This is a genomic window from Pirellulales bacterium, assembly GCA_019636335.1.
GTDB lineage: Bacteria > Planctomycetota > Planctomycetia > Pirellulales > JAEUIK01 > JAHBXR01.
Window position 1 is genome coordinate 230,686 of record JAHBXR010000004.1, and the last position, 57,671, is coordinate 288,356.

Genomic DNA, 57,671 nt, shown 5'->3' on the forward strand with positions numbered 1-57,671 from the left:
TTTCTACTCTGCCATCCCCCCTGGCCAGCGAATTGGTCCCCAGCTTGCCTGGCTCGCCCCCCGCCAACCCATACGGCGCGTACGGCCCCCGGCGCTGCGTGAGCAGCGAGACGTCGAGCCGGCGCAGAAACTCGAGCCGCCGCACGATGCCATCGCCTCCCCGGCGCCTCCCCCTTCCTCCCGAACCGCGACGAATCGAAAACTCGCGCACGCGCACGGGATAACGGCGCTCGATCACCTCGGGATCGGTCAGCCGCGTGTTCGTCATGTGCGTGTGTACGGCGTCGGCGCCGTCGGCCTCGGGCGTGGCGCCACTGCCGCCGCAGATCGTCTCGTAGTAGCCGAACGTCGCGTCGCCAAACAGCAAATTGTTCATCGTCCCCTGACTGGCCGCCGCCACGCCGAGCGCCCCCAGTAACGCATCGACCACGCGTTGCGATGTCTCGACATTCCCCCCCACGACGGCCGCACAATCGGCGGCCGCCTCGCGCTCCGGGGGATTGAGCAGGCACTCGGGCAACACGATTTCGACCGGCGCGAGCACCCCCTGGTTCAACGGAATGTCCTCGGCCAGCAGGCAGCGCAGGCAATACAGCACCGCCGCCGTGACGATCGCGCGATTGGCGTTCAAATTCCCCGCCAGCACGGGCCCCGTGCCGCTGAAGTCGATCGTGGCGGTCTCGCCATGCACGGTGATCGCCACGGCCACTGGCGAGCCGTCGTCGAGATGCTCGACGAACGCGTGTCGCCCGCGCGGCAGGCGAGCGAGCGCGCGGCGCGTCTTTTGTTCGGCGGCGTGCTGGATGTGCCGCATGTACGACTCGACGACCGGCAACGTGTAGCGCTCGACGAGCCGCGCCAGGTCGCGCGCTCCCTGACGATTCGCCGCCACTTGAGCCGCCACGTCCGCCAGGTTGTCTGCCACCGAACGCGAAGGATATTCTCCCGAGCCAAGCAGTGCCGCCAACTCTTCGAAGCGCGAGCGTCCCGCGTCGACGAGCTTGAAGTTGCGAATCAGCACCCCTTCTTCCGCCAGGTTGCGCGAGAAAGGGGGCATCGAGCCTGGTCGGATGCCGCCAATCTCGGCATGATGAGCGCGGCTCGCCGTGAAGAAGAGCAGCCGGCCGCTCGACGAGTCGTGGACCGGCGTCACCACGGTCACGTCGGGCAGGTGCGATCCACCGCGATAGGGATCGTTCGTCACGTAGACATCGCCCGGCGACATCCGCGGATTGTCGCGACGAATGCGCCGCACCGTTTCGCCCATCGCTCCCAGGTGGACCGGGATGTGCGGCGCATTCACCACCAGATCCCCTTCCGGCGTAAACAGCGCGCAACTGAAATCGAGCCGCTCCTTCACGTTCACGCTGCTCGACGTGTTGCGCAGCGTGATCCCCATCTGTTCGGCGATGCCCGCGAACTGATGGTTGAACACCTCGAGCATCACGGGATCGGCGTCGGTCGAGACTCGCTCGCGCGCGTGAGGCGCCTCGTCGGTGAGCACGAGCTCGCCACGTTCGAGCACCTCGACGCGCCAACCTGGCTCGATCACCGTCGTCGCGACCCGTTCGTAGATCAACGCCGGTCCGTGGAGCACATTGCCCGGCACGAGCAGTTCCCGATCGTAGACGGGCGTCGCGTGCGCCACGGCGTCGAAATAGACCTCCGCCGTGCGAAGAGGCTGCGCCGCCACGAGTGGCAATCGCCGCGAGGGCGCCGGGCGTTCCGCCGTTTGTCCGCGTGCCTCGACACGCGCCGCGACGATCTCCAGCGCGCGCCCTTCGTGAATGTAACCGTATAGCTTGCGATGTTCCGCCTCGTAGGCCGCCTGGTAGTCGCCATTGTCGGGCAGCGCGATGTTGAGCGCCGCGTCGAGACCTCGATAGCGCAAGTCGAGCGAGCGCGTGATCTCGATGCGATCGGCCGGAACACCCTCTGCTTCGACTGCACGTCGCGCCGAACTCGACAAGGCGGCGAACGTCTCTTCGAGCTCGCTCACCACCGCAGCGTCATACGGGCGATAGACCCCTTGCGCGCCATGTCGCACGACGTCGGCCAGCCCGATGCCGTAGGCGCTCAGAATGCCGGAATCGGGATGATTCAACACCTCGCGCATCGCCAACTCGCGCGCCACGGCACACGCGTGCTGTCCCGCGGCACCCCCGAACGCCACGAGCACATAATCGCGCGGATCGGCGCCGCGCGCGATCGAAATCGAGCGAATCGCCTGGACCATGCTCGCGTTCGCCACGCGCACGAAGCCGTCGCACAGCTCGACCGGCGAATATCGCTTGCCCCTCGCTTGGGCGATCGCTTCGCTCAGCTCGGCCAGACGAGCCTCGACCGCGCGGCGATCGAGCGGAAAAGGAAAACGCTCGGGCGGGATGCGTCCCAGGTAGAAATTTAAATCGGTCACCGCCAGCGGACCGCCGCGACCGTAACAGGCCGGGCCTGGATCGGCGCCGGCGCTAGCCGGTCCGACCGTCAGCTTGACGCCGTCGAAGCCGCAGACCGATCCTCCCCCCGCGGCGACGGTCTCGATCGACATCATCGGCGCCACGACGCGCACGCCGGCCTTCTCGGTCTCGTATTCGAGCTCGTAGCGGCCGTCGAAGCGGGCCACGTCGGTGCTCGTGCCCCCCATGTCGAAGCCGATCGCCCGCGCGAATCCCGCCGCCTGCGCCACTTGCGAAAAACCGACCACGCCTCCGGCCGGCCCCGAGAGGATGCTGTCCTTGCCGACGAACTGATCCGCGGCGACGAGCCCTCCGGCCGAGGTCATCACGCGCAGCTCGCTGCCGGCAAGTGCTCGCTGCAAGCTGGCGACGTAGGTGCGCAACATGGGATTGAGATACGCGTCGACCACCGTCGTATCGCCGCGCGAGACGATCTTCACCAGCGGCGCCACCAGATGGCTGACGCTGATCTCGCTGAACCCCGCCGCGCGGCACTGTTCCGCGACGGCCTGTTCGTGCGCCGGCTGACAATAGGCGTTCAACAGGCATAGCGCAATCGATTCAACACCCGAGGCGCGCAGCTCCTGCAACTGTTGCTCGACTACGCGCGGATCGAGTGGCTCGAGGATCGTACCATCGGCCGAAACGCGTTCGCCGATCTCCAGCACTCGCTCGAACAGGGGGCTCAGCTTCTTAATGGCCAGATCGAACAGTCGGGGGCGATTCTGATAACCGATGCGCAGGATATCGCCGAACCCGCGCGTGGTAACGAGCGCCGTCCGCGCTCCGCGCCGCGTGAGCAGCGCGTTCGTACCGCGCGTCGTGCCCAGCCGCACCACAACGGGAGGAATCGGTGCGGCGCGCGCGAGTCCGAGCAGATAGCGAATCGCCACGAGGGACGCTTCCTCATCGCTGCGCAGTTCGTACGCCTGGCCGAGCGTGGGGGGATTGCTCCACGGTTCCGCCAGGTGCAGCAGGCCCCGGCTTGCGTCGAACTCGGAGACGTGTCGCGACTCGCACGGCGCGCCCGACTCGTCGAGCAGCGTCAGGGTGTACCCCTCCCAAAAACCGGGGGGATCGTGCCGTCGCAACGGATCGACGAGCACCGCGCGGGTCGAGCCCGCGCCGGTCGACCCTTTCGTCACGCCGCTGCTGAGCAGCTTGTGTCGCACGAGGCGGCCGTCGGGCCAGCGCGCGAGACAGTCGGTAAAGGTGCCTCCGACGTCGATCCAGAATTCCACGCGAGCGGCTGTCATGCGGAGCAATGTCGCCGATCGCCGCGCCCAACTCAAGGACTCGTCGGTCAGGTACCCTGTACCTGACCATCAATTGAGTAGGCCACGTCGAACATTTGTCAGGTACGGCGTACCTGACCTACAGGTATCAACAAAAAAACCGTGCCGCCTGGGCTTTGAACCCAAGCGGCACGGTGGAGTCGTCGCGCGAAGCTCACCCCCGCGGGCGAGCGGAGCAAGACTAGTACGTGATGATCACGTCGTTGCCCCACAGGAACTGGCTGGCGTCGCTGCCATCGTCGTACGGCAGGAAGCCGTTCGTGTTGGCCGGACCGTCATACCAGTCCCAGCGAAGTTCCGAGCGGACCAGGACGTTCGCCGTGGCCTGGAAGTTCACGCCACCGGTGATCTCCCAGAAGTTGCCGGCGAACCCCGGGCCGTAATTGGCGAAGCGGGGCGAACCATTGGCGCTCTCGCCGACCAGGTTCATCACGCGGACGCCGTCGTTGTCGCGGAACCACTCGAAGCGACCACCGAGCTTCCAGCGATCGTTGATGCTGTAGAAGAGGTATTGGTTGACGCCGTACCAATTCGCGGTGCCACCGTTGGCGTTACCGCCTTGCTGGATACCATTGTCGTGCTGGATCACATAGGTCCAATCGCCGACGGATTTGCTACCCACGATGCTGTACATCGTGAGGTTGCTATCCTGGCCGCCCGAATCACCGGTCGTGATTCCGAAGGCCAACGAACCCCCCTCTTCGCCGGTGAACGTAACGCCACCGAGGAAGTCGAGATCGTCGTTGTTGTCTTCCCATACGTCCCAGCCGCGAGTAAAGCCGCCAGACACGCTGATTTTGTCAGACAGCGCGTACGACGCCAACACGCCGGTGTGGGTGAACGGCTCGCCGTATTGCATCGTATAGGCGTGCGAGAGGAAGAAATTGCCGGTCGCGGGCACCACTTCATAACCAATGATGGTGAAGAAGTGACCGATCTTGACGCTCAGGTCGTTGTAGCCGAACTCGGCGTACAACTGCGGCAAGGCCAGACCGTAGAAGCGCTGGCTGTTCCAGCGGTTGCCACCATCACCGGTGAGTTCCAGGCCCAGAGCCGGCGTGAAGCGCCAGTCCTGGCCGTAGATCGCGTCGAAGCGACCGCCCCAGGCGAAGCCGCAGCCTTCGGTGTCGGCCGATTTCTCGCCGTACAACCAGAGTTGGTTGAGCATGTAATCGTTCGAGCGGTCGTTGAACGTGACCGGGCCGTTGAAGCGATCGGCAGGGTTGTCCGGATTCCAGGTGAAGCTCTGATCGAGCCAGCCACCCAGGCTCAGACCGTGTGCGTCGAAGAAGCAGCAATCGAAGAGCTTCTTCGGGTCGCCCAGCTCGCAGCAACACGAGTCGCAGCAGCTATCGCACGAATTGCACGAGTCGCAGCTATCGCACGTGTTGCACGAGTCGCAACTGCCCCCGTAAGACGGGGCGGGCGCGGCCGCTGCACCCTCGGCCGCCGGCGGAGCAGGTTGCTCGTCCTCGGCGTAGTAGTCGTTGTACTCGTAGGCCACCTGGTTCACAGGCGCCGCCGCTCGCTGGGGTTGCACCTTGGCAGACTGGCCGTACGCCAATCCACACGGCAATCCAGCAATGGCAATCGCAATCGCCAACTTGGAAAGTCTCATGGGTCAAACTCCGAATCCTGCGGGGAATGATCTTTGCGCGGCGGGCTGTTTTTGCGACCAGGTTTGCGCGGCCGTCCTGGCCTTGATTGGCAGGGGTTCAATGCGGGGTGAAACTGCCCGGCCTAAGCTGGTCAATGGTCGTATCGGCCTCGCGAGTCGGCGCAATTGATCGGAAAACATGGCGAATGCTCGCCCTCACGCCCCCCGGAGCCCCGGTTTTGGGAAACCTTAACGGCTAACGAAACCCTGCTGCCCACCTTGCGGGGAAGGGGTTGGGGGGAAGCGGCTCATTCGGGGTTTTTACCCCGTGGCGCCACACAAGAACTGTCCGAGAAGACAGGGGATTTGGACCAAGACTACGGCCCAGAAAGGCCGACCGACCCCCGCGGTCACCCTTTTTACTGGGGCACGGGCGGCGAACGCGCCCCCCTATTTCGCCGCGCCCGCCGGCGACACGAGCTCGTCGAAGAGGGCCTCGACGAACGAGTCCGCGTCGAACAGCGTCAGATCTTCCGCCTGTTCGCCGACGCCGACATATTTGACCGGCAGATCCACCTCCTGGCGGATGGCGACGACCACGCCTCCCTTGGCGGTGCCGTCGAGCTTGGCCAACACGATGCCGCTGCACTGGACCGCGGCCGTGAAGTGCTTGGCCTGGCTAATGCCGTTCTGTCCCGTCGTCGCATCGAGCACCAACAGCGTCTCGTGCGGAGCGTCGGGCACGAGCTTGCCGATCACCCGGTGAATCTTGGTCAGCTCCTGCATCAGGTTCTGTTGCGTTTGCAGCCGCCCCGCCGTGTCGATGATGCAGACGTCCGCCTGCCGCTCGAGCGCCGTCGAGACCGCCCGGTGCGCCACGCTGGCCGGATCGCTCCCCGGCTCTCCCTTGACCAGGTCGACCCCCAGCCGCTGCGCCCAGATGCTCAACTGCTCGACCGCCGCGGCGCGGAACGTGTCGCCCGCCCCCAGCACCACCTGCTTGCCACTGGCCGAGAACATGCGGGCCAGCTTGGCGATCGACGTCGTCTTGCCGCTGCCATTGACCCCGGCCACCATGATGACGGTCGGCGGAGTGGCGGCAAAGCGAATCGGCTCCTCGGGCTGCTGCATCAGCCGCTTGAGCTTGGCCTTGATCGTGACCAGCACCTCCTCGATGTGGACGACGCGACCGCGGAAGTTCACCGCCACCTCGTCGACCGAGGCCTTCGCGGCGGCCACGCCCATGTCGGTCTTGACCAGAATCTCGAGCAGCTCGGCCAGGAAGGCCTCGTCGACGAGCCGACCTTCACGCTTGAACAGGTCGCGAATGTCGGTATTGAGCAGTTGCGTGGTCTTCTTCAGACCCTGCTTGAACTTGTCGAAGAATCCCATGCGCTCTCTGCCTTCCTGGCGCGCCCGGCAAGGGCGCGCGACTTACTTTTCCTGATGGCGCGCGAGGAACCGGTCGAGGATGCCGTTGACGAACTGGGCGCTATGGGCAGAACCGTAACGTTTGGCCAGCTCGACCGCTTCGTTGATCGCCACGCGATCGGGGGTCTCGGTATACAGTATTTCGAACGCGCCCAGCCGGAGCACATTGCGGTCGGTCGCCGCCATCCGCTCCAGGCTCCAGTTGTCGGCCGTCTTGCCGACCAGCTCGTCGAGCTCCTGCCGGTTGCGCCGCACCCCCGAGACCAGCGACCGCGCAAACTCGATCAGCTCGGGCTGCTTCAAGCGCTCCTGGAGGAACTGATCGGCGTCGTGCGGACTGGCGCCGGGATTCAGATCGTCCTGGAACAGGACTTGGAGCACTACTTCGCGCGCTCGACTTCGACGGGACATGAATCTTGGTGGGTGCGGGTGAGGCGCGAGGGTCGCTCGCCAGGAGGAACTCGCGCCGGAGCGGGCAGGCGGCGATCCTGCTCGAACCGCTCGCCGGGAGCCATCATGAGCCCGACGATAACCGGTTCAGCTTGCCGAGCAAGCCTACCATTTCCAAGGCGGCCGCGGCGCATTCGGCTCCCTTATTGCCTACGTTGCCGCCGGAACGGTGGATCGCCTGTTCGAGGGTATCGCAGGTGAGCAATCCGAACAAGACGGGTAGCTGGTAGGTTCGGCTCATCTCGGCCAATCCCAGGCTCACCGCTCGGTTGATGTGCTGATCGTGCGTCGTCTCGCCCCGGATGACCGCCCCCAGGCAAACGACAGCCGCGTGACCGCCCCCCCGGGCAAAGTACTCGGCCACCACCGGAATCTCGAAGGCGCCCGGCACCCACGCCACGTCGATCTGGCCGTCGGGCACTCCTTGCGCCCGTAGCGTGTCGACCGCCCCCCCGAGCAGACGTTTCGTGACAGTCTCGTTGTAGCGCGAGACGACGATCGCATACCGTCCGCTCGCGCCGTCGGCCGGATCTCCGCTGATTTCCTGGGGCATACGATTCCTTACGATCTGGCTGCCTGACTTCCCCGCGCCGCGGCTACGACTTCATGCTCATGAGGAACTCGGCATTGGTCTTCGTCTTCGCCAGACGGCTGACCAGCAGTTCCATGGCGTCGGGGGGATTCATGTCGTTCAACACGCGCCGCAGGATGCAGACGCGGCGGTGCTCTTCGGGATCCATGATCATCTCTTCGCGCCGCGTGCCGCTGCGATTGATGTCGATCGCCGGCCAGATGCGCTTGTCGACCAGCTTGCGGTCGAGCACCACCTCGAGATTGCCCGTCCCCTTGAACTCCTCGAAGATCACCTCGTCCATCTTGCTGCCCGTATCGATCAAGGCCGTGGCGATGATCGTGAGCGAGCCTCCCTCCTCGACCTTGCGCGCGGCGCCGAAGAAGCGTTTGGGCCGCTGCAGGGCATTCGCGTCGACGCCCCCCGAGAGAATCTTACCCGAATGCGGCACCTCGGAGTTCCACGCCCGCGCCAACCGCGTGATCGAATCGAGAAAGATGATCACGTCGCGGTGATACTCGACCATCCGCTTCGCCTTCTCGATCACCATCTCCGACACCTGGATGTGCCGCGCCGAAGGCTCGTCGAACGTCGAGCTGATCACCTCGCAATTCGGCCCCTTCACTTGACGTTCCATGTCGGTGACTTCTTCCGGGCGCTCGTCGATCAAGAGCATGATCACGTACACCTCGGGGTGATTGACGAGCACGCTCTTGGCCATGTTCTGCAGCAGGATCGTCTTGCCGGCGCGCGGCGGGCTGACGATCAGCCCGCGCTGCCCGAACCCGATCGGCGAGACCAGGTCCACCACGCGCATGTTGATTTCCTCGGGCGTCGTCTCGAGCACGACCCGGGCATCGGGATGCAAGGGGGTCAGGTCGTCGAAAAAGACCTTCGACGAGAGCAGATTCGGATCCTCGTAGTTGATCGCCTCGACCCGCAACAGCGCGAAATAGCGCTCGTTCTCCTTGGGCGGGCGAATCTGTCCCGACACCGTCGCCCCGGTGCGCAACCCGAAACGCCGAATCTGGCTCGGCGAAACGTAGATGTCGTCGGGGCACGAGAGATAGTGATAATCGGGGCTCCGCAGGAAGCCGAACCCGTCCGGCAGCACCTCGAGCGTCCCCTCGCCGTACATCAGGCCATTGAGCTTCACCCGCTCTTTCAGGATCTTGAAGATCAGATCCTGCTTCTTGATGCCCATGTAGTCGGTGAGATTCTCGCGGCGGGCCTCCTCGATAAGCTGCGGCATCGTCATCCGCTGCAGCTCGGCGATGTGGATATCCCCCTGCTTGATTTGTTCGTAGCGGTCGTCGGTATCGTCGCTCGCGAGGATGCCTTCTTCGGCGATCTCCTCGGCCAGCGACAGCGGCTCCGACTCGCCGTTCTCGTGCGCCCCATCCTGGGCGGACCGATGATCGTACGAGCGGCGCTCGGGACCGTGCTTGCCAGAGCGCTGCGGACGCGTAGGGCGGGTTTCGGACATGGCTGACGGCTCCTGACGTGGGGTGGGCGGACACGCTGAAGGTGTCCACGGAGGGGGAGTGTGTGTGGTGGTCGTCGTGCGGCTCGTTCGTCCGTTCGGGCGGGGCGCGAGATCGGCCTGCCAGCCAGGGTTGTCATCGCTCGCACGCCGTGCAGGGGCCTGGCGTGTCGCAGAACTCGACACGCCAGGCATTACAGCGACAGGCCCAGGCCCCGCCAGAATCGTTCGACTTGTGCCCGCGTTTCCTCAGGTGTTCCGGAATTGTCGATCGCCACGTCGGCCTTGGCACGCTTGGTATCGAGCGATACCTGGGCCGCCTCGCGACGCGCGAAATCTGCTTCGCTCCAGCCTCGCTGTCGGGCCCGCGCGAGACGCAATTCGCTCCGAGCGTCGACGTAAACCATCTTGTCGCAAATCTCGGACCAGCCCGCCTCGAGCATTACGGGGGCGTCGAGGACGATGGCCGGCACGTCTCGATCGTCGCGCGCCTGCTGCAGTTGGCTCACCAGCATCTCGCCGATGCGCGGGTGCGTCACCCCTTCGAGAAACTCCAGCTCGCGGCGAGCTTCGTCCGTCGGCTGAAACACGCGCTGCGCCACGGCCGCGCGGTTCACTTCTCCGGCATCGTCGAACACGTTGCTGCCCCAACGCTCGCGGAGCGCCGCCTTGACCTCGTCGAGCCGCAACACCGCGTGACCGGCACGATCGCCATCGAGCACCGTGGCGCCAAGGTCGGCGAACTGCCGAGCGACGAGGCTCTTGCCGCTCGCCACTCCGCCCATCAGGCCGATGACCGGCGCACGACGCGGCAGGGCCGCCGCGCCAGGCGCGAGAGCCTCAGCCGCACGGGGGCCGCTCGAGGAAACCTCGCTCATCGCTAGATATGCTTTCGTCGAATCACGGCGCTACCCGGGGTGCCGACGTCGCGGCGCGGGCGTGCCAGAGCCGAACACCATCGAAGGGAAAACGGAACGGTATGCGTGGATACGCCGGCGGGCGCACGATTCCTTTCGGCGACCGACGGGGCCCCGTGATGGGACACCGATCGGGTATGCGTCGTACGAACTCTCGAGGTGGGGGGAGCCAACCGACCGGTCGTCAGGCCCACGCCTCGACCTCGGACCAGTTGCGGCCCGATTTCAGATCAACTTTCAGGGGAACGTCCAGAGCCAGCACGCTGCTCATGTCACGCTCGACGAGTCGTGCCAGCGGCTCGAGCTCGCGCGACGGAACCTCGAAGACCAACTCGTCGTGAATCTGTAACAGCAGCTTCGCGGAGAATCCCTCTGCGGCAAGGTGCCGGTGGACCGTGATCATCGCCTGTTTGATCAGATCGGCCGCCGAGCCTTGGATCACCGTGTTGATGGCGGTCCGCTCGGGGAGATTCCGCTGGCGGCCGGGTTGCGGTCGAACACCGCTGATCGCCCGACGCCGCCCCATGATGGTTCTAACATACCCCTTGCCCCGGCATTCTTCCAGTAGATTCGTGAGAAATTCATCCACGCCGGGGTATCGGGCGAAGTACGCATCAATAAACGCCGCCGCCTCTTCCGGCGAGACGTCGATCTGTTTCGCCAGCCCAAACGCGCTCTGTCCGTAGATCACCCCGAAGTTCACCGCCTTCGCCTGGCGACGCATCTCCGGCGTGACCGACTCTTGCGGCACGTTGTGTACCTGCCCCGCCACCAGCGTGTGAATGTCCTCGTCGCGCTGGAACGCCGCGCACAGCGTCTCATCGCGCGAGAAATGCGCCAGCACGCGCAGTTCGATCTGCGAGTAATCGGCCGCCAGCAACAACCAGTCGTCGTGCCCCGGCAAAAACGCCGAACGGATCTCGCGCCCCGACTCGTTGCGAATCGGAATATTCTGCAGGTTGGGATCGCTCGAGCTGAGCCGCCCCGTCGCCGCGACGACCTGATTGAACGACGCGTGTACCCGACCCGTGCGCGGATTCACCATCGCCGGCAGGGCATCGACGTAGGTGTTCTTCAATTTCGAGTACTGTCGATACTCGATGATCTTCGCCGGCAACTCGTGCTGCCGCGCCAGTTCTTCCAGCACGTCGGCATCGGTGCTGGGGCCCGTCTTCGTGCGCTTCAACGTCGGCAACCCCTGCTCGGTGAACAGCACCTGCTGCAACTGCTTGGGCGACGCGATGTTGAATTCGTGGCCAGCAAGCTGATAAATCGCCCCCTCGAGCGTCGCCAGCCGCTCGCCGTATTGTCGACTCAACTCGGCCAGCCGCGCGGTATCGATCCGAATGCCGTTGAATTCCATCTCGGCCAGCACTTCGATCAGCGGCATCTCGAGCTCGCGAAAGATCGGTTCGAGATCTTGCTCGACCAGCTTGCCCGCGAGGATCGGTTGCAGACGCAGCGGCACGTCGGCATCCTCGGCCGCGTAATCGGTGATGAGTGACACTGGCACTTCGTCCATGCGCTTCTGCTGTTTGCCGCTGCCGATCAACTCCTCGATGCGAATCGTGCGATGCGCGAGATAACGCTCGGCCAACTCGTCGAGATTGTGATTCCGCTCGCCCGACTCGAGCAGGTAACTCGCCACCATCGTGTCGAAAGTAAGCCCCCGCAGGCACACGCCCGCCGCGCGCAGCACGAGCAGATCGTATTTCAGATTCTGTCCCAGCTTGCCGATCGCGGGGTTTTCGAAGATCGGCCGCAACGCCTCCAACGTCTCGTTGCCATCGAGGCATGGCTCGCCGTGCGGCGCGCACACCGGCACATAATACGCCTCGCCCGGCTCCCAGGCGAAGGAATACCCCACGATGTCCGCCTCGGTCGGGCGCACGCTGGTGGTCTCGGTGTCGACCGAGACCAACTTCTGCCGCGACATCTCGGCCACGAGCTGCGCGAGCGCTTCCGGCGTGGCGACGGTGTGATAGTCGGCCTCCCACGTCGAGCCCCTCTCCTCATCCGACAGACTGCGCACGCGTTCGGCAAAACTGTGAAAGCCCCAGCTCGTGAAGTGCGACAGGATCTCGGGCGCGTGCAGTTGTCCCGCCCGGCCGGCCGACCAGTCGATCGCGATCGGCACCTGGCGATCGAGCCGCACGAGCTCGCGACTCAGCAGCGCCTGCTCGCGATGATCCTTCAGCAACTGCCGACGCTTGGCGGCGCTGATCTCGTCCGCCCGTTCGAGCGCGGCATCGAGCGTGCCGAACTTTTCCAGGACCTCGGCGGCCGCCTTCGGGCCGATGCCCGGGATGCCCGGCACGTGATCGACCGAATCTCCCACCAGGGCCTGAAAGTCGACCACCTGCTCCGGCCGCACGTGCCAGTCGGCCGCCAGCGCCGTGGCGTCGTAGACCTGATCTTTCCGCACGTTGTAGACGCAGACGCGGTCCTCGATCAGTTGCCGGCAATCCTTGTCGCTCGTGACGAGCCGGCACTCCCCTCCCGATTCGGAGGTGATCCGCGCCACCGTCGCCAGGATATCGTCCGCCTCGAACGACTCGAGCTCGAGCACCGGCACGCCGAAGGCCGTCAGCATCTGCCGGATCTTGGGCAACTGCGGCACCAGTTCGTCGGGCATCTCGGCGCGATGCACCTTGTAGTCGCCGTACAACTCGTGCCGGAACGTCGGCCCCTTCATATCGAACGCGGCGAACAGATAGTCCGGCTTCTTCGTCTCCAGTAGAAAGAGGATGTCGCGGGTAAAGCCATACACCGCGTTGACCGCCTCTCCCTGCGGGCTGGTCATCGTCGGAATGGCATGGAACACCTGAAAGATCAGGGCGTTCGCATCGATGATGTAGACCGTCTTGCCCGTCAAATCCCCAGGGCCGGTGCCATCCCCCTCGGCCCCGATCGGCGCCCCTGCGGAAGTCGCCCGGGTGGCTGGCGGCGCCCCACCGGCGTACCCGATCGCCGCAGGTGGGGTAGCAGGCTCGACGACCGAGACTGTAGCTCGCGAGCGCTTCTTCGGGGGTGGGGCCGGAAGATCGTCATCCATTCCGGGCAGCGAGACTTGGCGGCGGCGGTCGTTCATCGTTCTGAATACGGCTCGTCTAGGGACGGAAACAAGGGGGTACGGAACGAGCCGCGTGGCGTCCGGCAAGCACTTGCGAACCGATCCTAGGGGGCATGCGCGCGGGGTGTCAAGCAGCCGGCTCCCCCTACAACCCGACGCGGAACAGCCTCGACCGTGGCACACGGCGTCAATTTCGTTGACACTCGGATCTGGGCTGTTTACGATCGACGTAGGTCGTTGATAGCGTTGATGTTTGGCTCGCCGCGGCGCCTTGGCGTCCCGCGCGGCCAGCCAGCGTCCATCTTGGCGAGATCTCCGTCGGAACAGAGACCGCCCCAACGCGTCGATTTTCTCGCGCAGGCACGCAGTCTTGCTGCGCCGCAATTCGAGGCTTCGAGATCACCATGGCAGCCAGCGAAAACCAGGGTCTACAGATTGCCCTGATCGTCTTCGTGATCCTCACGATCATCCTGACCGTGACGACATTCATCTTTTACCGCCAGGCGGACAGCTACCGCGTGCAATCGGAAAAAGATAAGGCCGACGCCGCCACGGCGAGCACGAATCAGCGCGCTGCCGAGAGCGAGAACGCCGAGCTGAAAAACATGCTCGGCTTCGAGCCGACCACGAAGGTCGACGAGTTGAAGACGACGTTTGCCAACGACATGAAGGCCTTCGCCGGCACCTTCCCCCCCGAACGACAATTCTACCGCCCCGCGCTCGAGTACCTCGTCACGTCTCTGCGCGACACCCAGACCAGCCTGGCCGATGAAAAGGTCGTCACGACCGATCTCTCGACGCGCAACGAAACCCGCGAGCAAACCAAGGAAACGCAAATCGCCGAGCATCGCGCCGCCGTCGAGCAGGCCAAGAGCGATGTTTCGAACGTCACCGCCGAATACCAGCAGGATCGCGAGAAGCTGCAGCGGCAGAATGCCGACCTCGCGCAGCAAAAGGCCAAGTCGGACGAAGACTTGAAAAACCTCCGCGCCCAGCTCGCCGCCGACGTGAAGAAGCTGACCGACGAACTGCACGACACGCGCCTGCTGCTGGCCGACACTCAACGCAAGCTCGCCGACTTGACGAATGAAACCTTCGCCACCGCCGACGGCCGCATCATCGACGTCAATCAACGCAGCGGTACCGTGTGGATCAATCTGGGCAGCCAGGACGACCTGCGACAACAAGTCACCTTCAGCGTCTTCGGTCCCGATGAGCACAACGTCAACCGCACCAAGCGCAAGGGCAGCATCGAGGTGATCGCGATCCTGGGCTCGCACATGGCCGAGGCCCGCATCGTCGACGATAGCGTGACCGATCCCCTCTTGCCGGGAGACAAGATCTATACACCGCTGTGGCACCCGGGCCGCATGGAACGCTTCGCCCTGGCCGGCTTCATGGATCTGGACAACGACGGCTCGAGCGACCGCCAGATGGTCCGCGATCTGATCACCATGAGCGGCGGCAAGATCGACGCCGAGGTCGACGACGCGGGGGTCCGCACCGGGCAGATGTCGATCGACACCCGCTTCCTCGTGATCGGCGCCGAACGCGACTCCGTCAATGCCGAGTTGGGCAGGATTCAAGGCGAGGCGACCAATCTGGGCGTCGAGAAAATCACCCTCGACAAGTTCCTCGACCACATCGGCTGGAAGGACACGAAGCGTCTGCTTCGCTACGGGGTGACCGAACCGGGGCGTTTCTCGCCCGGACCTGCCGATGGTGGCGCACCCAGTTCGTCAGGGAACGTCACCGAGCGTTTCAAGAAACGTCCACCGCGCTCGAAGCCGGTGACCACGCCGTAGCGATCTCGCGGCCTACAGTCCGGCTCGCGACGTCGTTCCGCTCGACGGCCGACGGCGCTCGTTCGTCGTCTCGCGCGACACGACCCCCGGCTCGGCAAAGAGCCGATCCCGCAGCGACGCATAGCGCCCCTGTTGCGATTTGAGCGCCGGCCCCAGGCTGGCGGCTTCAAACCGCTCGGGTTCGAGAAATAACCGTGCCGGATCGGCCAGGCGTTGCTGCCGGGCCAATTGATCGAGCAGCCGCCGGCTGGCATGGTCGAGCCCGTGCGCCCGGCACAACGCTCGAAACAGGGCCCGTGGGTTGTTCTGCTGCCGACCACTTCCGGCACGTACCTGACGTGCCCACAGCGCCAACGCGGCCAATCCCGCCACGGCCAGCGTCAGCAGCACGAAATGGGTCGCATTCCAGCGGCTACCCCCGCCACCGACCTGACGCGTCAGTTGCTCGAACCAGCCGATCCGCGCCCAAAGCAGGCTCGATCCCAGCAGCTCATTCATGGGCGGGCTCCTCGATCTGCTGGCCGTTGCCACCGGGCGTAAACTCGAGCGGCGTGCTGAAACATTGCAGGCTCCGCTCGGCAGCCTCCTGCACCAGCGGACTCGAATCGGCCAGCGCCGCTTCCAGGGCCTGCTGAGCCGCCGGAGTCACGCTCTGAGCCAACGCCGTCGCCGCCTCGATCCGCACGACGTAATCCTCGTCTTCCAAAAGCTCGATCACCGCTTCTTCCACCTCGGACACCACGCCGATCGTGCTGGACACGTCGATCGCCCGCAAACGCCTCGTGCGGGCGGGCGAATTCAACTCCTTCAACAATAGCGGTACCGTGTCGAGGTCCGCCTTGCGCACCAGCATGCCCGTGCTGTGCCGCGCCCGCTCGTCCAGCGTGTCGTACGCCGCCATGAAACGCGGGAAAGAAAATTCCCCCAGATTTTCGCGCGCCGCCTGTTGGACTACCGCGTGCGGGCTGTCGAGCAGATCGATCAAATGCTGCAGCGCCCCGGGCACACCGCGGCTGCGTAACTGACGCGCCCCCTGCGCCTGCACCTCGGGATCGAAGTCTCCCAGCGCGGCCAGCGCCAACACGTCGGCGTCGGGACCCGAGAATTCGGCCAGCGCCATCGTGGCCGCGCGACGGCCGAGCGGCTTTCCCTTGACGAGCAAATGCTCGATCACCTGGAAGACGCGCGTGCGATTCACGCCCGACCAGAGCAGCAACTTCATCGCGTTCTGCTGGCCGATCTCGTCCAGCCGATCCAGCGCCGTCCCCTCGAGATCGAGCCACGGAAACAGCTCGATGCGTTTCAAGTTCTGCTGGGCGACGGCCGACGAGTCATCGCCGACCTTGTCCAGCAGATGCTCGACGAACTTGCGATCCGAGCGCCGCGCCAGCACGTTGAGCACCGCCAGCGGCGGACGGGGATCGTCGAGGAAGCTGAGAATCAAGCGGCTGACGCCGCCGTGATGGTTTTCGGCCAGGGCATCGATCAACGGCAGATAGCTGCTCTGGTGCGGCTCCATCAAGATCTGCTTGAGGGTCGCGTTCTCGCGATGCACCAGGATCAGGAAGGCGTCGAGCACCTCGCGGCGCTGATGACGCGAGTAGCGTCGCACGGCCGGCTCGAGGCTCCCCACCACGTTGCGGCGCACGACCTGCGGATCGCGGCGGTTGCCATAGTCGCGCGGCGCGGCCAGCTCTTCGTACAGCAGCTCGGCCAGCTCGAGCACCGTCTGCGCCGCGCGATCGGCGTTCGGATTGCTCGTGTCTTCCAGCGCTGCCACGAGCTGCCCCATCAGGCTGTACTCGCGCTGCCAGACGATCGCCTTGCAGGCGTTCTCGAACAATTGCGTATCGCGACTGTTGATCGCGTCGCGTAGCGCTTCGAGCATGCGGCCGGGACGCTGCTCGATGATGCCCCGCCAGCGGCCGTCGACCGTGTGCAGCCGCTTCAGAATCTCGCGCTGCGCGACGGGACTGTGGCGATCGAGCAGCGCGCGCAGCGCCCCCGATTGGATCGACCAACGGCGCGAATCGAGCGCCGGCATCAAGGCGCGTGTCGCGGCCTCGTTGCGCGTCTTGGTCAGCAATTCGAGCGTGGTCTTGAGACCTTCACTCACGTTCGTGCAGCTCGCGAGAAAAGATATTCGGCGTCATCCGCACACGTGGACGACCGCAGAAATCTAGGACAAGCCGAGCGCAAAGCCAGCCGCCGACCAGATGTTACTCTCCGCGTGCCGACTTGCTTTTCGTCTCCCGGCAACGGACACTGGAAGGTAGGAGTTGCCGCCACGCGCGACGCAAGTCGAAGCGGGCTTATGAGTTCGCGTTCTCCGACCCACCGCTCCCCCCGCGACACCGAGTTCCGATCATGCCGAATGCTCCCACCGCGCCAGATCTGCTGAATCGCGAGTTCTTGCAGATTCGTGCAAAGCTACTGGAGCTGGCTGCCGCCTTCGACCGCATTGGCCGTGCGCCGGGGAGCATTGTCGACGATCCGCGCCTCGTGCAAGTCCACCGGGCGCTCGAGATTCTGAACAGCGAAAACCCGCATCGCGCCGAGCAGATCCAGCAGATCTTCTCCCGCGAGTATGATCCCGCGTGGCGCGAACAGTTTGGTCTCTAAGCAACGCGCTCCCATCCCTTTTCGACTCCACCACGATTCACGAGCGAACGACAGACCTGCCTCATGTACTACCTCGATCCGCACATTCACATGGTCTCGCGCGTGACCGACGACTACGAGACCCTGGCCAAGATGGGCTGCGTCGCCATGAGCGAGCCCGCCTTCTGGGCCGGCTTCGACCGGGGTAGCGTCGATGGCTTTCGCGACTACTTCCGCCAGCTCACCGAATTCGAGCCGCAACGCGCCGGCTGGTATGGCATCGAGCACTACACCTGGCTCTGCATCAACGCCAAAGAGGCCGAAAACGTCCGCCTCTCGCGTGAAGTCATCGCCATGATTCCCGAGTTCCTCGATCGCCCCGGCGTCCTCGGCATCGGCGAGATCGGGCTGAACAAGAACACCCGCAACGAGGCCACGATCTTTCTCGAGCACATCGATCTGGCCATGCGGACCGATGAACAGATCCTGATTCACACGCCCCACCTGGAAGACAAGTACCAGGGAACCAGGATGATTCTCGATATGCTCACCGGCGATCGCCGCATCGATCGCAGCCGGGTGCTGGTCGATCATGTCGAGGAGCACACGATTCGTCCCGTGCTCGACGCCGGCTTCTGGGCCGGCATGACGTTGTATCCCGTCTCGAAATGCACGCCCGAGCGGGCCGTCGACATGATCGAGTTGTACGGCCCCGAGCGCCTGCTGGTGAATTCCGCTGGCGACTGGGGGCCTTCAAAACCGACCGCCGTCCCCGATTTCATTCTCGCCATGCGCAAGCGCGGTCACAGCGAAGCGGCCATTCGCCGCGTGGTCTACGAGAACCCGCTGCAGTTCTTCAGCCAGAGCCGCAACTTCCGCTTCAAACCGCCGGAAGTGCCCGAATTGGCCGGCCTCTAACCCGCATTTCTCATAGCGCAGGTTGCTTTCGTCGGGGCGCGGGCTGGGGTGAGGCAGAGGGGGGGTGGGGATGCAGGGGGCGGGCGTTGGTTGGCGGTTGTCGAAGGCTGTCGCGCCACCCGTTGGCAGAGTTGATGCGCCGCCGGCGCAGACCCTCTTCGACGTAGCCCGCGGCGGCGTCAGCACCCGGCGGTTGAGTGTGCTCTTGCCCGCTCAGGGCGCCCCCGTCGCAGGCCGCTCGACTTCATGGCGCACGAGCAATGACCATGGTCAGTATCTTTCAACTAACAAAAACAACCAGGCTTCTCCTGGCGCACCAACGGCCCGACGCGGAGTGGCAGACAAGAGCTTTCTCGAACAGCCCTCAATCCCCATCAACAATCACTGGTGTGGCGAACTCGATTGATTGTCAGGTACGGGGCTGCCTGATCTACGCCGGTTGCTCGCCGATGGCCAGCGCCAGGAGCAGCGCCACGGTGCTGGCGGCGTTGAGCGACATGTGCAGCGCAAGGCCCGGCCAGATGCGGTGTGTGCGCGAGTAGAGATATCCCAGACTCAGGGCCAGGATGAAGATCGGCACGGGATCGGGGCCGTGCCCGGCGTGCAGCGCGGCGAAAATCACCGACGAAATCAGAATGGGCACTAGCCCCACGGGCAGACGGCGCGGTTCGTCGACGTCCTGGGCGCTGAACCGCTCGAGCCAGCCCTGCAGGAAGACGCGGATGATGAGCTCTTCGGTCAGCGGCGCCACGATCACGATCAGGAACGAGAGGGTCGCCAGCATGAACGGCGTCGGTTTTTCCTCGATCAGCTCGAGCATCGGGTGTTGTCCCGGAAAGATGTACTGCAGCAACCCCTGCAGCGCATAGACCGGTGGCGCGATCGCCACGAAGGCCAACACACCCAGGCGCAGGTCGGAGCCAAGACGTTCCGTCGAAAAGCCGAAGTCGTTCCACGTGGCGCCGGAACTGCGTTTGAGAAATGCCAGGGCCAACAGCGGCCCTAGCAGGCGGCCGATCAGCAGCGGCGGCACATCGTCGAACGAGATGCCCGCGGCCGAGCCGGCCTCGCTCTCCTCTTGAACCAGCGGCATCGCGACGCCGGGGACTTCGTGAATCGTGCGTGCGTCGGGCGCGCGAATATCGATCGGGAGAGCGCCGTCGCCGGGCGAGCGACCCGGATTCAGCCAGTAGGCGGCCACGGCGGTCGTCCCCTCGGTCGCGGCCAGGATCAACAGCACGACGAGCAGGTCGAGCACGCTCCAGGGGACCGGCGTGCGCGGCTCGAATGGCACCGCGGGCACGCCGCGGCGCCACGAGCGGCGGCATGCGCCCCAAACCATGATCGAGCCGACCACGATCGAGATCATCGCCGCGAGCAGCAACAGACTGGCGAACGCGGCGGGCATCATCTCGGGCTGCACGCTAGCAAACTCCGACGAGTGGCACCGGCCGCCGGCCGGCGGAGAGTGGATATAGAATCGCGAGCGAGCATCTTGCCCAGGCTGGCAGCCTGGGCCTCGGGTAGCCAGGAATGCCTGCCACTACGACATCAGCCGCACGGCCGCTCGCACGTAGGCCACGCCCGAGTAAATGGTCAGCACGATGGCTGTCCAGGCCGTAATCAGCACGGCATACGACGTGATTTCTTCGATCCCCCCCGCGGGTCCTTCGCGCTGCTGCAGCAGGTAGAGATAGAAGAGCGACAATCCCGCCGCGAGGCATTGGACGAGCATCTTCAGCTTGCCCGACATGGCGGCGGAGAAATCTTTGCCCTGCTGTTCGAGAAAGCTGCGCAGCGCCGTGACGAGCAACTCGCGCACGACGACGACGACGGCCATCCAGGCGGCGATGCCCGAGCCGGGAATCGATCCCAGGAAGATGAACGTGCCGCAGACGATCACCTTGTCGACGATCGGATCGAGGATGCGCCCCAGCACGGTCACCAAGCCATATTTGCGGGCAAAGTAGCCATCGAGCCAATCGGTCGAGGCGGCCACGATGAACGTGATCGTCGACGCGAGATACCACCCGAACGCAATCAGCACGAACAGCACGATCGACAGCACCAGCCGCGCGATGGTCAACTGGTTCGGCAGATTGAAGACGGTCGTGCCGGGTGGTTGGGTGGTGGTCGTCATGATCGCGAACCGTTCTCTGCGTGCGCGCTGCCGTCGGGATCAGCGGGCCGGTCCGACCGGCGCCGCGACGAGATCGTAGCCCTGGGCCGAGACGATTTCGCACGGCACGAACTTGCCCGCTCGCAATTTCTTGCCCGTCACGTAGACGATGCCGTCGACATCGGGGGCATCGGCCGTGGTACGACCGATCCAGACGTCACGTTCGCCCGGCACCGGGCTATCTAACAGTACCTCACGCCGCTCGCCCAGTTGCGAGGTATTCCACTCGAAGGCGATTTCCTGCTGCACGGCCATCAGATGGTCGCGGCGCTCTTGCTTGACATCCTCGGGCAGATGGTCGGGCAGCCGAGCCGCCGGTGTGTCCCCTTCGAACGAGTAGGTAAAGACGCCCATCCGCTCGAAGCGCTGCTCGCGCACGAAATCGACCATCGTCTCAAACTGCTCGTCGGTCTCGCCCGGGAAGCCGGCGATGAACGTGGTTCGCAGCACGAGATTCGGAATGCGCTCGCGCAGCCGGCCGAGCAGGGCCTCGGTATCGGCACGGTTCACGCGGCGCTGCATGCGGCGGAGCATCGTGTCGTCGGCGTGTTGCAAGGGCATGTCGAGATAGGGCACGATGCGGCGGCTGCCGGCGATCGTGTCGATCAATTCGTCGTCGACGTACATCGGGTAGAAGTACATCAGGCGGATCCAGTCGAGTCCTTCGACCTGATCGAGCTCGCGGAGCAGTTCCGCCAGACGCGTGCGACCATAAAGGTCGAGCCCGTAGTAGGTCGTGTCCTGGGCCACGATGATCAACTCGCGCACGCCGTCGGCGGCCAGCTCGCGGGCCTCGGCCACTACCTCTTCGATGGGCTTCGTGGCGTGCTTACCGCGCATCTTGGGGATCGCGCAGAACGTGCAGAGCCGATCGCACCCCTCGGAGATCTTGAGATAGGCGAAATGCCGCGGCGTGATCCGCAACCGCGAACCGTCGGGCAGCGGCTTCACCGGCGCCGGCTGAAAGACGGTTCGCTGCTCGTCGAGCCCCGCGATCAGTCGATCGGCCACGCGAGTCACTTGCTCGCGACCGAACACGCCGATGAGATGGTCGATCTCGGGGCATTGTTCGAGGAGCGATTCTTTTTCGCGCTCGGCCAGGCAGCCCGACACGATGACCCCCCGGGTACGACCCTGGCGTTTGAGCTCGAGCATCTCGTGGATCGCGCCGAACGATTCGTCGCGTGCCCGTTCAATAAAGCCACAGGTGTTGACGACGACGAAGTCGGCCCCGTCGGGATCGCTGACCAGATCGTAGCCATCGATCCGCAGCAGCCCGAGCATCCGCTCGCTATCGACCAGATTCTTCGGGCAGCCCAGGCTGACGAAGGCATAGGTGCCCTTCGTAGGTCGTTCGGCCTGGGGGGTCGCGTAACGGGCGCTCAAGCAGCGTTACTCCTCGATCTTGGCACGCAGCCGGCGTGTTGCCGCCGCGCGCACGGAAAGCCCGCTCGTGGGCCTGGGTTCGCCAAAACTCATCGTATCGCAAGGCTCTGCGCCTGACGAGTGGTCTCCTGGCCTGGCGTCTCTCACCGCAAGCTGAAAGTTTGCGGCACGCCGACGAGCAAAATCTGCTTGTGAATCGCCACGGCAGGGATAATATACGCATGTATACTTATGGGTCATGTGGAACCTGTGTGGGCAGATGGCGATGCTTCCCGATCTCCCTTACGAGCAACTCCTGGCGGCCATGGATGCCGTGGTGGTCGAGTTGTTGGATGCCGCCGGCATCGACACGCCGCCGGTCGATAGTCTCGAGCTGGCACGCCGACTCGATATCGATGTAGCTCGCGACGATCAGCAGAGGGGGCGCGCCCGCTTCGTGCGTCTGGCGGGGAGGCATGGGGGGCGCAGTCGGGCCTCGATTCTGGTACGGGCCGAGCCGCGGAATGAACGTCGCCAGTGGGCCGTGGCGCACGAGTTGGGAGAATGGTCGGCGGCGCGCCTGTTTGCCGAGTTGGGCACGACCGCCAGCGAGGCGCCGCTCGCTGCGCGCGAGGAGGTGGCGAACCTCTTCGCGGCGCGGCTCTTGCTTCCCGAGTTGTGGTTCGTGGTGGCGGCCGAGGCGTGCGACATGGAGCTCGTCACGCTCAAGGAATCGTTTCGTACCGCCAGTTACGAACTGATTGCGCGGCGCACGCTGGACCTGTCGGCGCCGGCGATCGTGACGGTCTTCGATCAGGGGAACGTGACGTGGCGCCGCTCGAACGTCGTCGCGAATCCGCCGGCACTTTCGTCCGCCGAACGCGTGGAATGGCGCACGACGCACGAGTCGGCCAGTTATGCCGAAGGCATTTCTGGCCTGGGGCGCCTCCGCTGTTGGCCCATCCACGAAGAAGGCTGGCGTCGCGAGATCCTGCGCCAGGAACTGGAGGCCGAATTATGACCTGTCGGCGACAGGTTCCTGCGGCAAGCCGGGACGCAATCGTGCAACGATATGCCAGCGGAGATCGTCGATGAGCAGCGGTTGCGCGAGCAGCACCTGCACGCCGGCGTCGGTCCAGGCGGCGCGATCTTCGAGGCGTGGAAAGCTCCCCACGCCGATCAGGGGGACCCCCTGCCAGGCACGAGCCCAATTCCAGGCAGACTCCGGCGCGTCGCACCGCAGCGCCTCGACTTCGAAGATCACGAGGTCGCAGGCGGGACGCATGGCGGCAAAACCGGCGCGGGGCGCAAGCGTTTCTGTGGCGAGCCCCAGACCCCGGCACACATCGGCCAGCCAGCCGGCGGTGGCATCCGTGGCGACGATGGTCGCGCGGCCCTCGAGCTTTGCCAGGGGCTCGTCGGCGGCCTGGAGCAGACGATCGTCCTCGGTGGCGGTCATGGGGAGCGACCAGGCCGGGCAGGTGTTCTGCTGCCAACGGGCCAATTCCTGCTGCCAGCGCGCAGTCCACTGGTGCCAGAGGATGCGCGTTGCTCCCGCGATCGGCAGCCCGCTGCGCATTTCTCCCTCGCACCAGCTTCCGGCCAGCACGAGGACGCGGGCCAGTGGCGCGCGGGCCAGGAGCGGTTCCAGATCGCCGCCGCGCAGCGCACCGCTGTGCGGCTGGGCCACGACGATGAGATCGACCGGCGCGTCGTCCGTCTCGTAAGCCGCGAGCGCGGCGGGCACGTCGGCCGCGCGCTGCAGCGTTGAGGTCGCCGCCAGCAATGCGACCGCGGCATCGAATTCTGCGTGCTCCGCAGGGCCCAGCAACAATACTCGCGGTGGAGGAGCCATGCGATCTCTTCGTCAGCCTCTGGCGGTCAATCGCTCAGTCGTTGTTCGCGCTCGGCGATGATCTCGCGCACCGTGACCGCGTCGGGCGCCGCGCGCAGATCGGCCAGCAGCGCCGGGTCGGCGATCAAGCGGCTCAGCCGTGCGAGCGTGCGCAGGTGCCCCTGATCGTCGACCGAACAGATCAAAAAGAACAGACTCGTGAGCGAACCTCGTGCGCCGCCAAATGGAATGCCGCGGTCGGAGCGCCCGAGAGCGAGAAACGGTTCGGCCAGGATCGAGGGCAAGGGACGTCGCGGGTGCAGCAGGGCCACGCCGGTGTCGAGCGCCGTGGGATACATGTCTTCGCGCTGGCGCACGGCCTCGGCCATTTTGCCAGGGTCCCACAAGAGACCGGTGCCGGCGGCCAGATCGACCATCGCGGTGATGACCGAGCTGCGGGTCTTGGCGGCCAGCGGCGCGGCGATCGCCTCGAGCGGCAACATCTCGGCGATCGAAATGCGCGCCTCCGCCAGCACGGGGCGCGAGCGGCGCAGCGCCCCTTCGAGCTGCTCGAGCTCGGACTCGTCGAGGGCGCCCATGCGACTTTCGAGCCAGTGATGAATCTCGGCGCGCGAGAAACGCCAGACGCCGGCGACCTTGCGCCCCGGCACGGTGCCGCGATCGGCCATCTTCAGCACCTGCGGCGTTGCCAGGTGGAGATAGCCGGCCAGGCTGTCGATGTCGAAATCGTCGTCCCCCATGGCGCGGCGCCCGCTCAAAGAAAAAGGTTGTTCCCCCGCGAAGTGCCTACATTGTCGGGTTGCACGAGGCAATGTCCAGATCGCGCACACGAATCTTTTGCCGGCCGCCGCGCCGAAAGCTTGGCGGGCGAGCCGAGCGCAAACTATGATTCGCGGACGGGTCAGCCACCTCCGAGGATAGGGCACGATGCTTGTTTTCAGTCATCGCGGATACCACGAGTCCCTTCCCGAGAATACGCTGGCGGCCTTTCAAGCGGCGGTCGAGCTGGGCGTCGATGGGATCGAAACCGACGTCCGGCTGAGCGTCGACGGTCAGGCGGTCCTCTTCCACGATCGCCATGCGCCGAATGGTCGCACGGTAGCCGAATTGACGCGCGACGAATTGTCGCGCGCGGTGGGGCACCAGATTCCCACGCTGGGCGAGATCCTGGCGCGCTGGCCCGATCTGACCTGGAACATCGAGATCAAAGTGCCCGAGGCGGTACCGCTGGCGGCGCAAATCCTGAACCAATTCCCAGGCTCGCGCCGCCCGCTCGTCACATCGTTCTGGCACACGGTGGTCGACCAGATGCGCCGGGTGCCCCAGGTCGATTGCGGCGTGCTCGTGGCCCATCGGCCGATGGATCTGGCCATGGTCGAGTCGGGCTGGACGCCAGGATTGCCGCGATTGACGACGATCGTCTGGAAATACGACGTGGTCGATCCGCAACTCATGGCGCTCGCGCGCCAGCAAGGCTACCTCAGCCTGGCCTACGACGTGGAGTCGCAAGCCGAGCACGACGCGGCGGCCGCGCTTGGCCTCGACGGCATCATCACCGATCGGCCCGACTTCGTGCTTCGCTCGAAGTGATGCTTGTTCTCACGTGGAGGCGCGGAGCCGCGGAGAAAGCGCAGCTTTTTTTCTCCGCGCCTCCGCGTGAGAACCGTTTTGGGAAACGGCTATGCCAGCAGTTGCTTGACGACGTTGCCGTGGACGTCGGTCAGGCGGAAGTCGCGGCCTTGGAAGCGGTAGGTGAGCTTCGTGTGGTCGAAGCCCAACAGGTGCAGGATCGTGGCGTGCAGGTCGTGGACGTGAACGCGGTCGGTGGCGGCGTTGAAGCCGAGATCGTCGGTCGTGCCCAGGGTGATGCCCGGCCTGGTGCCGCCGCCGGCCAACCACATGGTAAAGGCGTTGGGGTGATGGTCGCGGCCGTCGTTCCCCCCCTGGACCATGGGGGTGCGGCCGAATTCGCCCCCCCAGATCACCAGCGTCTCGTCGAGCAGACCGCGCTGCTTGAGATCTTGCACGAGCGCGGCGCAGGCCTGGTCGGTGTCCTGGCAGTTTCGTTTCAGATCCCCCACGAGGTTGCCGTGCTGATCCCAGGCCTCGTGGAAGAGCTCGACGCAGCGCACGCCGCGCTCGATCATGCGCCGCGCGAGCAGGCAGTTGTAGGCGAAGCTCGGCTTGCCCGGCTCGACCCCGTACAGATCGAGCACGTGTTGCGGCTCGCCGGAGAGATCCATCAACTCCGGCGCACTGGTCTGCATGCGGAAGGCCATCTCGAACGAGTTGATTCGCGTGGCGATCTCGGGATCCCCCGTCTCGGCCAGCCGCCGCTGGTTCAAACGGTTCAGCGTGTCGAGCGACTCTCGTTCGAGCTGGCGATCGGCGCCGCGCGGGCTCGACAGGTAAAGCACCGGATCGCCACTGCTGCGGAACTGCACCCCTTGGTAGACGGTGGGCAGAAAGCCGCTGCCCCAGTTCGAATTGCCACCGCTGGGCCCCTTCTTGCCCGAGCTGAAGACGATGAAGCCAGGCAGATCCTTCGATTCGCTTCCCAGGCCATAAGTGATCCACGAGCCGAGGCTGGGCCGGCCGAACTGTTGCGAGCCAGTATTCATCAGAATCTGCCCCGGCGCGTGATTGAAGGCGTCGGTCACCATCGAGCGGACGATGGCGATGTCGTCGACGACCCCCGCCAGATGGGGCAGCAGCTCGGACAATTCCGCGCCGCAATTGCCGTGGCGCGCGAACTTGAACTTCGGCCCCAGCAGCTTCGAGTTCGGATTGATGAACGCCGCGCGATAGCCTTCGAGCAATTCCTTCGGCGGCAGCGTACCGTCGAAACGGGCCAGCTCCGGCTTGTTGTCGAACAGCTCGAGATGGCTCGGCGCCCCGGCCATGAACAGAAAGATGACGTTCTTCGCCTTCGGAGCGTAATGCGGCCGCTTCGGGGCGAGCGGGTCGGCTGCCGAGGTCGTGGCAGCAGCGGCGCGAGCGGTCGACGAACTCGATCCGAACATCTGCGCCAACGCCAGGCCACCCAGGCCGATGCCACACTCCTTGAGGAACCAACGCCGGGCGACCGCCTCCGGCGGCAGGCCCTGATAGCGCTGGCGATGCTGATGGTCTTGACAGTTCACGGAGCGGATCCTGAATTATTCTTTGGTGATCGTTTCATCCAGATTCAACAGCACGCGCGCCACCGCCGTCCAGGCGGCCAGATCGGCCGGTTCGGCCCCCTCGGGCAATTCGGGCGGATACTGCGGATCGGCGGCAGCGAACTTCCAGGCCTCGAGCTCGCCACGGGCAAAGCGGTCGCGTTGCGATTCCCACAACGCCACGAGCTCGTTCGTCTCGTCCTGGCTCGGCGTCCGCGCCACGCAGCGGCGGAAGGCGAACGCCGTGCAGTCGGTGGGAGTGGCGCCGCCCTCGCGCAACGTGGTCAAGGCCAGCGCCTGCGCACATTCGACGAAGAGGGGCTCGTTTAACGTCGTGAGCGCCTGCTGCGGCGTGTTCGAACGTGGCCGGCGCACGCACGAAAAGTCGCCATTCGGCGCATCGAAAGCTTGCAGGGCCGGATAGGGCACCGAACGGAAGCGGAACGTGTACAACGCGCGACGATAACGATCCTCGCCCTGGGACAGGTTCCACACCTTCGGCCCATAGCTGGCAGGTGGTTCGAAGAGAAACTCCGGAGCGGGGGGGCAGACGCTCGGTCCGCCGAGCGCCGGGTTCAACAAACCGCTCGCAGCGAGCGCCACGTCGCGCACCAATTCGGCTTCGAGCCGCAGTCGGGGGCCGCGCGCCACCAGGCGGTTGTAGGGGTCGGCCGCGAGCAATTCGGGAGCCACGTGCGACGACTGTCGATAGGTGGCCGATTCCACGATCAGTCGATGCAGGTGCTTGAGGCTCCAGCCGGAATCCATGAATTCGACCGCCAGCCAATCGAGCAACTCGGGATGCGAAGGAGCCTCGCTCTGCGAGCCGAGATCCTCGCTCGTCGAAACCAAGCCTACGCCGAAGTACGCCTGCCAGACGCGGTTCACGATCGCGCGGGCCGTGGTCGGGGAACGTCGATCGACGAGCCACTGGGCAAACGTGAGTCGCGTCTCGGGCGCCCCCTCGGGCAGCGCATGCAGGAATGCCGGCACGCCCGGCGAGATCGTCTCTTGCGGTTTGAGAAAATCGCCCCGATCGAGCCGATGCGTCATGCGCGGCTTGTCGCGCTCGAGGAGCACCAGTTGTGCCGAGCCGGTGGGATGCTGTTTCCAGAGCGCCTCGATCTTTTCGTTCGACGCCGACCAGTCGGACACCAGCGAACGCCAACAACTGAAGAGGGCCTCGTTCTGCTCCGGCGTGCGCTCGTCGCGGGGGATGGAGACGATTTCGCGCACGGCCGCCGGCAGCGGATCGGCCACGGCATTTTCAGCCGACGTGACCGACAGACGGAACCGCCCCAGGTTGTGGTTCTGATTGTCGTCGCTGTTCCAGCCGCCGTGATTCTGCTTGAGCATCACGGTCAGAATCGTGCCCGCGGGAAAATCGAGGGGAGATTCGGGCACGAAGACGGCTTGGCGGGGTTGATTGCGGCGCCCTGGCCCGGCGTCGATGCCCCAAGCGGTGTCGTCGCTGCCGTCGAGCGCCATTTCGATTGGACCCGTCACGCGGCGCCGATCGCTACGATCGTGGTAGTACGCGGCCAGCGGCGTCTCGGCAGGGTTCACATCGGCCGTGGCACGGATGAATTTGATCCGCTGGCGCTGGTCGGGGGCGTCGGCCGGAGCGGCATCGACCTCGAACTCGGTGAGCGCCGCGGTCCCCTCGATCGAACGGCCCGGTCCGCCGAGCGGCAGGTTCGGATCGCACAACAGCTCGAGCCGAATCGCGCGAATCGGCCGCACGTCGGTCCGCAGGGTGACGTCGACGCGATGCTTGGTGGGGGCATACCCACCGGCCAGCACCGAGCCATCGGCCAGCACCTGGTATTTCTCGCCCCCCGTGGGGAGGTCGCTCGTCGTGAGGGGCGGAACGATCCACTCCTGTTGCGGCGTCACTTCCGCTTCCCACGACGCGAGTCGCTCGGCCCAGTCGGGATTCGCCTGGCGCAACTCTTCCTCGAGGGCGCGGATTTGCGCGAAGATCTCCTCGCGCTGCTGTTGTTCGGCGGGCGTGTAGACCGCCACGTTCGCCTCGTGCCCGTTGTTGAGGAAGGCGAATATCCGGTAGTAGTCTTCCTGCGAGATGGGGTCGAACTTGTGCGAATGGCACTGCGCGCATTGGATCGTCAGCCCGAGCACGCTTTTGCCGATGGCGTCGATGCGGTCGAACATGGCCTCCATGCGAAACTGCTCGGGATCGACGCCCCCTTCTTCGTTGGTCATCGAGTTGCGCAGAAAGCCCGTGGCAACCTGTTGATCTTGCGTCGCGCCCGGCAGCAAGTCGCCGGCGATTTGTTCGATGACGAACTGATTGTAGGGGAGATCGCGATTCAGCGCGCCGACGACCCAATCGCGATAGAAATAGACCTGCCGTGCCTTGTCCTTTTCGTAGCCGTCCGAATCGGCGTAGCGCGCCGCGTCGAGCCACAAGCGTCCCCAGCGTTCGCCGTAGTGAGGCGAGGCGAGCAGCCGCTCGACCTGCCGCGCGTAGGCATCGTGCGTATTGTCGAGCACGAACTCGTCTACCTCGGAAACTGCGGGAGGGAGTCCTACCAGATCGAGGCTCAGGCGCCGCAACTGCGTGACGCGATCGGCCTCGACCGAGGGCTGAAGACCTTCGCGTTCGAGTCGCGCCAGAATGAACGCATCGATCGGATTGCGCATCCAGGCCGAGTTCTTCACCTCGGGGAGCGCCGGGCGCTCCGGAGCGCGAAAGGCCCAATGTTCGTCCCACGGGCCCCCTTCGGCGAGCCAGCGGCGCAGGATCGCCCGTTGCTCGGGCGTGAGGCTCTTGCCCGAGTCGACAGGGGGCATCTGCTCGGCCGGATCCTCGCTCTCGATGCGGCGAATGGCCTCGCTCTGGTCGGGCCGGCCGACGACGAAGGCGGGCGTCCCGTCACGATCGGCGAAGGCGTCGTCCTGGCGGTCGAGTCGCAACTCGGCCTGGCGATCCCCTGCGTCGGGTCCGTGGCATTGGAAACAAGCGTTTGAAAGAATGGGGCGCACGTCGCGCGTAAAATCGAGCGGGCGTTCGTCCGCGGCGCGGGAAGGTGCTACCCAAACCAGGGCCAACAGTAGAATCGAGCGAATCGTGTGTGCAGCCAAGCGCATGGCAGGTGGGAGCCGGGGGCGTGCCGGACCAGGGGCTGGAGGGAGGCGGGAAGCGGGGCCGTATTCGATTGTAAGTCGCCGGTCGGGTAGTTTCCAAGCGCCCGCGGGTGCGCCGACCGGGTTCCTGCCCGAGTAGAAGTCCCGCCAGCCGAAGATAAGATAGAGATAGCAGGGTGGATCGAAGCCCTTTCACCTCCGTTCCGCAGCCTGCGCCACCGCCGTTTCGGACGGCTCCACTCATGAATATTCTGTTGATCGAAGACGACACCGTCATCGGCAAGGCCCTCGTGCAGGGGTTCACCGAGGCGGGTCACCAGGTCCAGTGGGCCAAAGATGGCGTCGCGGGGCAGGGGCTCGCCTCGAATCAAGAGTCCGACGCCATCGTGCTCGACCTCAATCTGCCGGGGCTCGACGGACTCGATGTGCTAGGCAGCATCCGCGAATCGGGCATTCGCACCCCGGTCGTCGTGCTGACGGCGCGCGGCGGAGTCGACGAGCGCGTCCACGGGCTCAACAGCGGCGCCGACGACTACATGGCGAAGCCGTTCGATTTTGCCGAGTTGCTCGCGCGCGTCGTCGCGGTCTGTCGCCGCGTCGCGCCACGCCCTTCGATGACAATCCAGGCCGGCGGGGTCAAGCTCGACTTGTCGAATCGCCGCGTGCAGCAAGGAGATCGCGAGGTCGATCTCACGCCTACCGAGTTCAGCATTCTCGAGCTGCTCATGCGCAACGCCGGGCAGACCGTGACCCGCCGCATGCTCTGCGAGCACGTGTGGGGCTTCAATTGGGACGGCACCACGAACGTGATCGAAGTTCACATCAATCGTCTGCGTGGCAAGCTCGAGCCGCGCGACGCTCCGGCATTGATTCATACCGTCCGAGGCCGTGGCTATGCGTTTCGCGCGCCTGATGCGTAGAGCGCGCTCGCTGCGCATGCGCCTGACCATCTGGAACACGGCCGTCGTGCTGTTGGCGGTCGTGCTGGCGTTGCTCGGCGTGCGCAACGGTCTGCGGGTTTCGCTCGTACGCGAGACCGATCAACTCTTGCTCGACGAGGCCGACGAGGTCGGTCTCGCGATCCGGCAGTTGCATCCCAATCTCGAGGCGATCGAGCAGCAGATGAACCGCACGGCCGTGGGGCACAAAGAACTCGGCTGGTTTCTGCAACTGGTCGACGATCGGGACGAGACTTTCTTCTCGAGCGTCGACACTCCCGCCGAGATGCTCAATCTGCACCTGCCCCGCGAGGCGGCCGCGGTCACGGCCGTCGGCCCCTATCGCGTGGCGCAGCGACTGCTGACGGGACCGAACATGCCCGGCTACGCCGTGCGCGTGGGCACGTCGCTCGACTTCGTCGAACGCGACGTGTCGAGATTGACGCGGCTGCTCGTGCCGTTGGGCATCGTGCTCACCGCTCTCTCGCCGCTGGGGGGCTACTGGCTGGCGACCCGGGCCACGTCTCCCCTGGCGAATGTGCTGTCGACCGCACGGCGCTTGCGCCCCTCGAACCTGGGCGAGCGCCTGCCGCTGCGCGGCACCGGCGACGAGCTCGATCAACTGAGCGTGACCATCAACCGCTTTCTCGATCGTATCGCGAACTACGTGCAGCAACAGCGCGAGTTCGTCGACAATGCCGCCCACGAACTGCGTTCGCCCCTGGCAGCCATCCAAGGCTCGGTCGACGTGGCATTGAATTCGGACCGTTCGGTCGAGGAGTACCAAGAGCTGCTCTACTCGGTGATCGAGGAGTGCTCCGAGTTGCGCCTGCTGGTGAACCATCTCCTGCAACTGACCGAAAGCGACAACGACTCGGACCAGTCGACCCACGAGAACGTGGCCCTCGACGAAGTCGTCGGCCGGTCGCTCGAGATGTTCCGCGGCGCCGCCGAAGAACGGAACATCGAGCTCGAGTCAGGGCTGCTTTGTCCCGCCCCAGTGCGCGGGCATGCCGTGCAATTGCGACAGGTGGTGAACAACCTGCTCGAGAACGCGCTCAAGTTCACCCCTCCTGGCGGGCGCGTCCGCGTAACGCTGGCGCGCGCCGGCGACGATAAGATCGCCCTGACCGTGGCGGACTCGGGCATCGGCATCTCGGCGGCCGATTTGCCCCACATCTTCGAACGCTTCTACCAGGCCGATCGCGCGCGGCAGCGCCAGACGAGCGCTTCGCGTGGACATGGGCTGGGTCTGAGCATCTGCCAGGCCGTCATTCACGGGCACGGGGGTTCGATCGACGCGCGCAGTGTCCTCGATCAGGGTACGACGTTCCGTGTCGTGTTGCCGCTCATGCATGCCGAACGCCGCCTTGCCACCGCGAGCGAGTGACCTCCGCCCGATCGAGAGTGCCATTCTTCACCACGGCGGCACGACGTGCCGTCGTGCGAGACGAGTGCGGGAAGATCTTGCGCGCGGGGCTCAACCAATCTGACACGTCGTGTCGTGGTGGCGAGTATTTCCGTTTCGTCATTGCCCGGCTCGGGCATCTTGGGCGGCGCCGAATTCCGCCGAGATTCCTCTGGACAAGCTCACATGACAACTGTTATAGTTCTGTAGTCACTAGGCAATTCCAGCGGATTTCGCCATGTTTTTGCGGATCGAAAAAGGATCGGCGGTGCCCATTTCGCGGCAGCTTGCCGATCAGATCTCTTCACTTTGCGCCTCGGGCCTGTTGAAGCCCGGCGCTCGTTTGCCCTCGGTCCGCGAGCTTGCGCGCGAGTTGGCCGTGAACCAGAATACGATCCTCCGCGTCTACGAGCGGCTCACCGCCGAAGGATTGCTCGAAATGCGCCACGGCCAGGGGACCTTCATCGCCCTGCGCACGAAACGTGGGCAACTCGCCGCGCAGCGCGAGCGGATTGTCGACGAGTTGCGGCAGCTCGTGCGGCAGGCCATGGGGTTGGGACTTTCGGTCGAGGAACTTCACGAACTACTGGATGAGGCACGCCAGGGCATCGAGCCCGCGGTGTCCGTTACTTCTGGGGAGGCGACGCGATGAGCGAACCGGCGATCGAGATGCAGGCCGTATGGAAATCTTTCCGGCGGAACCGCGTGTTATGCGGGGTGAATTTGCGCGTCGAGCCAGGCAAGACGTTCGCTTTTCTGGGGCGCAACGCCGCCGGCAAGACGACCACGATTCGCCTGCTGTTGGGGCTGCTCAAGCGCGATGACGGCGCGATCCGCGTCCTGGGGATCGATCCCGAGCGCCAGCCGCTCGAGCTGCGGCGCCGTATCGGCTACCTGGCCGAAGATCAAACCATGTATGGCTGGATGCGCGTCGAAGAGATTCTGCGCTTTGTCGCCCCCTTCTACCCCACCTGGGATCAGGATCTCGCCCTGCGCTACGTGCGCGATTTCGAGCTTCCCCTGGGGGCAAAAATAAAGCACCTGTCGAAGGGGCAAAACGTGCGGTTGGGGCTCGTGCTGGCGCTCGCGCATCGTCCGCAGTTGGTGATCCTCGACGATCCGGCGCTCGGTCTCGATCCGATCATGCGCAAGCAGTTCAATCGCGATCTGATTGCCCACCTGCAGGGCGAAGGCCGCACCGTGTTCTACAGCTCACACCTACTGTATGAGGTCGAGCCGGTGGCCGACGAGGTGGCCATTCTCGACGCGGGGCGCGTCGTGCGCCAGGCGGAGACCGAAACGCTGCGCCGCGACGTGAAGCAGTTGATCCTGGCGCAGCCCGAATTGAACAAGGTCCGCGGCGAACTGGCAATCCTCGACGAACGCCACGAGGGAGAGCACGTGGCGGTGATCGTGGAACGAGCGGAGCAGGCGATTGAACATCTGGCGAAGCAGGCGATCGACGTGCGGGTTGTGGAATTGAACCTCGACGAGATCTTCGAGGCCTATGTCGCGGGCCGAAAAGATGGCGGCCCGGCTTCGCCGACGCCACAAGCCGAATTGCAACCGACCGCTTAGCCCCTCGAGCCCACGAGCACTCTCATGCGTAATATCTGGCAAAGCCTGGCCTGGAAGGAATGGCACGAGCACAAGTGGCGCCTGGCGGCGCTCACGGCGATTCTGTGTGGGCTAACGCTGTATGCTCTGACCGATTCCAGCAGCAATCGGGATGTCTTCGGCGGGGTGTTCGCGATGACCTTGATGGTCATCGGCCCCCTGGCCATTTTTGTCGGCGCCGGCACGGCAGCGAACGAACGGTCGCGCGGCACATTGGCATTTTTGCAGTCGCTGCCGGTTCCCTTGTGGCGTGTGGCCCTACACAAGCTGGCCTTCGGGTTGCTGACTTTGGTTGTGCCCACCATTTGTTTGATGGTGGTGATCGCCGTTTGGACGCAGGCACTCGATGCCCTGGAAATTCCCTATCATCCACCCCTCAATTATTATTCTTCGAGTCGCGAGAACCCCTGGTCGACCGGACATTGGATCAGCGATTGGGCGGCCGTGTTTGTCTCGCTCTCGATGAGCTTTTATCTCTGGACGATTGCGGCGGGGGCGCGCCGCAACGACGAGATTAGCGCCGGAGCGTTCGCCTTGCTCGCCATGGTGGGATGGTGGATCGTTCTGTTGTTGGTCGGATCGTTCATCTACGGCCTGCTGGGCAACCCAGGGGTACTCCCACCAGTTTGGCGGTGGGTAACCTTGTCGGGATGCGCGACGGCGCCGGGGGGGTTCCTGCCGTCATTCGATCGTGGCGGGGGCATGTACCCTTGGGCGGCGATTCCGATTGCCGTGGTCGTGCATGTTGGGCTGGCGCTGTGGTATGTCCGTCGCTTCAACGGCGCCGTCAATCTCGAGGCTCGCTCGCCGATTGCCGCGGTGCGCGAAGGGAAGCGATTCGATTGGCTGCGTCCTCCTTTCGCGTCGGCCTGGTCGGCGATCGCCTGGAAACAGTTTCGCGAAGCGGCGCCCGTCGCCATCGCCGGCCTGGTAGGCATCCTGGCGATCTTCGCCGTGCTGTGGACGAACCTGTGGCTTGAGTGGCGACTCCGCGCGACGGAAATCGGCAGGAATCAAAACCACATGGGGGAACTCGTCAAGTATTACGTCATGATGTATGCCGGTGTCAGCGTCTCGATCGGCATGTTTATTGCCGCGGTGGCCGGCATTGGCGTGGCGCTCAACGACACCAGCCCGAAGCTGAGCAACTTCTGGCGCTCGCGGCCGATGAACCCCGACCTTTGGTATTGGGCGAAGTTTGGCACGGGTTTGCTCGTCTTGCTAACCACGCTCTACTTGCCGGTGCTCGTGCTGGCGGCGATGTTCCATCCCGACGGTCTTCTCGGGCTATGCGAAAGCGAGCATTTGATATTTCCAGCGCTGCAAATCGCGCTCTTCGCATCGTCGCTGGCCCTCACTTGCCTGCTGCGTCAGGCGGTCTACGCGGCCGTGCTGTCGATAGGAGTGATCTACCTGGGGGTGCTACCCACCTGGTTCATCTGGGGAACCGATCCGCCGTACCAGGCTGTGGCGGTGTCGTTGGTGATGACCGCCGGCGTGATGACCGTCGTCGGCTGGCTGGCGATGCGCAATGACTGGGGCTGGCGCCGGTAGCCGCTGTCGAGCGCACATCATGTAGGTACCCCGTACCTGACACTTGTTCGACATGGCGAGCTCGCTCGATGGTCAGGTACGGGGTACCTGACTTCTTGCTGTGCGCAAGGCACTCAATGCTCGTCTTCGCCGTGCCCCACCGTTTCGTACACGGTGCTGCGACGCGTGCGCTGCCGGGGTCGATGGGGACCTCGATAGTGGAAGTGCCCGTCGGTCCCCTCGACGAAGTAGTGTCCGGCCATCAGGCGATAGAAGAGCAACAGGAAGAAGGATCCTCCCGTCGCTACCAGAAAGCCGAGCGGACTGATGGGCATCACGCGCTGACCTTCCCAGAAGAAGGCCAGCGTGCCACAGCCGATCACGCTGCCGCCGATCCCCATGGCCAACGTCGTGATGGTGCCGCCGGGATCGCGGCCTGGCATGATCGCCTTGGCGATCAGGCCGACCAGGGTTCCATAACCGATCCACGTGAGCACGACATTGGCCCACGTTTCGGCCATTTGGGCAATCTGATTGGGCTCCACGGGCGTGGCATCGCGGTTGGGGCGATGTTCCTCGAGCGAACTGTTGAAAAAATGGCCTTCGCACCCGAGTCCCCAACGCGCCCGCGCGCGGCGAGCGCGTCGGGGACATCGGGGCGAAGGCAGCCGTCCCCCCCTCGGCGCTCGGACCGTCTCGATTCGCCGTTGTCGGCCGGCGCCTGCAAGGCCAGCCAACCGTGCGAATCGCAACCCCGAGCGCTCAGCAATGAATCGATCGTCTCCGTACGTTAAGTGGCGGGAACAACGGGGTATTACTGTCCCCGGCGCTGGGCGTCGGCGCGATCGGCGGCCATGGCGGCCGCCTCGTTCGCGAGCTTGAATTCGTGGCCCGGCGGGAAGTACTGGACGTCGTCGCTCATGTAGTACGGACTGGGCAGCGTCTGGCCCCCAATATCGACCTGGCAGCCGGTCGCTGATAGCGTCGCCAGCAGCGACACGACCAACAACACGCCCCGTCGGCCTTGGTTCGGCTTGTTCGTGGCCATCCCTGCATTCCTTGCTCTGTGCGGGCGAATTCCATTCCTGGCGAAAGTGCCGCGCCAAACCCTACAACCGGCAGACTTGGCCCTCCGTATATCGTCTAGGGGGAGCGGGGTTCTTTGACCGGTTTCTGAAAAAGTCGGCGGACTTTGCCCAGATTCCGGCCGCCGGGATCACCGGAATGCAGGCGAAAGTTTGTTGGCACCATCGGTGAGCATCAGTATCGTGGTAAAGAGGGTCGAATACGCCTGCCGCTAGCATCTGCGGTCTGCTCGTTTCCCCTCCACTCTTCTCCCCCCTCTTCGAAGGATCACCGCCGATGCAGTTCGACCGGCGCCTGTTCCTGCTCGGCGGTCTGCTGTTCGCCCTGTGGCCGACGGGCAACGTGTTCGCTCAAGGCGCGAGCCCGCTCATGTCGCGCGCCGTGCCCGGCCCGCTTTACTTCGGCGGCTTCAATGCCTACTACGACGGGCAGTACCGCGACGCGATGCAAATCTTTCGCAGCGAAGGCCGCGGCGCCATCAAGACGGTCGAATCGCGCTGGATCGACTCGATCTGCTACCACACGATGGCGGGCGAGGCCTGCTACCAGTTGGGACAGAACGCCGAGGCGATCAATCACTACGACTCGGCGCTGCAACTCGTCGTGCGTTTTGCCGACTGGATGTTGAAGGTTCAATTCCCGCCGCAAGTGCGTCCCGCGCCCCCCACCGACCGCGTGCAGGTCCCCTGGGGCGCGACGACTCGACCCGCGCTGCTCGGCAACTACCCGTCGACCACCTCGATCGCGCAGGGACGCATCGACAACAATCAGCAGTATCGCCAAGGTGGCGTCGTCAGCGCGCCGGTCCTTTTTCCGATCAACTCGATCGAGATCGTGCGCACGGCGTCGATCGCCTTGCGCCGGCGCCGTGAGATTCTCGGTCCCGTGGCCACGCAGTCGCAGATCACCAAGGACGTGCTGGCCGTGCTCGAGCGTCAGCAGGCGCAACCGAATCATTGGTCCGAGACCCTGCAAGACGTGCAGCGCGGCATGGCCAACGCCGCGGCCGGCAGGGACGAGCAGGCCAAGACGATCCTCGAGCGGGCGATCGTCGCCTCGGGACAGTACGACCATCCCCTGACCGGACAGGTGCTGCTCGAATTGGGACGCATCGCGCTCGACCAGGGACAATATCCGCAGGCCGCCGAATACTTTCTCGAAGCGACTTACTCCGGGGCCCAATACAACGATCCTTCGGTGATCGACGACGCCTTCCGCTACGGTTTCCTCGTCCACCTGATGACGAATCAGCCGGGCATGTACGCTCCGCTCGAGCCGGCCGCCGCCTGGGCCCGTGTGAAGGGCTACCGCGCCTTGCAGGCCTCCCTCACCGTCTACGCCGCCGAGAATCAGGCGCATCTGCACAATTTCAACGACGCCCTCAAGCTGGCCGGCAGTGCTCGTTCGGTGATCGGCAACCGCCAGATGAGCGCCGGACGCATCGGCGCACGGCTGAACTACGTCACCGCCCTGGCCCAAGCAGGACGGGGAGACACGAATGCGATGCAGCAGGCGCTCGCGGCCGCCACGAACTTTCAACGCTCGGGCGGTTCGACCTGGCTCTACCAGATCAGTCTCGTCGACGAGATGTTCAGCAAGGGCTCCGTCTCGAGCCGCACCTTGATGAGCTTTTATCAACTGCTGCTGCGCGAGCCGACGCAGCGCGATTGGGCCTACGACCCGCTCGAGGCCCTCGGCGTCGTCATGACGCCCCACGAGCCATCGCTCGAAAACTGGTTCGACGTGGCGATCGATCGCCGCGAGGATCGCGCTGCCTTCGAGATCTCGGAGCTCGCACGCCGGCATCGTTTTCTGAGCACGTTGCCCCTGGGAGGGCGGCTGCTCGAGCTGCGCTGGCTGCTCGACGGACCGCCCGAAGCGCTCGATCAGGCCGGGGGACTCGAACGGCAAGACCTGCTCGCCCGCTACCCGCGCTACGCCGACCTGGCGCGGGCCATCGGCGAGCTACGTGCCCAGGATCGCACGGAACCTTTGATCCCGATCGATGCCGATGCGATCCGCCGCAAGACCGAGCGGGCGAACAAGCTGGCGGCGTTCACCGCCGAACAACAGCAGATCTTGCAGGCGATCGCGTTGGGTCGTCACGCGTCGGCGATCGTCTTTCCGCCGAAGCGCACCGTCGAACAGGTGCAGGCCGGCTTGCCCGACCGCCAGGGAATCCTCGCCTTCTTCGGCACGAAGCGCAAGCTGCACGGGCTGTTCGTCTCGAAAGACGAGTTCATGATCTGGCCCGTCGGCACCCCCGCCCAATTGCAGAAGCGCACCGTGGCGGTGCTGCGCGAACTGGGGCACGTCGACGGCAATCGCAAGCTCGACGCCACGACACTCGCGAGCAATGGCTGGCGCAAGCCGGCGCGCGAGCTGTTCGCCGGCTTGATCGAGGGTGGCAAGTCGGACTTCGCGGCCAATCTCGATGAGCTGGCGATCGTGCCGGACGGCCTGTTGTGGTACGTGCCGTTCGAGGCCTTCCCCTCGAGCAATGCCGAGGAGAGCCCCCCCATGATCTCGCGGGTGCGGATTCGCTATGCACCGACGGCCGGCCTGGCCGTGCCCGACGGTCGCGGCCGACGCCAGTTGCAGCACGCCGCCGTGGTGCTGGGACGACTCTTCCCCCGCGACGCCGATGCCGTCGCCAACGAGGCCTTTGAAGAACTGAGTCAGATCGTGCCGGGCTGCGTGGCGCTGCCGGTGTCGTCGCCGGCGGCGGGCAATGTCTCGGCGCAGTCGCTCGACGCCGCGATCGTCTTTCAAGACCTGGCGAACACGGGCAGCCCCTACGATTGGTCTCCCTTGCCCCTCAACGGCGGTTCGCACGCGAGCTCGCTGGCCGACTGGGTGTCGCTGGGCGCCGCGGGTCCGCAGGTCATCATGCTGCCGGGCTTCCACACGCCGGCCGAAAACGCCCTCAAGGGGGCCGGCAACGCCAATGGCGACGATCTCTTCCTGCCGCTCTGTGGCCTCATGGCGTCGGGCGCGCGGACCATCTTGATCAGCCGCTGGCGCACGGCAGGACAATCGGGTTACGACCTGGTGCGAGAATTCACGCGCGAGCTTCCCTTCAGCTCGGCGGCCAGCGCCTGGCAGCGCTCCGTCGAATTCGTCACGAGCGCCGACTTGAATCCGACCGCCGAACCACGCGTCGACGCCAAGCCCGACGCACCAGTCACCAGTGCCGAACACCCGTTCTTCTGGGGCGGTTATATGCTCGTCGACTCGGGCGAAGGTGTACCGTCCGACGAAGAGGACGACGATCCCGTGGCCGAGGTGCTGGTGCAGTAGCCTCCAGTGCCCCACACCCGCGATGGCTCATTCGCCGCGTTACGAAACGCCGTGGATGACGACCATCTTCATCTCGGTCATTTCCTGCACGGCGTAGCGGGGACCTTCCTTGCCCATGCCGCTGTCCTTGAGCCCCCCGTACGGCATCAAGTCGGCGCGCCACTGCGGCCCCCAGTTGACGTGGATATTGCCGCTGTCGACATGCTTGGCGAACTTGAGCGCCCAGTTCAGGTTCTCGGTGAAAATCGCCGCGCTGAGGCCATAGCGGGTATCGTTGGCCACGGCGATCGCCTCATCGATTGAACGGGCCTTTTGCACGGCGACGGCAGGACCAAAGAGTTCATCGCAACTGATCTTCATGTCGGGATTCACATCGGCCACGACCGCCGGCTCGACCAGCGTGCCGCGGCGCTGCCCGCCGGTCAACAACCTGGCGCCGCTCGAAACGGCTTCGTCGATCCATTGCACGACCCGCACGGCATCGCTTTCGCGAATCATCGGCCCCATCTTCGTGGCCGTGTCGAGCTGATTGCCCGTCTTGAGCGCTTGGACGCGCGGCGTGAGGCGCTCGAGAAACTCGCTGTAGACCGGTTCCATCACCACGATGCGCTGCGCGCTGATGCAGACCTGACCGGCGTTCGAAAAACCGGTCGCGACGGTGGCCTCGGCTACCTTGTCGAGGTTGGCGTCGGGCATGACGATCAACGGGCTGTTCGAGCCCAGCTCCATCGTCACCTTCTTGAGCCCCGCCACGCGGCAGATGTGCTCGCCGATCTCGCGGCTGCCGGTGAAGCTGATCTTGCGCACGCGAGGGTCGGTGCAGAGCGTATTGCCCACGTCGCCGCCCGAGCCCGTGACGCAGGCGATGGCCTCGGGGGGCAGCCCCGCCTCGAGCAGAATCTTGACCAGCTTGAGCGACGAGAGGGGCGTATCGCTGGCCGGCTTGATGATGACGCTATTGCCGGCGGCCAGGGCCGGCCCCACCTTGTGGCAGACGAGGTTCAACGGAAAGTTGAAGGGCGTGATCGCCGCCACGACTCCGCAGGGAACGCGCAGCGTGAATCCGAAGCGATCGGCCCCCCCCGGCGCGCCGTCGAGCGGCAGCACCTCGCCGGTGATGCGTTTGGCCTCTTCGGCCGAGAGCTCGATGGTCTCCTTGGAGCGCGAAGCCTCGAACACGCCCTCGCCCAGGATCTTTCCTTCTTCGCTCGAAATGGTGCGGCCCAGGTCTTCGAGCTGTGCCTGCATCAATTCGGACGCGCGATGCAGAATCTTGTAGCGCTCGTGCCCCGGCATGCGGCGCATGATCTCGGCGCCGCGCACCGCTCCGGCGACGGCTCGCTCGACGTCGGCCTGCGAGGCCTTCGGCACGGTGTCGATCACCGAGCCATCGAAGGGATTTCGGACCTCGATCTTTTCCGGCCGATCGACCCATTGGCCGTCGAGGAACATCTGCATGGCAAACCTCGCTGCTGCAATTCCGCCGGTCGAAGGTGCCGGGGAAGTGGATTCCGGTGACAAAGAGTGCGCCCCACGCGCAGCCTACAGTTAAGGGCCCACCAGCCCGGCGGTCAACTGGCTAGCGGGCCGAAGATGCTCGACGGGCGCGGCAGCCCCGCCAAGAGGCCCACGGAATCCAACGCCTGGCAGCTTCGTCCCGGCCTTACCGACGCAGCGGCAAGCCTGGCACGGCGGCCTGCGGGGTCACGGGGCGTGACGGCGAGCGCAACACCGGCTCGATCGCCACGTCGTCGAGGTAGGCCTCTCCCAACCCAGAAAGGGCGAACGTGAGGCGCAGCTCGCCACGTGCCGGGGCCGTTCGATAGAGAATGATCTCCTGCCACCCGTCCGTCTTGCGAATCCGCTCGGCCAGCGCCTCGCCGCCAAAGGAGTCGAGCACGAGCAAGCCATCGACGCTCCCCGTGATGGGCGCCGGCACGCGGACGAACGCACGCAGGCGGAACAATTGCCCTGCCTCGACCGGAATGCCTGGCGTCGTGATCCAAACGGGCGATGTTTCGACCGTGCCGGGGGGATTCTTGGGGTCGCTCGCGCGGGCGGCCAGCTTCAGGCTGAAACGGCCCGAGTTGGGTGTCTGTGGCGAGAGCTCCGCCGACGATTCGATGCCCTGATGGTCGTGACGATAGTGATGCCAGCCGGCGTCCGAAAGCGTTTCGAGCCGTTCCAGATTGCCCCCCACGAGTTGATTGCGTCCGAACTCGGCCGAGCCGAGACTTCCGACGAGCACCCAGTGCTGCGGCAGCAGGTCGTACGTCACGGCAAAGGGGCTGGCCGTGACCGACTCGAACGTCTGCCGTGCCTGCTCCCAGCGGGCACGCTCGAGCATGCGCAAGGGGCGCATCGCCCGCCGCGCCTCGGCAAACGCACCGGCATAATCGCCCGCCGCCAGTAGCTGCTCGCTCTGACTTACGTGACGCGACGCATCGCGCAACGGCGAGGCGGTATCGTTGATCACGGGCGCTCGGGCGGCCAGGGTCGTCTCCATGCGTTCGACAAACAACGACCGCGCAATGGCCAACTCGCGGGCAAGCTGCGCCGCACGGGGCGCCCGGGCGCGCAGCTCGCGCTGCAGATGTCCCAACGTCAACGAATCCTCGGTCAGCACGACCATGGCGCTCACGCCGAACTCGTCGAGCGTGACGCGGGTACCCCCGGCCACGCGTTTCTTGTCGCGCACGCTCGCCAGTCCCGAAGGGGTCAACTCGTACGCGCGGTGCGAGTCGGGCACGGCCGGCACGGTGAACGAGATCCCCGTCGCTGAAACCTGCGCCGGCACGAACTGGGCCCCGCGCCCCGCCCAGAAAGGGAGCAGCAGACGCGAGCGATCGGTGCGAAAGACGATGCCGCGCGAGCCCGCCTCCGTCCCTTCGATCGTGGCCACGAGTTGCCCCGAGGCCGTCCACGGTTCGATCAGCGCTAACTCAGCGTTGAGTAGTTCGAGGGCGAGCGCGCGCTGCCGGGCCGCCGCGTCCGACCCATCGAGTCGCGTCCGCGTCGAAAAGTAGAGACCGCGCGGCGCGGACGAGAGTGCCGTGTAGACCAGCAGGCGCAGTTGATCGGCGGTTACGGTATCCCCCGGGGGCTCGCGACCCGTGAAGGCGCGCCACTGACCGACCACCGCCGGCGCGAGATGCGTCTGCACCTCGGCCCAGATCGGCGTGCCGGGCCGGGCCAGCCGCGAGCGCGTCGCCAGCCAGGCGGCGTATTCCGGCAATTCGAGCGTGCTGGCCAACGGCTGTCGCCCCACGGTGAGCACGTCGATCGCGCGACTGTACGCGCCAAGCTCGGCCAGTGGCGCACCGATCGTTGGCCGCGTGTGCTCGCGATCGGCCAGGCGGATCGCGCGGGCCCACTGGTTGGTGCGCTCGAGTTCGGGCCGGGCCAGATTGCTGCCTAGGTGCCACATCAGCACGCGATTATAGGCCGAGCCGATCTCGACCGGCCTCTGGCCTGCGCCCCGACCCTGCTGCGTGGCAAATTCGGTATCGAGCGGCGGCGGACAGACGAGCCACATATCCAGGCGTGCCGCCTCGTCGAGCAACTCGCGCGAGGGAACAGTGTCGATGTGTACGACGTTGAACCCCAAGCCCTGCAGGAACTGGAGCGGTTCGCCCCGATACTGCACCACGCGCGGAAACATGGGCACGTCCCCCACGGTCAGCAGGTCGCCGACGAGCCTCACCGCGGGGCGATCGGGCGCGACGGCGACGGCCCCCTGCTCGTCCGTGCGGTAGCCGGCCTGGAGCACCGTGGGGCGGTAGCAGCCGGTCATTTCGAGATCGTCGATCCAGATCTCGCTCGTGCCCTGCCCGCCGTAGACATTGATCAGCACGCGATCGACGAAGGCCTCGCGCGTGTCGACGTCGCGCCGCAACTCCGCGCGCAACAGGCGGGTCTGCCGCTCGAGCAGCAAGGGCACGCGCTCGAGACGCAATTGTTCCCACGCGCCGACTTTGGCATAGCTACTGCCGGGAAGCAGCGTGACGACGGGCCGACCGCTGCGAGGGTCGGCCGTGCGCGGCAGCACGACCCGGGCAAAGATCTGCACGCCAGCATGCCCTGACTTCACCCAGGCGCCGATCTGCAAGTCCTCGATGACACGCGAGGATGGCACGTCGTGGGCATAACGGATGTAGGTGCCGTTGCCCGCCGAGAGGCGCAGGTATTCGGCCCCGCTTCCCCAGTGGACGTTGTCGTGTACGCGGGCATGTTGCTCGACGCGAAACGGGACGTTGCCGTCGAGTTGGCGCCAACTGGGAACGGGCGACTCGAACTCCTCGCGGAAGTCGCCATCGGCGCGCGCAGCAGTGGCGATCAGCGCCCAAAGCGCAGCGCAGACCAGTGCCTGGACGAGGCTCAGCCAGCGACGAGGCATCGCGTTGGTTCCATCCTCCCGCGAGTCATCCCGGACGAAACGCAGCCCGATTGTGGTAAAAAAGCCACGGGGCCGCGCGTGTGGTTTTTCGACGTAAAGCGAGCTTGTAGCGAGATTTGCGATTTGCGGCCAGATCGCTTGTCGGCTTTTCGCCACAGGGGGCCGGATGAACCGTTTGAAAGTGATTCGCGTAAAGTTAGGCATCGCTTGCAGTTGCGCGTCTGCATTCGCGGCGCTCGCCCGTTGGCACACCTTCTGCTAAACAGAATGTGACCAAGCACCTGTGAGCCTAGGAGCCAACATGTCGAGCCCGTCCCGCATCGTCCCGTCGAATTCCGAGGAACTGCCGCAGGATGTGGAAGCTTTGGGCGCGGCGATCAGCCGCCTGCCCGTCGAGCACCGCCAGGAGCTCGAGGTCGCTTTCGCGCGAGTCGTGGAGAGTACGAAACGCCGTCGCCGCATCCTGACGCTCGTGCAGGACGCGCTCAGCCAGTTGCGGCTCGATATGAAGTACCTGGTCTTCGATCTCGAAGCCACGCGTCGCGAACGCGACGATTTCCGCCGCAAGGTCGAAGGGGTGTAAGCGAATCACCCTTGGCTGCCTCGCGCGGCACTACCAAAAAACTTGCTTGATCGGCGGACCGCAGCCGCCGGTCGGACCTCGGCATCCCGTCTTCCCTCCTCCGGAAGCCGGGATGCCTTTTTTCTTGCACCAACCCGACGCGTGAGCGAGGGCTGGTTCGATGGCGACTCATCCTGCGATTGATACTCGACTGCAACAGTTCCCTCGCTGACGCTTCGGGTTGCGATGGCGCACGAGCGTTGTGTCGTGGTGAATATAGAGAGCCAAGGAAAGAAACCACGACGATACTAAGGCACCACGGGAATGGTCGCAGGTAACGTCCTGGCACTCGTTGTTGTCAGGCAGAGGCTGCCTGAACGACGACCGACTCGATGTACTTGACCAACTCGCGCTCGAAACGCTGCGCAGAAAAGCGTTCGGCCTGCTCGCGCGCGAGTTGCGGACAAAACAGCTCGGGCCTGGCCTCGAACATTTCGATGGCCGTGGCGAGCGAATCGACGGTCGGCTCGCGGAAGAAAAAACCCGTTCCGAGCGAGTTCTCATCCCCCGCCAGAATCGTTTCCGTGGCGCCGCCGCGCTCGAGCGCGATCACCGGCGCGCCGCAGGCCGAGGCCTCGAGCGGTACGATACCGAAGTCTTCATGCCCGGGAAACAACAGCGCCCGGCAGCGGCGCAAATGCTCGCGGATCTCTTCATCGGTTTGCCAGCCCAGGAATTCAATGCTGGGGCCGGCCAGTGTCTTCAGCTTTTCGGTCTCGGGGCCGCGGCCGATCACGATCAGTCGCTTGCCCAGGTAATTGCACGTCGCGATGGCCAGATCGATCCGCTTGTAAGGCACGAGCGCCGAGACGACGAGATAGAAGTCCTCGCGCGGCTGCTGCGCCGGCGTGTAGAAGTCCGTATCGACCGGCGGATAGATGACCGTGCTCTCGCGGCCATAACACTCCCGAATCCGCGCGGCCACCGTGCGGCTGATCGCCACGAAATGGCTGACCCGTTCGGCCGAGCGCCGATCCCAGTCGCGCATCCGATCCAAGAGCGTATCGCGGGCGAACTCGACGGGACGGCGAGCGAGCTTGCCGCTGAAGACGCCATAACCCGGGCGGCTGAGCTCGGTGTCGCGCTCGACCGCAACTAACTCGTCGGTCGAGCGAAAATACTCGCCACGCAAATGCCAGGCATAGCGCATCGGAGTGAAGCAGTACGAAACGTGAGGTACGCCGACCGGCACGCGCACTCCCTTGGCCACGGCATGGCTGAAACTGACCACGAGATCGACATCCGCGGGAATCGCGAACCGCTCGACCGCTTTCGGCATCAGGGGGAGCAGGTAGCGATAGCGTGCTTCGACGCCCGGCACGTGCTGCAGAAAGCTGGTCGTGATCTGCATCCGCTCGATGTCGGGAGACGTCGAGCCGGGGGCGTGCAAGAGGGTAAAAAGTCGCGCATCGGGAAAACGCCGGCAGAGCGCGGCGAGGCACTTTTCGCCCCCTCGCATGCCGGTCAGCCAATCGTGAACCAGGGCCAGTTTCACTTCGCGCTCCCTCGCGAGTCGATCGCCCCTCCGCTCCGCATCCGAGCAAGGTACAATCACCAGGCCGATCGTCCCACAATCAAGCTCGCCGGGTCAAGACGAGTACAGTCAAGCATTCGATGCCAAATTCCATTGCCGGACTGATCTTCGATCTCGACGGCACGCTCGTTGATTCGGCGCTCGATTTCGAGGCCATGCGTGCCGAGATGGAGCTACCGCCACGGCAGCCGATCCTCGAAGCGCTCGATCGCCTGCCGGAGGCCGAGGCCCTCCGCTGCCGCGAGATCCTGGCGCGCCACGAATGGGCAGGGGCCGAACGGGCCGTCCTCATGCCGGGCGCCGCCGAGTTTCTCCTGGCTCTCGAACCGCTCGGCCTGCACCGGGCCCTGCTGACGCGGAACAGCCGGGCCATCGTCGAGCGAACGCTGGCACGGCTGGGGCTGGAGTTCGAGTACATTGTCGCCCGAGAGGACGCCCCGGCCAAACCCGATCCCACCGCCATCCACCAGATCTGCGCCACGTGGCGGCTGCAACCTCAGCAGGTGGCGATCGTGGGGGATTATCGCTTCGATCTCGAGGCGGGCCGCCGCGCCGGTATCCACACCGTGCTCTACACCGCGGGCCGGTCGATCGACGCGATTCCCTATCTCGATCTAGCCGACCACCTGTTGCCCTCGTTTCATGACTTTCAGGCGTTTCGTGCGTGGCTTGGCCATGCGTCCTGACGCCTTGCCGGCTCCGCGAACCACGATGTTGCCTGGGTTGTCCCACCATCGCGCGGGGCATAGACTGCTTTAGTGGCCGCACCCCTCCGGCACCGCCCTCGGCGAAATCGCACCAAGCCCTTATCCGGCGTGCCTTTACGATGCCTGCCGACGAAGAAGAACTGTACCAGGAGCACATCCTCGATCATTACGAGGACCCCTACCATCGTGGGCATTGCGCGCATCCGACGCACGCCCATGAGGACGACAATCCGCTCTGCGGCGACGTGGTCAGGATCGAGCTCGAAGTCGCTTCCGAAGGGAAGATTCGCGACATCTACTTCGACGGCGATGGTTGCTGCATCAGCCAGGCGGCCGCCTCGATGCTGGTCGAGAAGTTCGACGGCCAGCCGGTCGACGCGGCCAAGCAGTTCACCGCCGAGGACATGCTCGAGCTCTTCGGTGCGAAGCTGACCCCCAACCGCCAGAAGTGCTGCCTGCTGTCGTGGCGCGTGCTGCAAAGCGCGCTCTACTCGCCCGTTCAGGGTGGGTCCGACGGCTCGGCCACCGGCGACAACAACCAATAAACACCAGGCGATCCGCCATGTCTGCCACCGACACGCGTTCGGCTCTCGATCCCACGCGGCTGCGCCCCGACTTTCCCATCCTATCGATGGTGCTGCCGGGGGGGGCGCCGCTCGTCTATCTCGACAACGCCGCCACGACGCAGCGTCCGCGCGCCGTGATCGATTCGCTTGTCACGACGTACGAGCAGCACTACGCCAACGTTCATCGCGGCATCCATTGGCTGAGCGATCAGAGTACCGACCGCTACGAAGAAACCCGGGAAAAAGTCCGCCGTTTCATCAACGCTCCGCACCGCGAAGAGATCATCTTCACCGATGGCACGACCGAGGGCATCAACCTGGTCGCCCGCAGTTGGTGCGATGCTAACTTGAAGCCGGGGGACGAGATCCTCCTCACCGAGCTCGAGCACCATTCGAACATCGTCCCCTGGCAGCAGGCCGCCGCGCGGACGGGCGCCGTCGTCCGCTTCGCCCCGGTGACCGACGAGGGGCTGATCGATCTCGATGCCTTCGACAAGCTCCTCTCCGAGCGCACGCGCATCGTCGCCGTGGCGAGCGTCTCGAACGTGTTGGGCACGATCAATCCGATCGCCGATCTCGTGGCTCGCGCGCACGCCGCCGGCGCGTTGTTCCTGGTCGATGCCGCCCAGAGTGTCCCGCACGAAAAGACCGACGTCGTCGCCTGGGGTGCCGACTTTGTCGCCTTCAGTGGCCACAAGATGATGGGACCCTCGGGTGTGGGCATCCTGTGGGGTCGGCGCGAACTGCTCGAGGCGATGCCCCCCTTCCTTGGCGGCGGCAGCATGATCCGCCGCGTCACGACCTCCGGTTTCGAGCCGGCCGATCTGCCGGCGAAGTTCGAGGCGGGGACTCCCCCCATTGTGCCCGCCATCGGGCTGGGCGCGGCCATCGACTATCTGGAACAAGTCGGCATGCAGGCTATCCACGAGCACGAGCGCCTGCTCACCGAGCGCGCGCACGAGGTGCTGGCCACGGTCGGCGGCGTGAAGATCTACGGGCCCGATCCGAGCCACAAGGCGGGCATCGTCAGCTTCACGATGCAAGGCGTTCACGCCCACGACATCGCGCAACTCTTGGACCGCAAGGGGATCGCCGTTCGCGCCGGCCACCACTGCGCCATGCCGTTGCACAAGAAAATCGGCGCGAACGCCACGGCCCGCGCCAGCTTCTATCTCTACAATACGCTGGAAGAAGTCGAGCAACTGGCCGCAGGCCTGATCGCGGCACAGAAGACGCTACGACGGCGATAGTGAGCGATTCCCGTTTCGACGAAGCTCATCGGGCTGTTCAACTGAACAGACCTGCGAGACACCTGTGACCGACGTGGTCATCGCCCGTATAAATCGCCGTCGGCGAAGTCGACGTTGGGTAGCGGGACGCGACCTCGAAGTTCGTAGCTGCTATGAGAATTCCCGTGGGCAATCCGCGAGTCGTCTACTCCCGGCACTACAACATCAGCTTCTTTGGCATGGAGAAGCTGCACCGGTTCGATTCGTGCAAGTATGGTCGTGCTCGCCGGCGGATGCGTGAATTGATGGGGAGTTCGCTGCGGCGGATGATGGTGCGGCCCAAGCGCCCTGCCGGCATCCGCGAACTGATGACGGTCCACACGGGCGATTACCTCGGCCGGCTGCACGATGTGGCCTGTGTGGCCCGCGCGCTCGAGCTGCCCCCGGTAGCCAGGCTCCCTGCGTGGCTGGTGCGTTGGCGCATTCTGCGCCCCATGCGTTGGGCCACGATGGGCACCATCGTCGCTGCGCGCGAGGCCATCCGTCACGGACTGGCCGTGAACCTAGGGGGCGGTTTTCACCATGCCAAGCCCAACTCGGGCGAAGGCTTTTGCCTGTACAACGATATCGCCGTGGCCATCCACGCCATGCGCGCCGAGGGACGACTCGCGACCGATGCCCGCGTGGCGTATGTCGATCTCGACGCGCACCAGGGGAATGGCGTCTGCCACGCCTTCTTGCACGATCCACGCGTTTTCATTTTCGACATGTACAATGCCGGGACGTATCCCGCGTACGACAGCCTGGCGCGCGAGCGGATCGATTGCAACGTTCCGCTCCGTGCGGGCTGCGCGGACGCAGAATATCAGGGCCTCTTGCAACAGCGACTGCCGGGCTTTCTGAACTCGATCACCAGCAGCGAGCGCGTGGGCCTGGCGATCTACAATGCCGGCACCGATATCTTCGCCGGTGACCCGCTCGGTGAACTAGCAATCAGCGCCCACGGCATTTCGCAGCGCGACGAGTTCGTCGTGCGTGAACTGCGCGAGCGGGGTATTCCAACGGTCATGCTGCTCAGCGGGGGCTACACGCGCGACAGCTACCGGCTGGTTGCCGACTCGGTGGTGCGACTGTTGCGCGAAGAGACCTCGCGCCGCCCGATCCCAACCCAGGTCGGCTCGTAACCGGCTTGGAAAAACCGGCTGTCCGTTTGTGGCAGGCGAGTGGTGCCGCGCGATCCTTAGCCATGCCCCAGTTCGGCAAGCTGTGCCCAGCGCGCCCGTGCCGCCGTAAGCCCCGAGATCGGCTCGCGGCACTCGAACCCCTGGCAAACAAAGACCGCCGGCTCGTCGTCGCGTAACGTCTTCCCTTCAAAGATCGGCCCCAAGGCGGGCGAGCGGTGAGCGGGAGGCACGTTCGGCGAACGACACAGCAGCACTCGATTCGGCACGTAGCGACCCCGCAGATCGGCCAGGGCCTCGGCCGTCGGGCCTTGAGTTGGGTCGCCCAACACGACGATCTCGTAGATCGGCCCCAGGTAGGCGTCCATCGCCAACAGCATTTGCCCCATCGCCGTGGGCGCGCGGTCGAAGAGCCCCGAGCTGGCGATCAAGGTGCCTTCCGCTGCAGTGGCGTAGTTGGGATTGCCCGTGATGTTCGCCAGACGCAGCAGGACCGTGGCGGCCAGTCCACTCGCGCTGGGAACGGAACTGTCGAGCACCTCTTTCGGGCGCGCGATGAGTCGCTCGTGATCCGAGGCGGTATAGAAGAATCCGCCACCGCCACCGTCGGCAAACTGCTGCACGATCGTTTCGGCCAACGAGACGGCCTCGGTAATCCAGACCTCATCGAACGTGGCCTCGTAGAGCGAAACCAGCGCCTCGGCCAGGGCGGCGTAATCGTCGAGAAACGCATCGATCTTGGCCTGGCCGCGCCGCCACGAGTGTAACAACCGGCCATCTTCGCGGCGCATCTGCGCCAGAATGAAGCTCGCGCAAGCGCGGGCGGCGTCGAGGTAGCGCGGCTCGTCGAGCACGGCACCGGCCCGGGCCAAGGCATCGATCGCCAACCCGTTCCAGCTCACGAGCACCTTGTCGTCGAGTCCTGGCGGTACGCGTTCGGCGCGCACGGCAAAGAGCTGGGCTCGCGATTCGGCCAACTCCGCTTTCAGTTCCGCCAGATCGCGCTGCAGGATCAAGGCACACTGCTCGAGCGACTTGGGCAGATTCAGGATATTGGCCTCTTCGAAGTTTCCTTCTTCGCTGACGTCGTACACATAGGCGAACGTTCGCGCGCGTTCGGCCCCCAGCACGCGATTCAGCTCGCCGCGCGTCCAGACGAAGAACTTGCCTTCCACCCCTTCGCTGTCGGCATCCTGCGTGCTGTAGAAGCCCCCCTGCGGATCGGTCATCTCGCGCAGGATGTAGTCGAGCGTGCTGCGGACGACGCTCGCATAGCGCTCGTGGCCCGTCACCTGAAAGGCCTCGAGATAGGCCACCGCAAGCTGGGCATTGTCGTAGAGCATCTTCTCGAAATGGGGCACCAGCCACCGCTCGTCGACGGAATAGCGATGGAATCCGCCGCCGAGTTGATCGTGAATGCCGCCGTCGGCCATGCGGTCGAGCGTGCGCGTGACCATTTCCAGAACAGCCTCGCGCGGCTCGCGCTTGTACGCACGCAGCATGACGCGCAGCGCCGTGGGGTGCGGAAACTTCGGGGCGCCGCCGAAGCCGCCGTGCGCGAAATCGAAGCCCCGCTCCATGCCCGCGACGGCCGAACGCAAACGGGCGACGGACAATTCCGCGTCTCCCGGCGGCACCATCGATTGCGCGGCGCGACGCACGCCCGCAGTGAGCTGATCGGCCTGTTCCAGCGCCGCTTCGCGTCGATTCTGCCAGGCGTCGAGTACCGCCTGCAGCACCTGATCGAAGCCCGGCATGCCATGGCGCGGCGTCGGGGGCCAGTAGGTGCCGCCGTAGAACGGTTCGAGCGAAGGCGTAAGAAACACCGACATCGGCCAGCCTCCCCGGCCGGTCATGAGCTGCACCGCCTGCATGTAGATCTGATCGAGATCGGGTCGCTCTTCGCGGTCGACCTTGATGCATACAAAGTGCTCGTTGAGAAGCTGGGCGATCGCCTCGTTCTCGAAGCTCTCGTGCTCCATCACATGGCACCAGTGGCAGGCCGAATAGCCGATCGAAAGAAAGATCGGCTTCTGCTCCTGGCGCGAACGCTCGAGCGCCTCGGGTCCCCACGGGTACCAGTCGACCGGATTACCGGCATGCTGCAATAGATAGGGGCTCGTCTCGTCGGCGAGTCGGTTGGGCATGATGCGTTCCCTTGATGGCGCCGGCGAAGCAGAACCGCCTTACTTGAATGAGTGCTCGGGACCGGGGTAACTTCCCGCGCGGACCTCGTCGCGATAGCTCTCGACGGCCGTCCCGATCACGCGGCGCAGCTCGGCGTAGCGTTTCACGAAGCGAGGGACGTTGCCCCCGGTCAATCCCAGCAGGTCGTGCGTCACGAGCACCTGGCCGTCGCAGCCGGCCCCCGCGCCGATGCCGATGGTGGGAATCTTCACCTCGCGCGTGATCTTGGCGGCCAGCCCCGCCGGCACGCACTCGACCACCATGGCAAAGGCCCCCGCCTCTTCCGCCGCATGCGCATCGGCCATCAATTGCTCTTCGTCGCGCTGGACCTTGTAGCCCCCCAACACGTGAACGTTCTGGGGACGCAATCCGCAGTGGGCCATCACCGGGATGCCGGCCCCCACCAGGGCGGAGATCACATCGGCCTGATCGACCCCCCCCTCGAGCTTGACCGCCTGGCAGCGGGTTTCTTTCAAAATCCGGCCCGCGTTCTCGATCGCCTTGTGGACCCCCAGGTGATAGCTGGGAAAAGGCATATCGACGACGACCAGCGCGTGCTTGACGGCGCGACCGACCATCTCGGCATGGTAGATCATTTCGTCGAGCGTGACGGGCAACGTATCGCTATGCCCCTGCACGACCATCGACATGCTGTCGCCGACCAGGATACCCTCGATGCCGGTGCTGTCGATCAGCTCGGCCGTGGTGTAGTCGTAGGCCGTCAGCATCGAGATTTTTTGCCCCGCCGCCTTACAGGCAACGAACTTGGGCACGGTGATGCGTGCGTCGTCGGATCGGTGATGACTCATGGTCGCCTGCGTGCCGAAAAACGGTGTTTGCCCTGCTGTGGCGCATTGTTACGGTCGACCCGTTGGCTGGCAACCGGCGGCAAGCGGTTCTATGCTAGACTTTGAGATCCTGCGGACTTGGCGCCCGTACGAAACGCGCTACCCGTAGGCGACACCTGCTCTGGCACGGCGATTGGCGCCGCACGAACCATGCTCCATTCGACACGTCGGCCCGGTACGTTCGGCGGCCGTTTCCTGTGGTTGGCGGTGGCCGCCGTGGCCGGGGCGACCTTCGGCACACCAACGGCCGTCACCGCGCAGGGCAATCGGGGCGGAACGCTGGTCGAAGTGACGCGGTTCACCGGCATCAAAGGCACTTTCGTGGCGGCCAAGCCGGGCATGATCCAATGGACCGACTCGAACGAGATACCCTACTACGTCAAGGTCGTGCCCATGACGGACGTGCAGGTGCTGGGCGAGGCTGAGCCCGGCTTCTTGCGCCCGGGGCAGCTCGTGCAATTCCAAGGCAAGATCCAGGGGCGCGGCACAGTGGTCGAGCCCATCGACGAGTTGACCGTCTTCACCCCACGCGACGGCTACAACATCGGGGTATTCAAAGCAGACGAGAACGACAAGCGCGACGACGGACCGAAATTAATCGCCGGACAATTGCGGAGCATCAAGAACGGCAAGATCGTTGTCGTGGCCGGCAAGCAACAGATCAAGGCCGAGTTGATCGACGAGCCCCAGGTCAAGCTCGACATCAACGACTACAGCCTCGCGGCGCCGGGCGATGAAATCATCATCAGCGGCATCGGCTTCGATCAAACGAAGATCGAGGCCTCGGGCATCGAGATTCAACTCTCGAAGAAACTGCCCGGCATCGACGCGCCCAAGAAGCCAGGGCGCGGTAGTCGTCCCCTCGACGACGCACGCGATTGAAGCTGCCAGAAGACGCGCGGCGTTCTACCTTTGATGGCTCAGTATTCCCACACCCCCTTGGGCACGCGGTAGGGCTGCCGTTGTCGATAGAACGCCAGACGCTGATCGATGCCACGAATCACCCGATCGTCGTCAAAGGCGCCTTCGGCCCGGTAATGCGCGGCCAGGGAGCGTGCGGTCGTCGCTGTCTCGATGGCTTTTTCGAATGCGCCGATCTCGGCATACGCAGCCGCCAGTGTGTCGAGGAGAATGGGGTTCTGATTCTGTCCTTGCAAATTCGCCAGGCGAGCCGCGCGCACCGCCTCGGGGCCGTTGCGAAATCGCTCGTCGTCACAGGTGGCCAGGATGCGGGCGAACTCGCTGATAATCAACGCCTGCTCGGGATTCAGGGCGATCGCTTTTTGATACGCATTCAGGGCCTCACCCGTTTTGCCCAGGCGGGCCAACGACTGGGCAATCACCGCCATCGTGCTGTAGGAAAGGTGCGAAGCAGGCACGGCCTCGATCGACTGTTGTGCCAGGCGGATCGCGTCCTCGTAGTCGTTACGACGATAGGCCGCGGCCGCCAGCGCCGCGTAAGCCACATTGTTGCGGGGCGAATAACGTAGCGTGTGCTCGAAAAGCGTATCGTTGTTGCGCCAGTAGGAAACCTGCACGATCGAGAGAGCGATCAGCACGCAGAGCGCCGCACCCGACACGCTCAGTACCGCGCGGCGCCACACGAGCCCGCGGGCGGCCAACTCCTGCAGCAGCCAGGCAAGCATCACGTAGAGACCGATCATCGGCACATAGGTATATCGGTCGGCATGCGCCTGCTCACCGACTTGCACGATGCCGATCACCGGCACCAGGGTACCCAGGTACCAGAACCATCCCACGGCAAGATAAGGCCGGCGCCGAAACTGCCACAGCGCGACGAGGGTCGTCGCCAACAGCGCGATGCCCGCGATGATCGTCCAGGCCACTCCGGTCGTCCGCTCGACGAAGAGGTACGGCAAATAGAGGGGGTGCGGCAAGAACATCTGCCGGACGTAAATGCCGTACGAAATGACCACGTTTTGCAGTCGGATCGAGATAGGCAAATGGCTCATGCTGCCCGTCTGGGCCCAGACGGTCGTGGCGATGAACACCCCCACCAGGACAAACAGGGGCAATTTCTCGACCACAATCCGCCACGACGAGGCCGTCGGAAACCGCTGCTCGCTCGTACGCATCCAGGTCACGCGTCGCAGTGGCCAGATGTCGAGCAATAGCAGCGCGAAAGGAAACGTCACCAGCATCGGCTTCGACAGCAGGCCGAGCACGAAACTAAAGAGCATTGCCAGATAGGCCAGGCGACCGTGGTGCTGCGCATAGCGCGCGTAGCAGGCGAGCGCCACGAACATGAAAAACGTGCTCAATACATCCTTGCGTTCCGCGATCCAGGCCACCGACTCGACGCGCAAGGGGTGCCAGGCGAAGAGCGCCGCCACCAGCGCGCTCGGCCATAGCGCACCGGTCATGCGTCGCAGCACCAGAAAGAGCAGCGCCGCGCTGGCCGCGTGGAAGAAAACATTCGTGAAATGGTGCCCTCCGGTGGCCGTGCCGTAGAGCTCCACGTCCAACATGTGCGAGAGGACCGTCAGCGGATGCCAGTTGTTGCCGACGGGGTTGGTCGCCGCCCAGCGAGCGCTCCGGGCATTCAGCCCCGACAGTACCGCGATGTTGTCGAAGACATACATCGGATCGTCGAACATGATGAACTGGTAGGAGACGACGAACGTGGGAGCGTAGATCGCCGTGGTCACGGCGGCCAGCACCAGTGAGATCGCCAGGATGAGTCTCCCCTCGGAGGAAAGACGCCCACGGCCGTCAACCGGCGTCCGAGGCGCCGGCAGAGCTTGCGAGGGGGGCGATTTGCGGCGGGAGCGTGCCATCAGAGGATCGGCCTGCAAGCGGTGTTCGCGCCGTGGAGCGGCGTCAAATCCCCATGCGACCGAGGGCATCGATCACGCTCCCCACCGCGCCCGCCAGCGTGGGATGCGAGCCTTCGAAGCGATCGACCGCGTCGCGCAGTCCCTGCACGAGCGACTCTTGCTCTTCGCTCGACGCCGAGCCCCCCGCACCGCGGCGCTCGAGGGTGGCGTGGATCTCTTCCAGCGTGCTGTTGAGCAGGGCCCGAGCCTCCGGGTCCAGGGCATCGACCTCGTCGAGCTGCGTTCGCAGATCGGCGAGCGTGGCACGGAGCTTGTCGGCGGAGGCAGTCATGATGGAAGAACCTCTCGTAGCAAAGTCATGCGGTGCAATCCATTGCACTCGCGCCTGTGCGCGGTGTCAAGCCGGCGTGCGCGATGCCGCGCTTACTTGCCCTGAAATCGTGGCGGCCGCTTCTCGAAAAAGGCCGCCATGGCTTCCCCGACGTCGGAGGTGGTGATGAGCTGGCTTTGAGCCCAACGCTCCAGCGCCATTTGGGCGTGCCGCTCCAGGCCGTCTCCCTGGTCGATAATCAACTTGGCCATGCCGACCGCGAGCGGCGCGTTCGCGGCGATCTCGCGCGCCAGCGCTACGGTCGCTTCCAGCAATTGATCGGGCGGGACGACGCGGTTCACCAGCCCCCAGGAAAACGCCTCTTCAGCCCCCACGGACCGGGCCGTCATCAACATATCCTTGGCACGGCTCGGGCCGATGACGCGCGACAGCCGCGTCGTCCCCCCCACGTCGGCCACCAGACCCATGCGGGCTTCGGGAATGCTCAGTTTCAAATCCGACGTGGCGACCCGCAGATCGAAGGCCAGGGCGAGCTCCAACCCCATGCCCATCACGCCTCCCTGGAGGGCGCCGATCACGGGCAGTTCGGTCGATTCGATCGAGTGGAGTGCCTCTTGCAGGCGCTCGGCAAGCCGGCGCAGCCAGCGGCCGGGGTTCGCTTCGCCCACTTCGGCCCGCGACTGGGCCAGCGACATCAGGTCGATCCCGGCCGAAAAGATGGGGCCTTCGCCCGTCACGATCACGGCCCGCACCTGGGGCTGCTCGTCGGCCCGACGGATGGCCACGGCCAGCTCTTCGAGCATGGCGGGGGTGAGCGCGTTTCGCTTCTCGGGGCGATTGATGTGTACGAAGTAGAGGTCGCCTTCCGTGCGGGCTTGGATCAGGCTGTCGGACATCGTGGCAGGTTCTCCTGGGGATGGAGTGGCGATTGTACTGCGGCCACCGGCAACAAGAAATCATTGTCGCGAGCATGGGGGGAGGATAGGCTGAGCAGGTCGGGCGATATCCCAGAGTAGTCTCTAATAACCACTTCCGAGGACCCCCGGGTAGAACGGCGGGCAGATGCCGATTTCAGTGACCTGTACGCACTGCGGCGCGAACTTCGGCGTCAAAGAAAAATGTGCC

At 64.9% G+C, this 57,671-nt stretch carries 45 protein-coding genes (2 of these 45 only partly in view); 18 read left to right on the plus strand and 27 right to left on the minus strand.

Going from position 1 to position 57,671, the window contains the following annotated elements; genetic code table 11:
* From KF708_06250 to polA, 8 genes are all read right to left on the minus strand, one after another.
* On the minus strand, positions 1-3,712 hold the 5' portion of the coding sequence (locus KF708_06250) for a hydantoinase B/oxoprolinase family protein (protein MBX3412302.1). Its footprint begins 89 nt before the window's first position; only the first 3,712 of its 3,801 coding nucleotides appear in the window; the start codon lies at positions 3,710-3,712; the stop codon falls past the left edge of the window.
* 220 nt (positions 3,713-3,932) lie between these two features.
* Positions 3,933-5,369, minus strand: a complete 1,437-nt coding sequence (locus tag KF708_06255; protein ID MBX3412303.1) for a porin — start codon at positions 5,367-5,369, stop codon at positions 3,933-3,935.
* A gap of 429 nt (positions 5,370-5,798) precedes the next feature.
* Positions 5,799-6,740, minus strand: coding sequence for a signal recognition particle-docking protein FtsY (ftsY, locus tag KF708_06260; GenBank protein ID MBX3412304.1), 942 nt, complete (start codon positions 6,738-6,740; stop codon positions 5,799-5,801).
* 42 nt (positions 6,741-6,782) lie between these two features.
* Positions 6,783-7,190, minus strand: coding sequence for a transcription antitermination factor NusB (gene nusB / locus KF708_06265; GenBank protein ID MBX3412305.1), 408 nt, complete (start codon positions 7,188-7,190; stop codon positions 6,783-6,785).
* A 103-nt stretch (positions 7,191-7,293) separates the two neighbouring features.
* A complete protein-coding gene (locus tag KF708_06270; protein ID MBX3412306.1) occupies positions 7,294-7,782 on the minus strand; it encodes a 6,7-dimethyl-8-ribityllumazine synthase in 489 nt (162 codons plus the stop codon).
* Between the two features lie 43 nt (positions 7,783-7,825).
* The gene (rho, locus tag KF708_06275) at positions 7,826-9,286 is read right to left on the minus strand and encodes a transcription termination factor Rho (protein MBX3412307.1); all 1,461 of its coding nucleotides are present in this window, start codon (positions 9,284-9,286) and stop codon (positions 7,826-7,828) included.
* A 191-nt stretch (positions 9,287-9,477) separates the two neighbouring features.
* Positions 9,478-10,161 carry a dephospho-CoA kinase gene (coaE, locus tag KF708_06280; protein MBX3412308.1) on the minus strand — a complete coding sequence of 228 codons (684 nt, stop codon included), beginning with the start codon at positions 10,159-10,161 and terminating at the stop codon, positions 9,478-9,480.
* A gap of 223 nt (positions 10,162-10,384) precedes the next feature.
* Positions 10,385-13,255, minus strand: a complete 2,871-nt coding sequence (gene polA, locus KF708_06285) for a DNA polymerase I (protein ID MBX3412309.1) — start codon at positions 13,253-13,255, stop codon at positions 10,385-10,387.
* 422 nt (positions 13,256-13,677) lie between these two features.
* On the opposite strand from polA, the gene KF708_06290 reads away from it, so the two are divergent.
* On the plus strand, positions 13,678-15,078 hold the full coding sequence (locus tag KF708_06290; GenBank protein MBX3412310.1) for a hypothetical protein: 1,401 nt from the start codon (positions 13,678-13,680) through the stop codon (positions 15,076-15,078).
* A 12-nt stretch (positions 15,079-15,090) separates the two neighbouring features.
* On the opposite strand, the gene KF708_06295 is transcribed toward KF708_06290, so the two are convergent.
* On the minus strand, positions 15,091-15,576 hold the full coding sequence (locus KF708_06295) for a hypothetical protein (GenBank protein MBX3412311.1): 486 nt from the start codon (positions 15,574-15,576) through the stop codon (positions 15,091-15,093).
* Positions 15,569-17,194, minus strand: coding sequence for a HEAT repeat domain-containing protein (locus KF708_06300; GenBank protein MBX3412312.1), 1,626 nt, complete (start codon positions 17,192-17,194; stop codon positions 15,569-15,571). The genes KF708_06295 and KF708_06300 overlap by 8 nt, the downstream gene beginning before the upstream one ends.
* A gap of 251 nt (positions 17,195-17,445) precedes the next feature.
* Between KF708_06300 and KF708_06305 the strand changes: the two genes are divergently transcribed.
* Both KF708_06305 and KF708_06310 read left to right on the plus strand, forming a co-directional pair.
* Positions 17,446-17,700 carry a hypothetical protein gene (locus tag KF708_06305; protein ID MBX3412313.1) on the plus strand — a complete coding sequence of 85 codons (255 nt, stop codon included), beginning with the start codon at positions 17,446-17,448 and terminating at the stop codon, positions 17,698-17,700.
* Between the two features lie 63 nt (positions 17,701-17,763).
* Entirely contained in the window at positions 17,764-18,597 is an 834-nt protein-coding gene (locus KF708_06310; GenBank protein MBX3412314.1) for a TatD family hydrolase, read from the plus strand.
* A 430-nt stretch (positions 18,598-19,027) separates the two neighbouring features.
* Here KF708_06310 and KF708_06315 read toward each other — a convergent pair whose 3' ends face one another.
* The 3 genes from KF708_06315 to rimO all read right to left on the minus strand — a co-directional run bounded on the left by KF708_06315 (position 19,028) and on the right by rimO (position 22,162).
* Positions 19,028-20,020: a CPBP family intramembrane metalloprotease gene (locus KF708_06315; protein MBX3412315.1), complete on the minus strand. Its 993-nt coding sequence runs from the start codon at positions 20,018-20,020 to the stop codon at positions 19,028-19,030.
* A 120-nt stretch (positions 20,021-20,140) separates the two neighbouring features.
* Positions 20,141-20,737 (minus strand): CDP-diacylglycerol--glycerol-3-phosphate 3-phosphatidyltransferase, encoded by a 597-nt coding sequence (gene pgsA / locus KF708_06320; GenBank protein MBX3412316.1) that lies wholly within the window; start codon positions 20,735-20,737, stop codon positions 20,141-20,143.
* Between the two features lie 39 nt (positions 20,738-20,776).
* Positions 20,777-22,162: a 30S ribosomal protein S12 methylthiotransferase RimO gene (gene rimO / locus KF708_06325; protein MBX3412317.1), complete on the minus strand. Its 1,386-nt coding sequence runs from the start codon at positions 22,160-22,162 to the stop codon at positions 20,777-20,779.
* Between the two features lie 265 nt (positions 22,163-22,427).
* Between rimO and KF708_06330 the strand changes: the two genes are divergently transcribed.
* A complete protein-coding gene (locus KF708_06330; protein ID MBX3412318.1) occupies positions 22,428-23,162 on the plus strand; it encodes an ImmA/IrrE family metallo-endopeptidase in 735 nt (244 codons plus the stop codon).
* Here KF708_06330 and KF708_06335 read toward each other — a convergent pair.
* Both KF708_06335 and KF708_06340 read right to left on the minus strand, forming a co-directional pair.
* On the minus strand, positions 23,157-23,996 hold the full coding sequence (locus tag KF708_06335) for a hypothetical protein (GenBank protein ID MBX3412319.1): 840 nt from the start codon (positions 23,994-23,996) through the stop codon (positions 23,157-23,159). The two genes, KF708_06330 and KF708_06335, sit on opposite strands and share 6 nt — an antisense overlap.
* Before the next feature lie 26 nt (positions 23,997-24,022).
* Complete coding sequence (locus KF708_06340; protein MBX3412320.1) at positions 24,023-24,736, minus strand: PTS sugar transporter subunit IIA; 714 nt, start codon at positions 24,734-24,736, stop codon at positions 24,023-24,025.
* 187 nt (positions 24,737-24,923) lie between these two features.
* Between KF708_06340 and KF708_06345 the strand changes: the two genes are divergently transcribed.
* On the plus strand, positions 24,924-25,586 hold the full coding sequence (locus KF708_06345) for a glycerophosphodiester phosphodiesterase (protein ID MBX3412321.1): 663 nt from the start codon (positions 24,924-24,926) through the stop codon (positions 25,584-25,586).
* Between the two features lie 89 nt (positions 25,587-25,675).
* Here the strand turns inward: KF708_06345 and KF708_06350 are convergent, their stop codons facing one another.
* Positions 25,676-27,019 carry a DUF1501 domain-containing protein gene (locus KF708_06350; protein MBX3412322.1) on the minus strand — a complete coding sequence of 448 codons (1,344 nt, stop codon included), beginning with the start codon at positions 27,017-27,019 and terminating at the stop codon, positions 25,676-25,678.
* 135 nt (positions 27,020-27,154) lie between these two features.
* Positions 27,155-30,268: a PSD1 domain-containing protein gene (locus KF708_06355; GenBank protein MBX3412323.1), complete on the minus strand. Its 3,114-nt coding sequence runs from the start codon at positions 30,266-30,268 to the stop codon at positions 27,155-27,157.
* Between the two features lie 239 nt (positions 30,269-30,507).
* Here KF708_06355 and KF708_06360 point away from each other — a divergent pair, with 239 nt between their 5' ends.
* From KF708_06360 to KF708_06380, 5 genes are all read left to right on the plus strand, one after another.
* The gene (locus KF708_06360) at positions 30,508-31,185 is read left to right on the plus strand and encodes a response regulator transcription factor (GenBank protein ID MBX3412324.1); all 678 of its coding nucleotides are present in this window, start codon (positions 30,508-30,510) and stop codon (positions 31,183-31,185) included.
* A 16-nt stretch (positions 31,186-31,201) separates the two neighbouring features.
* On the plus strand, positions 31,202-32,593 hold the full coding sequence (locus KF708_06365; GenBank protein ID MBX3412325.1) for a HAMP domain-containing protein: 1,392 nt from the start codon (positions 31,202-31,204) through the stop codon (positions 32,591-32,593).
* A gap of 256 nt (positions 32,594-32,849) precedes the next feature.
* Positions 32,850-33,263 carry a GntR family transcriptional regulator gene (locus tag KF708_06370; protein MBX3412326.1) on the plus strand — a complete coding sequence of 138 codons (414 nt, stop codon included), beginning with the start codon at positions 32,850-32,852 and terminating at the stop codon, positions 33,261-33,263.
* Positions 33,260-34,189: an ABC transporter ATP-binding protein gene (locus tag KF708_06375; protein ID MBX3412327.1), complete on the plus strand. Its 930-nt coding sequence runs from the start codon at positions 33,260-33,262 to the stop codon at positions 34,187-34,189. Before KF708_06370 ends, KF708_06375 begins: the two co-directional genes overlap by 4 nt.
* Positions 34,190-34,213: 24 nt before the next feature.
* Positions 34,214-35,782, plus strand: a complete 1,569-nt coding sequence (locus KF708_06380; GenBank protein ID MBX3412328.1) for a hypothetical protein — start codon at positions 34,214-34,216, stop codon at positions 35,780-35,782.
* Positions 35,783-35,895: 113 nt separating this feature from the next.
* Here the strand turns inward: KF708_06380 and KF708_06385 are convergent, their stop codons facing one another.
* Both KF708_06385 and KF708_06390 read right to left on the minus strand, forming a co-directional pair.
* Positions 35,896-36,282: a GlsB/YeaQ/YmgE family stress response membrane protein gene (locus KF708_06385; GenBank protein ID MBX3412329.1), complete on the minus strand. Its 387-nt coding sequence runs from the start codon at positions 36,280-36,282 to the stop codon at positions 35,896-35,898.
* A 293-nt stretch (positions 36,283-36,575) separates the two neighbouring features.
* Positions 36,576-36,809, minus strand: a complete 234-nt coding sequence (locus tag KF708_06390; GenBank protein ID MBX3412330.1) for a hypothetical protein — start codon at positions 36,807-36,809, stop codon at positions 36,576-36,578.
* 314 nt (positions 36,810-37,123) lie between these two features.
* Between KF708_06390 and KF708_06395 the strand changes: the two genes are divergently transcribed.
* Positions 37,124-40,147 carry a hypothetical protein gene (locus tag KF708_06395; GenBank protein ID MBX3412331.1) on the plus strand — a complete coding sequence of 1,008 codons (3,024 nt, stop codon included), beginning with the start codon at positions 37,124-37,126 and terminating at the stop codon, positions 40,145-40,147.
* 39 nt (positions 40,148-40,186) lie between these two features.
* Here KF708_06395 and KF708_06400 read toward each other — a convergent pair whose 3' ends face one another.
* Entirely contained in the window at positions 40,187-41,605 is a 1,419-nt protein-coding gene (locus KF708_06400) for an aldehyde dehydrogenase family protein (protein MBX3412332.1), read from the minus strand.
* Positions 41,606-41,810: 205 nt separating this feature from the next.
* Positions 41,811-44,543: a hypothetical protein gene (locus KF708_06405; GenBank protein MBX3412333.1), complete on the minus strand. Its 2,733-nt coding sequence runs from the start codon at positions 44,541-44,543 to the stop codon at positions 41,811-41,813.
* A 301-nt stretch (positions 44,544-44,844) separates the two neighbouring features.
* Here KF708_06405 and KF708_06410 point away from each other — a divergent pair, with 301 nt between their 5' ends.
* Positions 44,845-45,126: a transcriptional regulator gene (locus KF708_06410; GenBank protein MBX3412334.1), complete on the plus strand. Its 282-nt coding sequence runs from the start codon at positions 44,845-44,847 to the stop codon at positions 45,124-45,126.
* A gap of 337 nt (positions 45,127-45,463) precedes the next feature.
* Here the strand turns inward: KF708_06410 and KF708_06415 are convergent, their stop codons facing one another.
* Positions 45,464-46,660, minus strand: a complete 1,197-nt coding sequence (locus KF708_06415) for a glycosyltransferase (GenBank protein MBX3412335.1) — start codon at positions 46,658-46,660, stop codon at positions 45,464-45,466.
* A gap of 119 nt (positions 46,661-46,779) precedes the next feature.
* On the opposite strand from KF708_06415, the gene KF708_06420 reads away from it, so the two are divergent.
* From KF708_06420 to KF708_06435, 4 genes are all read left to right on the plus strand, one after another.
* A complete protein-coding gene (locus KF708_06420; protein MBX3412336.1) occupies positions 46,780-47,385 on the plus strand; it encodes an HAD family hydrolase in 606 nt (201 codons plus the stop codon).
* A gap of 140 nt (positions 47,386-47,525) precedes the next feature.
* Positions 47,526-47,951 (plus strand): iron-sulfur cluster assembly scaffold protein, encoded by a 426-nt coding sequence (locus KF708_06425; protein ID MBX3412337.1) that lies wholly within the window; start codon positions 47,526-47,528, stop codon positions 47,949-47,951.
* A 17-nt stretch (positions 47,952-47,968) separates the two neighbouring features.
* Positions 47,969-49,222, plus strand: coding sequence for a cysteine desulfurase (locus KF708_06430; GenBank protein ID MBX3412338.1), 1,254 nt, complete (start codon positions 47,969-47,971; stop codon positions 49,220-49,222).
* A 152-nt stretch (positions 49,223-49,374) separates the two neighbouring features.
* Positions 49,375-50,385 (plus strand): histone deacetylase, encoded by a 1,011-nt coding sequence (locus KF708_06435; GenBank protein ID MBX3412339.1) that lies wholly within the window; start codon positions 49,375-49,377, stop codon positions 50,383-50,385.
* A 56-nt stretch (positions 50,386-50,441) separates the two neighbouring features.
* Here the strand turns inward: KF708_06435 and KF708_06440 are convergent, their stop codons facing one another.
* Together KF708_06440 and panB are read right to left on the minus strand one after the other, a co-directional pair.
* On the minus strand, positions 50,442-52,529 hold the full coding sequence (locus KF708_06440; protein ID MBX3412340.1) for a thioredoxin domain-containing protein: 2,088 nt from the start codon (positions 52,527-52,529) through the stop codon (positions 50,442-50,444).
* A gap of 39 nt (positions 52,530-52,568) precedes the next feature.
* A complete protein-coding gene (gene panB, locus KF708_06445; GenBank protein MBX3412341.1) occupies positions 52,569-53,378 on the minus strand; it encodes a 3-methyl-2-oxobutanoate hydroxymethyltransferase in 810 nt (269 codons plus the stop codon).
* A 189-nt stretch (positions 53,379-53,567) separates the two neighbouring features.
* Here panB and KF708_06450 point away from each other — a divergent pair, with 189 nt between their 5' ends.
* The gene (locus KF708_06450) at positions 53,568-54,299 is read left to right on the plus strand and encodes a hypothetical protein (GenBank protein MBX3412342.1); all 732 of its coding nucleotides are present in this window, start codon (positions 53,568-53,570) and stop codon (positions 54,297-54,299) included.
* A gap of 38 nt (positions 54,300-54,337) precedes the next feature.
* On the opposite strand, the gene KF708_06455 is transcribed toward KF708_06450, so the two are convergent.
* The 3 genes from KF708_06455 to KF708_06465 form a co-directional block, all read right to left on the minus strand.
* Positions 54,338-56,215, minus strand: coding sequence for a glycosyltransferase family 39 protein (locus KF708_06455; protein MBX3412343.1), 1,878 nt, complete (start codon positions 56,213-56,215; stop codon positions 54,338-54,340).
* A 43-nt stretch (positions 56,216-56,258) separates the two neighbouring features.
* Positions 56,259-56,546, minus strand: coding sequence for a DUF4404 family protein (locus KF708_06460; protein MBX3412344.1), 288 nt, complete (start codon positions 56,544-56,546; stop codon positions 56,259-56,261).
* Positions 56,547-56,638: 92 nt separating this feature from the next.
* Positions 56,639-57,442 (minus strand): enoyl-CoA hydratase/isomerase family protein, encoded by an 804-nt coding sequence (locus tag KF708_06465; GenBank protein MBX3412345.1) that lies wholly within the window; start codon positions 57,440-57,442, stop codon positions 56,639-56,641.
* Positions 57,443-57,608: 166 nt separating this feature from the next.
* On the opposite strand from KF708_06465, the gene KF708_06470 reads away from it, so the two are divergent.
* A protein-coding gene (locus KF708_06470; protein ID MBX3412346.1) for a HEAT repeat domain-containing protein crosses the window boundary here: on the plus strand, positions 57,609-57,671 show its beginning. The gene runs 2,169 nt beyond the window's last position; only the first 63 of its 2,232 coding nucleotides appear in the window; it begins with the start codon at positions 57,609-57,611; the stop codon falls past the right edge of the window.

Coding starts and splice junctions, on each gene's coding strand:
- KF708_06255 (MBX3412303.1), bottom strand. CDS start 5,369: ATGAGACTTTCCAAGTTGGCGATTGCGATTGCCATTGCTGGATTGCCG.
- ftsY (MBX3412304.1), bottom strand. CDS start 6,740: ATGGGATTCTTCGACAAGTTCAAGCAGGGTCTGAAGAAGACCACGCAA.
- nusB (MBX3412305.1), bottom strand. CDS start 7,190: ATGTCCCGTCGAAGTCGAGCGCGCGAAGTAGTGCTCCAAGTCCTGTTC.
- KF708_06270 (MBX3412306.1), bottom strand. CDS start 7,782: ATGCCCCAGGAAATCAGCGGAGATCCGGCCGACGGCGCGAGCGGACGG.
- rho (MBX3412307.1), bottom strand. CDS start 9,286: ATGTCCGAAACCCGCCCTACGCGTCCGCAGCGCTCTGGCAAGCACGGT.
- coaE (MBX3412308.1), bottom strand. CDS start 10,161: ATGAGCGAGGTTTCCTCGAGCGGCCCCCGTGCGGCTGAGGCTCTCGCG.
- polA (MBX3412309.1), bottom strand. CDS start 13,255: ATGGATGACGATCTTCCGGCCCCACCCCCGAAGAAGCGCTCGCGAGCT.
- KF708_06290 (MBX3412310.1), top strand. CDS start 13,678: ATGGCAGCCAGCGAAAACCAGGGTCTACAGATTGCCCTGATCGTCTTC.
- KF708_06295 (MBX3412311.1), bottom strand. CDS start 15,576: ATGAATGAGCTGCTGGGATCGAGCCTGCTTTGGGCGCGGATCGGCTGG.
- KF708_06305 (MBX3412313.1), top strand. CDS start 17,446: ATGCCGAATGCTCCCACCGCGCCAGATCTGCTGAATCGCGAGTTCTTG.
- KF708_06310 (MBX3412314.1), top strand. CDS start 17,764: ATGTACTACCTCGATCCGCACATTCACATGGTCTCGCGCGTGACCGAC.
- pgsA (MBX3412316.1), bottom strand. CDS start 20,737: ATGACGACCACCACCCAACCACCCGGCACGACCGTCTTCAATCTGCCG.
- KF708_06330 (MBX3412318.1), top strand. CDS start 22,428: ATGCTTCCCGATCTCCCTTACGAGCAACTCCTGGCGGCCATGGATGCC.
- KF708_06335 (MBX3412319.1), bottom strand. CDS start 23,996: ATGGCTCCTCCACCGCGAGTATTGTTGCTGGGCCCTGCGGAGCACGCA.
- KF708_06340 (MBX3412320.1), bottom strand. CDS start 24,736: ATGGGGGACGACGATTTCGACATCGACAGCCTGGCCGGCTATCTCCAC.
- KF708_06345 (MBX3412321.1), top strand. CDS start 24,924: ATGCTTGTTTTCAGTCATCGCGGATACCACGAGTCCCTTCCCGAGAAT.
- KF708_06350 (MBX3412322.1), bottom strand. CDS start 27,019: ATGTTCGGATCGAGTTCGTCGACCGCTCGCGCCGCTGCTGCCACGACC.
- KF708_06355 (MBX3412323.1), bottom strand. CDS start 30,268: ATGCGCTTGGCTGCACACACGATTCGCTCGATTCTACTGTTGGCCCTG.
- KF708_06360 (MBX3412324.1), top strand. CDS start 30,508: ATGAATATTCTGTTGATCGAAGACGACACCGTCATCGGCAAGGCCCTC.
- KF708_06365 (MBX3412325.1), top strand. CDS start 31,202: ATGCGCCTGACCATCTGGAACACGGCCGTCGTGCTGTTGGCGGTCGTG.
- KF708_06370 (MBX3412326.1), top strand. CDS start 32,850: ATGTTTTTGCGGATCGAAAAAGGATCGGCGGTGCCCATTTCGCGGCAG.
- KF708_06375 (MBX3412327.1), top strand. CDS start 33,260: ATGAGCGAACCGGCGATCGAGATGCAGGCCGTATGGAAATCTTTCCGG.
- KF708_06380 (MBX3412328.1), top strand. CDS start 34,214: ATGCGTAATATCTGGCAAAGCCTGGCCTGGAAGGAATGGCACGAGCAC.
- KF708_06385 (MBX3412329.1), bottom strand. CDS start 36,282: ATGGCCGAAACGTGGGCCAATGTCGTGCTCACGTGGATCGGTTATGGA.
- KF708_06390 (MBX3412330.1), bottom strand. CDS start 36,809: ATGGCCACGAACAAGCCGAACCAAGGCCGACGGGGCGTGTTGTTGGTC.
- KF708_06395 (MBX3412331.1), top strand. CDS start 37,124: ATGCAGTTCGACCGGCGCCTGTTCCTGCTCGGCGGTCTGCTGTTCGCC.
- KF708_06400 (MBX3412332.1), bottom strand. CDS start 41,605: ATGCAGATGTTCCTCGACGGCCAATGGGTCGATCGGCCGGAAAAGATC.
- KF708_06405 (MBX3412333.1), bottom strand. CDS start 44,543: ATGCCTCGTCGCTGGCTGAGCCTCGTCCAGGCACTGGTCTGCGCTGCG.
- KF708_06410 (MBX3412334.1), top strand. CDS start 44,845: ATGTCGAGCCCGTCCCGCATCGTCCCGTCGAATTCCGAGGAACTGCCG.
- KF708_06420 (MBX3412336.1), top strand. CDS start 46,780: ATGCCAAATTCCATTGCCGGACTGATCTTCGATCTCGACGGCACGCTC.
- KF708_06425 (MBX3412337.1), top strand. CDS start 47,526: ATGCCTGCCGACGAAGAAGAACTGTACCAGGAGCACATCCTCGATCAT.
- KF708_06430 (MBX3412338.1), top strand. CDS start 47,969: ATGTCTGCCACCGACACGCGTTCGGCTCTCGATCCCACGCGGCTGCGC.
- KF708_06435 (MBX3412339.1), top strand. CDS start 49,375: ATGAGAATTCCCGTGGGCAATCCGCGAGTCGTCTACTCCCGGCACTAC.
- KF708_06440 (MBX3412340.1), bottom strand. CDS start 52,529: ATGCCCAACCGACTCGCCGACGAGACGAGCCCCTATCTATTGCAGCAT.
- panB (MBX3412341.1), bottom strand. CDS start 53,378: ATGAGTCATCACCGATCCGACGACGCACGCATCACCGTGCCCAAGTTC.
- KF708_06450 (MBX3412342.1), top strand. CDS start 53,568: ATGCTCCATTCGACACGTCGGCCCGGTACGTTCGGCGGCCGTTTCCTG.
- KF708_06455 (MBX3412343.1), bottom strand. CDS start 56,215: ATGGCACGCTCCCGCCGCAAATCGCCCCCCTCGCAAGCTCTGCCGGCG.
- KF708_06460 (MBX3412344.1), bottom strand. CDS start 56,546: ATGACTGCCTCCGCCGACAAGCTCCGTGCCACGCTCGCCGATCTGCGA.
- KF708_06465 (MBX3412345.1), bottom strand. CDS start 57,442: ATGTCCGACAGCCTGATCCAAGCCCGCACGGAAGGCGACCTCTACTTC.